At 40.2% G+C, this 57,671-nt stretch carries 53 protein-coding genes (2 of these 53 only partly in view); 33 read left to right on the top strand and 20 right to left on the bottom strand.

Annotation, left to right across the window (positions count from 1 at the left end; all coding sequences use genetic code 11):
• Together MTF66_RS23480 and MTF66_RS23475 are read right to left on the bottom strand one after the other, a co-directional pair.
• Positions 1–309: the 5' portion of a DUF1249 domain-containing protein gene (locus MTF66_RS23480; protein ID WP_055012529.1), read on the bottom strand. 150 nt of this gene lie to the left of the window's left edge; 309 of the gene's 459 nt are visible here — the first part of the coding sequence; its start codon is at positions 307–309; its stop codon lies off the left edge, out of view.
• A 30-nt stretch (positions 310–339) separates the two neighbouring features.
• Positions 340–966: an NUDIX domain-containing protein gene (locus tag MTF66_RS23475; protein WP_138623687.1), complete on the bottom strand. Its 627-nt coding sequence runs from the start codon at positions 964–966 to the stop codon at positions 340–342.
• A 205-nt stretch (positions 967–1,171) separates the two neighbouring features.
• Here MTF66_RS23475 and tolC point away from each other — a divergent pair, with 205 nt between their 5' ends.
• The 3 genes from tolC to MTF66_RS23460 all read left to right on the top strand — a co-directional run bounded on the left by tolC (position 1,172) and on the right by MTF66_RS23460 (position 4,170).
• Positions 1,172–2,530, top strand: coding sequence for an outer membrane channel protein TolC (gene tolC, locus MTF66_RS23470; protein ID WP_138623685.1), 1,359 nt, complete (start codon positions 1,172–1,174; stop codon positions 2,528–2,530).
• 106 nt (positions 2,531–2,636) lie between these two features.
• On the top strand, positions 2,637–3,560 hold the full coding sequence (lpxL, locus tag MTF66_RS23465) for an LpxL/LpxP family Kdo(2)-lipid IV(A) lauroyl/palmitoleoyl acyltransferase (RefSeq protein WP_138623683.1): 924 nt from the start codon (positions 2,637–2,639) through the stop codon (positions 3,558–3,560).
• Positions 3,561–3,597: 37 nt separating this feature from the next.
• On the top strand, positions 3,598–4,170 hold the full coding sequence (locus MTF66_RS23460; RefSeq protein ID WP_010391576.1) for a toxin co-regulated pilus biosynthesis Q family protein: 573 nt from the start codon (positions 3,598–3,600) through the stop codon (positions 4,168–4,170).
• A 313-nt stretch (positions 4,171–4,483) separates the two neighbouring features.
• On the opposite strand, the gene glnE is transcribed toward MTF66_RS23460, so the two are convergent.
• Positions 4,484–7,279, bottom strand: a complete 2,796-nt coding sequence (glnE, locus tag MTF66_RS23455; RefSeq protein WP_248528930.1) for a bifunctional [glutamate--ammonia ligase]-adenylyl-L-tyrosine phosphorylase/[glutamate--ammonia-ligase] adenylyltransferase — start codon at positions 7,277–7,279, stop codon at positions 4,484–4,486.
• A 78-nt stretch (positions 7,280–7,357) separates the two neighbouring features.
• Here glnE and MTF66_RS23450 point away from each other — a divergent pair, with 78 nt between their 5' ends.
• The 6 genes from MTF66_RS23450 (at position 7,358) to ruvX (ending at position 11,777) form a co-directional block, all read left to right on the top strand.
• The gene (locus tag MTF66_RS23450) at positions 7,358–8,251 is read left to right on the top strand and encodes a hypothetical protein (RefSeq protein WP_010391581.1); all 894 of its coding nucleotides are present in this window, start codon (positions 7,358–7,360) and stop codon (positions 8,249–8,251) included.
• A gap of 77 nt (positions 8,252–8,328) precedes the next feature.
• Positions 8,329–8,802 (top strand): hypothetical protein, encoded by a 474-nt coding sequence (locus MTF66_RS23445; RefSeq protein WP_138609474.1) that lies wholly within the window; start codon positions 8,329–8,331, stop codon positions 8,800–8,802.
• Between the two features lie 70 nt (positions 8,803–8,872).
• Entirely contained in the window at positions 8,873–9,607 is a 735-nt protein-coding gene (gene rsmE / locus MTF66_RS23440; RefSeq protein ID WP_010391583.1) for a 16S rRNA (uracil(1498)-N(3))-methyltransferase, read from the top strand.
• 66 nt (positions 9,608–9,673) lie between these two features.
• Positions 9,674–10,624, top strand: coding sequence for a glutathione synthase (gshB, locus tag MTF66_RS23435; RefSeq protein ID WP_109874127.1), 951 nt, complete (start codon positions 9,674–9,676; stop codon positions 10,622–10,624).
• A gap of 128 nt (positions 10,625–10,752) precedes the next feature.
• Positions 10,753–11,310: a YqgE/AlgH family protein gene (locus tag MTF66_RS23430; protein WP_010391585.1), complete on the top strand. Its 558-nt coding sequence runs from the start codon at positions 10,753–10,755 to the stop codon at positions 11,308–11,310.
• A gap of 17 nt (positions 11,311–11,327) precedes the next feature.
• Positions 11,328–11,777 (top strand): Holliday junction resolvase RuvX, encoded by a 450-nt coding sequence (gene ruvX / locus MTF66_RS23425; RefSeq protein WP_010391588.1) that lies wholly within the window; start codon positions 11,328–11,330, stop codon positions 11,775–11,777.
• Positions 11,778–11,981: 204 nt separating this feature from the next.
• On the opposite strand, the gene MTF66_RS23420 is transcribed toward ruvX, so the two are convergent.
• Together MTF66_RS23420 and MTF66_RS23415 are read right to left on the bottom strand one after the other, a co-directional pair.
• Positions 11,982–13,118: a PilT/PilU family type 4a pilus ATPase gene (locus tag MTF66_RS23420; protein ID WP_054201910.1), complete on the bottom strand. Its 1,137-nt coding sequence runs from the start codon at positions 13,116–13,118 to the stop codon at positions 11,982–11,984.
• A gap of 9 nt (positions 13,119–13,127) precedes the next feature.
• Positions 13,128–14,168 (bottom strand): type IV pilus twitching motility protein PilT, encoded by a 1,041-nt coding sequence (locus MTF66_RS23415; RefSeq protein ID WP_138623861.1) that lies wholly within the window; start codon positions 14,166–14,168, stop codon positions 13,128–13,130.
• A 2-nt stretch (positions 14,169–14,170) separates the two neighbouring features.
• Here MTF66_RS23415 and MTF66_RS23410 point away from each other — a divergent pair, with 2 nt between their 5' ends.
• The 8 genes from MTF66_RS23410 to MTF66_RS23375 all read left to right on the top strand — a co-directional run bounded on the left by MTF66_RS23410 (position 14,171) and on the right by MTF66_RS23375 (position 21,467).
• A complete protein-coding gene (locus MTF66_RS23410; RefSeq protein ID WP_138623859.1) occupies positions 14,171–14,884 on the top strand; it encodes a YggS family pyridoxal phosphate-dependent enzyme in 714 nt (237 codons plus the stop codon).
• A gap of 17 nt (positions 14,885–14,901) precedes the next feature.
• Positions 14,902–15,723, top strand: coding sequence for a pyrroline-5-carboxylate reductase (proC, locus tag MTF66_RS23405; RefSeq protein WP_010391593.1), 822 nt, complete (start codon positions 14,902–14,904; stop codon positions 15,721–15,723).
• A gap of 26 nt (positions 15,724–15,749) precedes the next feature.
• Complete coding sequence (locus tag MTF66_RS23400) at positions 15,750–16,283, top strand: YggT family protein (protein ID WP_008113334.1); 534 nt, start codon at positions 15,750–15,752, stop codon at positions 16,281–16,283.
• A gap of 58 nt (positions 16,284–16,341) precedes the next feature.
• A complete protein-coding gene (locus MTF66_RS23395) occupies positions 16,342–16,785 on the top strand; it encodes a DUF4426 domain-containing protein (protein ID WP_054201912.1) in 444 nt (147 codons plus the stop codon).
• Between the two features lie 2 nt (positions 16,786–16,787).
• Positions 16,788–17,387: an XTP/dITP diphosphatase gene (locus tag MTF66_RS23390; protein ID WP_138569545.1), complete on the top strand. Its 600-nt coding sequence runs from the start codon at positions 16,788–16,790 to the stop codon at positions 17,385–17,387.
• On the top strand, positions 17,384–18,520 hold the full coding sequence (hemW, locus tag MTF66_RS23385) for a radical SAM family heme chaperone HemW (RefSeq protein WP_138623857.1): 1,137 nt from the start codon (positions 17,384–17,386) through the stop codon (positions 18,518–18,520). The genes MTF66_RS23390 and hemW overlap by 4 nt, the downstream gene beginning before the upstream one ends.
• Positions 18,521–18,604: 84 nt before the next feature.
• Positions 18,605–20,437, top strand: coding sequence for a DUF885 family protein (locus MTF66_RS23380; protein WP_008113341.1), 1,833 nt, complete (start codon positions 18,605–18,607; stop codon positions 20,435–20,437).
• A gap of 370 nt (positions 20,438–20,807) precedes the next feature.
• Entirely contained in the window at positions 20,808–21,467 is a 660-nt protein-coding gene (locus MTF66_RS23375; protein WP_138623142.1) for a hypothetical protein, read from the top strand.
• Here the strand turns inward: MTF66_RS23375 and MTF66_RS23370 are convergent.
• Complete coding sequence (locus tag MTF66_RS23370; RefSeq protein ID WP_075169840.1) at positions 21,459–22,175, bottom strand: SIMPL domain-containing protein; 717 nt, start codon at positions 22,173–22,175, stop codon at positions 21,459–21,461. The two genes, MTF66_RS23375 and MTF66_RS23370, sit on opposite strands and share 9 nt — an antisense overlap.
• 114 nt (positions 22,176–22,289) lie before the next feature.
• On the opposite strand from MTF66_RS23370, the gene MTF66_RS23365 reads away from it, so the two are divergent.
• Both MTF66_RS23365 and MTF66_RS23360 read left to right on the top strand, forming a co-directional pair.
• The gene (locus MTF66_RS23365) at positions 22,290–24,956 is read left to right on the top strand and encodes a bifunctional acetate--CoA ligase family protein/GNAT family N-acetyltransferase (RefSeq protein ID WP_138623140.1); all 2,667 of its coding nucleotides are present in this window, start codon (positions 22,290–22,292) and stop codon (positions 24,954–24,956) included.
• 8 nt (positions 24,957–24,964) lie between these two features.
• Positions 24,965–25,909 carry an ion transporter gene (locus MTF66_RS23360; protein ID WP_008113346.1) on the top strand — a complete coding sequence of 315 codons (945 nt, stop codon included), beginning with the start codon at positions 24,965–24,967 and terminating at the stop codon, positions 25,907–25,909.
• A gap of 24 nt (positions 25,910–25,933) precedes the next feature.
• On the opposite strand, the gene MTF66_RS23355 is transcribed toward MTF66_RS23360, so the two are convergent.
• From MTF66_RS23355 to MTF66_RS23345, 3 genes are read right to left on the bottom strand one after another with little or no spacing between them, the layout of a single operon-like run.
• Positions 25,934–30,439 (bottom strand): EAL domain-containing protein, encoded by a 4,506-nt coding sequence (locus tag MTF66_RS23355; RefSeq protein WP_138623138.1) that lies wholly within the window; start codon positions 30,437–30,439, stop codon positions 25,934–25,936.
• Positions 30,440–30,457: 18 nt separating this feature from the next.
• Positions 30,458–30,865, bottom strand: coding sequence for a GNAT family N-acetyltransferase (locus MTF66_RS23350; RefSeq protein WP_138623136.1), 408 nt, complete (start codon positions 30,863–30,865; stop codon positions 30,458–30,460).
• Positions 30,866–30,877: 12 nt separating this feature from the next.
• Positions 30,878–31,081, bottom strand: a complete 204-nt coding sequence (locus MTF66_RS23345) for a DUF3283 family protein (protein ID WP_008113353.1) — start codon at positions 31,079–31,081, stop codon at positions 30,878–30,880.
• 222 nt (positions 31,082–31,303) lie between these two features.
• Between MTF66_RS23345 and MTF66_RS23340 the strand changes: the two genes are divergently transcribed.
• Positions 31,304–32,002 carry a transporter substrate-binding domain-containing protein gene (locus MTF66_RS23340; RefSeq protein WP_055012514.1) on the top strand — a complete coding sequence of 233 codons (699 nt, stop codon included), beginning with the start codon at positions 31,304–31,306 and terminating at the stop codon, positions 32,000–32,002.
• On the opposite strand, the gene MTF66_RS23335 is transcribed toward MTF66_RS23340, so the two are convergent.
• Together MTF66_RS23335 and MTF66_RS23330 are read right to left on the bottom strand one after the other, a co-directional pair.
• A complete protein-coding gene (locus MTF66_RS23335; protein ID WP_036934167.1) occupies positions 31,999–32,244 on the bottom strand; it encodes a DUF1289 domain-containing protein in 246 nt (81 codons plus the stop codon). The genes MTF66_RS23340 and MTF66_RS23335 overlap by 4 nt on opposite strands.
• A 104-nt stretch (positions 32,245–32,348) precedes the next feature.
• The gene (locus MTF66_RS23330; RefSeq protein WP_008113364.1) at positions 32,349–33,482 is read right to left on the bottom strand and encodes a 1-acyl-sn-glycerol-3-phosphate acyltransferase; all 1,134 of its coding nucleotides are present in this window, start codon (positions 33,480–33,482) and stop codon (positions 32,349–32,351) included.
• 441 nt (positions 33,483–33,923) lie between these two features.
• On the opposite strand from MTF66_RS23330, the gene MTF66_RS23325 reads away from it, so the two are divergent.
• On the top strand, positions 33,924–34,868 hold the full coding sequence (locus MTF66_RS23325) for a D-2-hydroxyacid dehydrogenase (protein ID WP_138623134.1): 945 nt from the start codon (positions 33,924–33,926) through the stop codon (positions 34,866–34,868).
• A 174-nt stretch (positions 34,869–35,042) separates the two neighbouring features.
• Positions 35,043–35,423: a DUF3192 domain-containing protein gene (locus MTF66_RS23320; RefSeq protein ID WP_008113368.1), complete on the top strand. Its 381-nt coding sequence runs from the start codon at positions 35,043–35,045 to the stop codon at positions 35,421–35,423.
• Here the strand turns inward: MTF66_RS23320 and MTF66_RS23315 are convergent.
• From MTF66_RS23315 to MTF66_RS23305, 3 genes are all read right to left on the bottom strand, one after another.
• Complete coding sequence (locus MTF66_RS23315; RefSeq protein WP_138623132.1) at positions 35,406–36,341, bottom strand: diguanylate cyclase; 936 nt, start codon at positions 36,339–36,341, stop codon at positions 35,406–35,408. The two genes, MTF66_RS23320 and MTF66_RS23315, sit on opposite strands and share 18 nt — an antisense overlap.
• A 55-nt stretch (positions 36,342–36,396) precedes the next feature.
• Positions 36,397–36,528, bottom strand: a complete 132-nt coding sequence (locus MTF66_RS23310; RefSeq protein WP_226916168.1) for an Hpt domain-containing protein — start codon at positions 36,526–36,528, stop codon at positions 36,397–36,399.
• 341 nt (positions 36,529–36,869) lie between these two features.
• Positions 36,870–38,261: a PhoH family protein gene (locus MTF66_RS23305; protein ID WP_010391619.1), complete on the bottom strand. Its 1,392-nt coding sequence runs from the start codon at positions 38,259–38,261 to the stop codon at positions 36,870–36,872.
• Between the two features lie 298 nt (positions 38,262–38,559).
• Here MTF66_RS23305 and rapA point away from each other — a divergent pair, with 298 nt between their 5' ends.
• From rapA to MTF66_RS23290, 3 genes are all read left to right on the top strand, one after another.
• A complete protein-coding gene (gene rapA / locus MTF66_RS23300; protein ID WP_138623130.1) occupies positions 38,560–41,454 on the top strand; it encodes an RNA polymerase-associated protein RapA in 2,895 nt (964 codons plus the stop codon).
• 139 nt (positions 41,455–41,593) lie between these two features.
• A complete protein-coding gene (rluA, locus tag MTF66_RS23295) occupies positions 41,594–42,247 on the top strand; it encodes a bifunctional tRNA pseudouridine(32) synthase/23S rRNA pseudouridine(746) synthase RluA (RefSeq protein WP_138623128.1) in 654 nt (217 codons plus the stop codon).
• Positions 42,248–42,339: 92 nt separating this feature from the next.
• Entirely contained in the window at positions 42,340–43,269 is a 930-nt protein-coding gene (locus MTF66_RS23290; RefSeq protein WP_138623127.1) for a DUF3530 family protein, read from the top strand.
• Here the strand turns inward: MTF66_RS23290 and djlA are convergent.
• From djlA to MTF66_RS23275, 3 genes are read right to left on the bottom strand one after another with little or no spacing between them, the layout of a single operon-like run.
• Complete coding sequence (gene djlA / locus MTF66_RS23285) at positions 43,252–44,109, bottom strand: co-chaperone DjlA (protein WP_010391624.1); 858 nt, start codon at positions 44,107–44,109, stop codon at positions 43,252–43,254. The two genes, MTF66_RS23290 and djlA, sit on opposite strands and share 18 nt — an antisense overlap.
• A 33-nt stretch (positions 44,110–44,142) precedes the next feature.
• Positions 44,143–44,799: an N-acetylmuramate alpha-1-phosphate uridylyltransferase MurU gene (gene murU, locus MTF66_RS23280; protein ID WP_138623125.1), complete on the bottom strand. Its 657-nt coding sequence runs from the start codon at positions 44,797–44,799 to the stop codon at positions 44,143–44,145.
• A gap of 2 nt (positions 44,800–44,801) precedes the next feature.
• Positions 44,802–45,797, bottom strand: coding sequence for an aminoglycoside phosphotransferase family protein (locus MTF66_RS23275; RefSeq protein ID WP_138623123.1), 996 nt, complete (start codon positions 45,795–45,797; stop codon positions 44,802–44,804).
• 94 nt (positions 45,798–45,891) lie between these two features.
• Here MTF66_RS23275 and lptD point away from each other — a divergent pair, with 94 nt between their 5' ends.
• From lptD to MTF66_RS23240, 7 genes are all read left to right on the top strand, one after another.
• Positions 45,892–48,138, top strand: coding sequence for an LPS assembly protein LptD (gene lptD / locus MTF66_RS23270; protein ID WP_138623121.1), 2,247 nt, complete (start codon positions 45,892–45,894; stop codon positions 48,136–48,138).
• Between the two features lie 96 nt (positions 48,139–48,234).
• Positions 48,235–49,530, top strand: coding sequence for a peptidylprolyl isomerase SurA (gene surA, locus MTF66_RS23265; protein ID WP_138623119.1), 1,296 nt, complete (start codon positions 48,235–48,237; stop codon positions 49,528–49,530).
• A gap of 2 nt (positions 49,531–49,532) precedes the next feature.
• Positions 49,533–50,525 carry a 4-hydroxythreonine-4-phosphate dehydrogenase PdxA gene (gene pdxA / locus MTF66_RS23260; protein ID WP_033103982.1) on the top strand — a complete coding sequence of 331 codons (993 nt, stop codon included), beginning with the start codon at positions 49,533–49,535 and terminating at the stop codon, positions 50,523–50,525.
• Positions 50,522–51,328, top strand: coding sequence for a 16S rRNA (adenine(1518)-N(6)/adenine(1519)-N(6))-dimethyltransferase RsmA (rsmA, locus tag MTF66_RS23255; RefSeq protein ID WP_010391631.1), 807 nt, complete (start codon positions 50,522–50,524; stop codon positions 51,326–51,328). The genes pdxA and rsmA overlap by 4 nt, the downstream gene beginning before the upstream one ends.
• Positions 51,312–51,701 (top strand): Co2+/Mg2+ efflux protein ApaG, encoded by a 390-nt coding sequence (gene apaG / locus MTF66_RS23250; protein WP_041709470.1) that lies wholly within the window; start codon positions 51,312–51,314, stop codon positions 51,699–51,701. Before rsmA ends, apaG begins: the two co-directional genes overlap by 17 nt.
• 15 nt (positions 51,702–51,716) lie before the next feature.
• Positions 51,717–52,535: a symmetrical bis(5'-nucleosyl)-tetraphosphatase gene (locus tag MTF66_RS23245; RefSeq protein ID WP_138623117.1), complete on the top strand. Its 819-nt coding sequence runs from the start codon at positions 51,717–51,719 to the stop codon at positions 52,533–52,535.
• Positions 52,536–52,844: 309 nt separating this feature from the next.
• Entirely contained in the window at positions 52,845–54,860 is a 2,016-nt protein-coding gene (locus MTF66_RS23240; RefSeq protein WP_138623115.1) for a methyl-accepting chemotaxis protein, read from the top strand.
• 516 nt (positions 54,861–55,376) lie between these two features.
• On the opposite strand, the gene rpmG is transcribed toward MTF66_RS23240, so the two are convergent.
• From rpmG to radC, 3 genes are all read right to left on the bottom strand, one after another.
• Positions 55,377–55,532, bottom strand: a complete 156-nt coding sequence (rpmG, locus tag MTF66_RS23235) for a 50S ribosomal protein L33 (RefSeq protein WP_004587947.1) — start codon at positions 55,530–55,532, stop codon at positions 55,377–55,379.
• Positions 55,533–55,543: 11 nt separating this feature from the next.
• Positions 55,544–55,780, bottom strand: a complete 237-nt coding sequence (gene rpmB, locus MTF66_RS23230) for a 50S ribosomal protein L28 (RefSeq protein ID WP_008464111.1) — start codon at positions 55,778–55,780, stop codon at positions 55,544–55,546.
• Positions 55,781–56,053: 273 nt separating this feature from the next.
• Positions 56,054–56,728 (bottom strand): DNA repair protein RadC, encoded by a 675-nt coding sequence (radC, locus tag MTF66_RS23225; protein ID WP_138623112.1) that lies wholly within the window; start codon positions 56,726–56,728, stop codon positions 56,054–56,056.
• Between the two features lie 141 nt (positions 56,729–56,869).
• Between radC and coaBC the strand changes: the two genes are divergently transcribed.
• Positions 56,870–57,671: the 5' portion of a bifunctional phosphopantothenoylcysteine decarboxylase/phosphopantothenate--cysteine ligase CoaBC gene (coaBC, locus tag MTF66_RS23220; protein ID WP_138623110.1), read on the top strand. The gene runs 392 nt beyond the window's last position; only the first 802 of its 1,194 coding nucleotides appear in the window; its start codon is at positions 56,870–56,872; its stop codon lies off the right edge, out of view.

Genomic DNA, 57,671 nt, shown 5'->3' with positions numbered 1-57,671 from the left:
TCGTTGGTGGTAGTCATGATGAACAATTTCAGCCACCTTCGCATCATTGTACAAACGTACCGTTAAATACAGCGGTGCAATGCCAACGAGCATGCCATTTAACTGTTTAATAGAAACATCAAGTGTGTACTTAGCACTATCATCTATGTGAATTGCAAATTCACTGTGCCCTAATTTAATTTCTCTTACATTGCCAATCACTTGCTCATGAGGCAGTAGTTTTAAAAGGCGTACGTAATTGTGCTCACAAAGCGTTAAATACTTTGGAAGGCTTTGAATGTATCGATTAGTGGTTAAAAGTGCTGTCAAAATACCGCCATTACTATTAAAAAATAAAAACTATGCCCACTTTTTACGTATCTTATCGCGATTTAGCGCTAACCATTGCAAGCAAATTACGGTAGCAGCATTATCTATTTCACCAGTATTAAGTCGCTGTAGTGCTTCGTCTACGTGCATAATATGGGTTTTAATATCTTCACCTTCGGTTTCTAACCCATAAATGCCAGTACTCATTTGGCTTAAATCGGCGTGAGCTAAATATAAGAACAAACGCTCTGTAGTACCGCCGGGGCTTGAAAGATAAGACAACATAAACTCAAGTTCTGTTAAATTAAGCCCCGCTTCTTCAAGCGCTTCTTTTTTAACAACCGCTTCGTAATCTTCACTGCCATCGGTCATACCCGCTATACATTCTAACAGCCAAGGCGTATGTTTGCTTTTAATTGCGCCAATTCGAATTTGTTCTATAAGCAATACTTGCTCAGTGACTGGATCATAAGGTAATACCGCGACCGCATCGCCACGCTCTAAAATTTCTCGACGAATAACCTCAGACTCTCCACCAGCAAACAGAGCATGCTGAAATTGATAAAGGTTTATTTTAAAAAAACCGCTATACAAATTTTCAACCGGTTTTAATCTCACATCATCATGGGTAAATTGAGTACGACTTTTATTCGCCATATTTTTTATTTCCTTTTTGGAAGCGCAGATACATCAACGCTTTGATTACCAGCCCTATTAAAACGCTAAATTGAGCAAATGAGGCGTGTTAGGTATATATTCTGTTACACTTGAGAACGTTGTTTTACTAATTTTTTTTTTAGTTATTAAGTAAAACAGGTTAACATGCCTGTAGTACAAAAATTGTCTAAGGACCGAACATCACATGAAAAAGAACATCCTTGCAGCACTGGTTAGTTTATCATGCGCATTGGGCTCAACCGTAGCCAATGCTGAAGATTTACTTCAAGTTTTTGAAATCGCAACAGCCAACGATCCTACCGTTTTAAAAGCAAAAGCCCAAGCTGATGCTCAATCATACCAAAGCGATCGCGCTATGAGCGCACTATTACCGCAAATTGGCTTGACTATGAGTTACACAAAGTCTGACTCAACTTCCTTCAGACAATCTGAGGATTTATCTTCTCTTGATAAAATTAATGCTGAAAACGACGAGTTTTCTCGTGGTATTAGCTTAAGCCAAACGTTATTTGATTTAGGCGCATGGAATTCATTAGGTATAGCCGACAAACAAGCACTTCAAGCAAGCGGCCAATACGACTTTGCCAAGCAAAACCTAATTGTGCGTGTTGCTGAGGGCTATTTTAACGTACTTAGCGCTATTGATAACCTTGAATTTGTACAAGCTGAAAAACGTGCCATTGAGCGCCAACTTGAACAAACTAAACAGCGTTACGCTGTAGGTTTAACAGCTATTACCGATGTACATGAAGCACAAGCACAATTTGATAATTCAGTAGCGCAAGAGATCATTGCTAATAATGCGGTAGAAACAGCCCGTGAGCAGCTACGTGAGATCACTGGTAAGTACCACGCAAAGCTGGATATGTTAAACACCGAAACATTTTCTACTGTTAAGCCAAGTACGCCTGCAACTGATTTAGTTAAAATAGCTAAAGACAAAAACTTAAATCTGCAAGTATCAAAAATAACGGTTGATATAGCTAAAGAACAAATTAAACTCGCAAAAGCAGGTCATTACCCAAAACTAACGTTAAATGCTAGCTACGGCGACTCATTAACAGATAGTGAGTTAAATGGCGCTAGTTTTGACGACCAGCCTCGTTCTGATTCAACCTCTATTGGACTAAACTTTAGCGTCCCACTTTACTCAGGTGGCGCAACGGTTGCTGCAACAGATCAAGCACGTGCATTTTACGTTGCTGCTAGCCAAGATTTTGAAACCGATTATCGTGCAGTAACTCGCTCTGTAATTACTTCTTACAATCAAGTGGTATCTGACATTGCAACATTTAAAGCGCTCGAACAAGCAGTTATCTCAGCTGAAAGTGCATTAAAAGCCACTGAAGCGGGTTTTGAGGTAGGTACACGTACTATCGTTGATGTACTAATTAGTACGCAAAACTTGTACAATGCAAAGCGTAACCTTGCCGATGTACGTTATCGTTATGTTGTATCAACGCTTCGCTTAAAACAAGCAACAGGAACATTGAGCCGTGAAGATTTAGTGGGTATAAACCAAGGTTTAAATACCGTTAACTAAGCAAACGACTTCATTATAAATAATCACTAAAGCCAGCTTTTTGCTGGCTTTTTGTATTTTTTAACACATAGCGTTAAACTAGCCTTTTATTTTTAGAGAAATTTTTGTGGTTAACTCATCCCCTTTTAAAGCCTCTTTTTTAGGTCCTCGTTATTGGCTAACCTGGATTGGTGTTTTGTTTTTATATCTCATTTCTTGGTTACCGCAAAAACTACAATTAGCTATGGGTAAGCAGCTAGGACGCTTGGTTCATAAATATATGAAGCGTAGAAGGCATATTGCTGAAGTTAATATTAAACGCTGCTTCCCCGCAATGAGCGAAGCCGAGCAACAACAGCTGGTACTTAAGAACATGGAAAATACTGGTATTGCCATGGTTGAAACCGGTATGGCTTGGTGGTGGCCACAATGGCGGGTCAAAAAAGTATTGGGATCAATAAAAGGGCTTGAGCACTTTGAGCGCGTACAACAATCAGGAAAAGGCGTTTTATTACTTGTTCCACATATACTTCATCTTGAAATGACAAGTCGTGTAATGGGTTTGAAGTGCCAAGGTATTGGCTTTTACCGCCCGCATAACAATCCGCTTATGGAATACTTTACCACCAATGGACGCCTTCGATCTAACGAGTACATGGTTGGAAAAAAAGACGTAAAAGGATTATTAAAATCATTAAAAAATAAAAAGCTGTGCTATTACTTACCCGATCAGGATTATGGCCGTAACCGCTGTGAGTTTGTGCCTTTTTACGCAGTACCCGATACAGCCACAACCACTGGTACACTAATGTTTGCAGGTAGTAAAAACTGCGAAACAATGAGCTTAATTGCTTATAGGGATAACAACGGAAAGTATCACTTAGAAATCGTGCCTGAGCTTGAAAACTTCCCGAGCGGCGATGATAAAGCCGATGTAACACGTGTTAATCAGCGCATGGAACAATCAATAAATGCCGCCCCTGAACAATATATGTGGTTGCATAGACGCTTTAAAACACGACCCGATAAAGACGCCCCCTCTTTCTATTAAAGATGGGTTATTAAAATAACAAAGATGAGTAACAGCCATGTGGTTTTGGATTAGATATATACTTTTAGCTTTATTGTTAATTGGTGCAGCCATTTACTTTCTACTAAATGGTTCGTCGTCACTTAATTATCAACAAACCACTAACGCTGCGGCTGAAGGGTTATCGCGGTTTTATGCATCAATCCGAGATAGAATTTCTGTCAATAAAGACAATGACAAATTTGTAATTGAACTCGAAAAACCCGATCTTAGCCTCGACAGAGCGCTAAACCAGCGTTCTTTTGTAGTAGAGCCTATGCCTTTAAATTGGAGTGGAGAAGTAGGCCCGCGTCGCTTCCAACGTGACTCAACCTTGCGTACCGTACTAACCCAATATGCTAATAACGAAGGTATTACTTTAATGTGGTACTTAGACAAAGATTACGTTGTTAAGGATCACTTTCGAATAGATAGCAGTTTTAACTCCGCTTTATACCGCGTTAGCCGCTCTATAAATGATGATTTTTCAAATGAAGTGTATGCGTTTTTCTGCCCTAAACAACGCGCAGCGGTTATTACCGAGCTACCGTCTGAATTTGTACGTACAAACTGTTTAAAGCTAAGTAATTAACTAGGGTCTGTTGACCTTTCAAGGTTGAATTTGCAGCAGTCTGTTTGGTATTTAGGCAAGGCAGAGCCTATGAAGTGTGGTTATTCCCCATAAATAGGCGATAACGTGGAATAAATGCCAAACAGGCGCTGCCCGAAGGGTTCTGCCTAGGGGCAATTAACTCTTTGTTGCTCGGTTCTTACTTAGCCCACTAGGTTACAAACCTCGCGCCGCGATTAAATTGCCCCTAGTTTGAACAAATATCAATCCGCAAAGTTCAACAGACCCTTGGCTTTATAGGCGCTCAATAATAATCGAGCGCCTATGTATTTATTCAATTTAATTCAAAAATAGCCTGCCATATCGACGTGACATTTTTAATATCTTCACTAAAATCTTCACGTTTTACGCAGCGACCCTGCTGATCTAAGCTCAACACATGATAGCGTGAGCGATAATCTATATAGGCTTTAATAAGTTGCTGTTTTTGTGTGTCTGTAATGCAACCAATTTTAGCTGCGTCCGTTAAAATTCTGACATTGTCAGAATAGTCGCATAAATGGGTAAATTCATGAGCGTACTTTAATACTAAATATTGGGTGATAAACTCAATATCGGTCATCGCCCCCACGTCTTGTTTTAAATCAAACTGCTGCTCGTTACCTTTAGCTAAATGACCACGCATTTTTTTGCGCATTTTAATCACGTCGGTTTTTAACAGCTCAACATCACGTTTTTGACACAATATCTCGGCGCGAATTTGTGCAAAACGCGTTACTAATTCAGTTTGCCCCAAAATCAGCCTCGCTCTGACTAAAGCTTGATGCTCCCACGTCCATGCTTGAGTTTGTTGGTAATGATTAAAACTCTCTAAGTTAATCGCTAATAACCCTGATGCCCCCTCTGGACGAAGTCGAGTATCTAATTCATATAAAATACCTGAAGCAGTACGAGTATTAAATAAATGCATTAAACGCTGTGCTAGCTTTAAATAAAATTGCCTTGAGTCAATTGCCTTGTCGCCGCTGGTATAGCTGGTACCGTCATGGTTATGCACAAAAACTAAATCGAGATCAGAGTCATAACCCACCTCAAAACCACCGGTTTTTCCATACGCAATAACGGCAAAGCCTTTATGTTCATCGTCGGTATTAGGTGGCATGCCAAAACGTTTAATACAATGATACCAAGCAATATTAACAGCCTGATCAACTATCGCTTCTGCAAGTGCAGTTAAGTGATCGCTTACTTTCATTACATCAATTACGCCAGTGGCATCTGCGGCAGCAATCCGTAACTGATGGGTTTGTTTAAACTGACGCAATGCTTCCATTTGTTGTTCAAGATCGTCATGTTCAATACGTAAAAAATACTGTCTTATTTCATCTTTATAAGCTGTTAATGGGGTCGGTTTATACAGCACTGCAGGGTCGATAAGCTCATCGAGTAGAATGGGATACAATGAAATATGCTCTCCAATCCACTTGCTATGGCAACAGAGCAAAACTAACTGCTTTAACGTTCCTGGGTTTTCATACAACAGCTCTAAATAAGCGGTGCGCGAAATAATTTTATTTAGTATTTGGCATACCGTTGTAAACGCACTGGCAGTAGCATTAAAGTCGTTTAATTGTTTTAGTAATGCAGGCATTAATTTATCAAGAATATCGCGTCCACGGTTGCCCACTTTGGCTTTAGATAGGCGCTGTTTGAAGTCATGTAATGGTGTTTGCCACTCTTCTCTTGGTTCATTCAAAAAGCTAACATCACCATGATCCCAAGTACTTATAAACGCGCCTTCACAAGTATCAAGTGGTTCAGTTTCTTCACCAATTACCTGAATAAACTCATTATGAATTTGCGCCATGACCTGTTCTATTTTTTCAATAGCTGAGTCAAAATTACCTTGCATCAACAATACATTCAGCCGTTGCTGATTTAGCTCATCATCAGGCAGAGTTTGTGTTTGCTGATCATCAAAAATTTGTAGGTATTGCTCTACCCTACGTAAATAAAGGTAGTTATTTTTAAGCCCTCTGGCTTCATGCTCATCAATCACTTGACTAACTGTTAACTGCTCTAATGCAGTTAATAAAGATTGTGTTTGTAAATTTGCTTCTCTGCCGCCTCTGACCATTTGCAATGCTTGAACAATAAATTCAACTTCGCGAATGCCGCCACCACCTAATTTAATGTTATTAGTTAAGCGCTTACGACGCACTTCTTGGGCAATCATGAGTTTCATTTTTCTAAGCGATTCAATCACCGAAAAATCAATGTAGCGACGATAAACAAAAGGTCTCAGCAAGGTATTAAACTCCTGCCAATAACGATTAGGCGTGCCAATTAAGCGCCCTTTTAACATCGCGTAGCGCTCCCAATCACGCCCTTGCTCTTGGTAATAGTCTTCAATGGCATTAAAGCTCATCACCAACGGACCACTTTCACCAAATGGGCGCAAACGCATATCAACCCGAAATACTTGGCCATCCACGGTGCATTGGTTCAGGGCTGTAATTAGTTTTTGAGCAACTTTGGTATAAAAGACAGATGCTTCAAGCGAGCGACGACCGCCTTGAGTTTTGACGTTACGAGGGTATGCAAAAATAAGGTCTATATCAGATGAGTAATTTAGCTCTTGCCCTCCTAACTTCCCCATGCCTAGTACCATTAATGGTAAAGCGTTTTTATCTTCATCTAATGGTTCACCATTAGTTTTAGCAACATTATTGTAGGCCCATTGATTAGCACTATCTATCAGTTTATTGGCAAGTTCACTAATGTATTTAATGCTATCCGCAATTGAGTTTTCACAACATAAGTCTAAAAAAGCGACTTTTAGCCAGTACTTTTCACGATATTGGCGCAGTAATTGATGACACTGCTGCTCTTCTACTTCATTTATATTAAGTGTTGCAAAGGGATCTGAAATTTCTCTATTATTAATTTCAACTTCGCATAGCAACCAAGACAACAGCGAAGGTTGAGAGCTTAAACTGCGCCAAGCAAAATCACTTAACGCTAATAAACGCACGATTTGCTGCTGGATTTGTTGTTCGGGATACAGCGTTGCAAAACGCGTTTCACCCAGTTTTTGTAATTCAATAGGAAGCTGTGTGTCGTTACTCATCAATACCCTCTTTTATCTCACCAATAACCATACTAGAATGGTTAAAAACCTATCAAGGTAAATCTATTTAGGAACACCATGTCATACTTGTCATTATCTAACACTAGTTTAGTTGCGATTGCTATTAGTTTTGTGGTTATTTGTATTATTATCATCAGTTTAAGAATTATTACTCAAATAAAAGCAAAACAAGCACTTAAAGAAGAATTAGCGCAACATGATAACTTTGCAATGGGAATTAGTTTTGCTTCTGAAATATCAGTCGTGATCGCCACGATGGCATTTTTGTTCGATGAAATTAGTATTAGCACCGCTCAATCAAATCCGCTGAAAGTCATTTTATTAATTGTGCTGTTATTTTCGTTTATAAAAATGGGACATTTAATCCACCGTAAATGGATTTTACGCCGCTTTAATGAAGAAGCAGCTATATTAAAACAAAACGTTTGTGCTGCGTTGGTTGATTCAGGCATGCTGATTGCCAACTGCATTTTAGTATTGGGTTTATATACGTGGACACACACTCAAGGCTTTAGTAATTTATTAATAGCCTCGGTAAGCTTTTTTGTTTTACAAGGCATGTTTGCCCTAGACAGTAAAATACGCGAAAACCGCTTTGCTAAAGCCAACCAAGGGGCCTCTTTGCAAAGTAACTTTGGTTTAGAAAACACCTCCATTGGTATTCGCTATGCGGGTAAATCAATAGGCTTAGCTCTTGCTGCGTATGCTGGTTTATCGAGTGCGGCGTTTCAAAACGGTAAAATGGTAGAGAACTTATTTACTTTGGTAATGCATTGCGGTGTGATGTGGCTGTTACTATACTGTTTAACGTATATTATAAAAATTATTTCAATGCCAAATATAGATACCGCACTTGAAGTCGATCATCAGGATAATATTGGCATTGCCTGTATTGAATTTGCTGTATTTTGTGCTATTGGTTATTTATTAATAAGTATGTTTTCAATTTAGTACCAAACTCATTAAATTTAGCCGTTGCTTAACGTCCCTATTTAATTGTTTGGTAAATTAACAGGGACTTTAGGCATATGGCAATTAAAACAGGAAGTTATCTATTAATCGATATAGATAACGAGTTCAGCCGAGCATTTGTAAAATATTACATAAATACTAATGATGCTGCTAAAAAGGACATCATAATAGCCGGTGCGAACACGCAAAAGCTGGTTAAAATGATGTTTGATGAACTCGTTAAAGATTATTGCTATTGCGATATTGAGAACGAAATCAGTATTTCAGAACTGGCCAGCTACCTTCACGAACACCACAATGTTCAAGGCGTATTATTCAACCAAACAGATTATTTGCTCGCTGATGATACACAGCGCTTTATTTATAATTCATTACATGAAAAACGCTATATTATTAGTCAAACCAATCATGGCTATGACATTAACCCCATAAATGAAGAGTGCCATTCAAATCATTTGTCCTGTGATACCGATATAGCCCAAACCGCACAAGAACTAACAGAGCTTGCAGTCCCTGAATATGAAAAATAAATAATTGCACCCAAGCCTTTGCTTACTTACCATAGAGGGATATAACTTCTATGTAAAAAAGTGATTTGCCATGCGAGTGCCTCATATTTATCAATCATCACCAATTGCCCTTAATACTCCTTTAAACCTTGACGATGATGCTGCAGGGCATATAGGCCGTGTGTTGCGCATGAAAGTGGGCGAGCAGGTTTCTATTTTTAATGGTGAAGGCGGAGAGTTTCTAAGTGAAATTATTGAGGTGAGTAAAAAGAGCGTGGTTGTTATGCCGCTTGAATTTAATCCTCATGACGTTGAATCACCATTAAAAATTCATTTAGGCCAGTGCGTATCCCGTGGTGACAAAATGGATTTTACCATTCAAAAGTCTGTTGAATTAGGGATCACTGAAATCACCCCTATTTTTAGCCAGCGCTGCGGCGTAAAACTAAGTGGCGACCGCTTAGAAAAAAAACACCAGCAATGGCAAAAAATAGCCATTGCCGCAGCAGAGCAATCTGGGCGCAACTTTGTGCCAAAAGTACACTCACCTGTTGATTTAAAAACCTGGCTTGAACAGCAAACAGCTGCCATTAAATTAACTCTGCATCCTCGCGCCGAACACAGTATTAAAACCATTACCGTTCCCGATGACGGCGTGCGCTTTTTAGTAGGGCCTGAGGGTGGATTTACTGACGATGAAATAGCACAAACAAAGCAACAAGAATTTGTAGATATTCGCTTAGGCCCGCGGGTACTTCGCACAGAAACAGCAGCGTTAACCGTTTTAAGCGCACTGCAATTACAATTTGGCGATTTAGCTAATTGAAATAACTAAAAGCACCCACATATCAAGATTACAGTTGTAAAAAACACATAAACTAAGGCACAGCGCATGGCAATTAAGTTAGGTATTATTTCAGATCCTATTAGTGGATTTAATATTAAAAAAGACACCGGTTTTGCAATGATGATGCAAGCGCAAACCCGTGGCTACGAAATTTACTACATGGAAATGGATGATTTATCGCTGCGTCAAGGCAATGCCTACGCTACTGCAGCCAAAGCACAGGTTTTTGATAACGCAGAAAAGTGGTACCAACTTGAAGAAAAAATCACCATTGCACTGGCTGACTTAGACGTTATTTTAATGCGTAAAGATCCGCCTTTTGATACTGAATATATTTACGCAACCTATATTTTAGAACGTGCTGAGCAAGCGGGTACTTTAGTTATTAATAAGCCACAGAGCTTGCGTGACGCCAATGAAAAACTATTTACCGCTTGGTTTAGTGAGCATACACCTGATACGTTAGTTACGCGCAGCCAAAAGCAAATCCGTGAATTTTTAGCCGAGCACAAAGATATTATTTTAAAACCACTGGATGGTATGGGTGGTGCTTCTATTTTTAGAGTAAAAGCAGATGATGCCAATATTGGCGTAATATGCGAAACCTTAACTGAGCATGGCAGTCGCTTTGCGATGGCGCAAAATTACATTGAAGAGATCACTCAAGGTGACAAGCGCGTATTGGTTGTTGATGGTGAAGTTATTCCTTATTGTTTAGCGCGTATCCCACAAAACGGCGAAACGCGCGGTAACTTAGCCGCCGGCGGACGTGGTGAAGCACGCCCAATTAGTGAGTCAGATCTTAAAATTGCTCAAGCAGTTGCCCCTACATTGAAAGAAAAAGGCTTAATATTTGTTGGCTTAGATATCATTGGCGATAAGTTAACTGAAATTAACGTAACAGCACCAACCTGTGTTAAAGAAATTGAGGCCGCTTACGATATTTCTATTACCGGTATTTTATTTGATGCTATAGAGAGAAAGCTTAGTAAATAATATTAAAGCCATAACAAACTTTAAGCAGTGGCGCTTCTATAGTCACCGCTTAAAGTCGAATAAATTTTTAGTGTTAAAACATGGGACTATGCCATACTCAAGATTCAATAACTAAAAGGGTAAAACTTATGCAGTCATTAGAAAATCACTTTTTAATCGCAATGCCATCAATGCAAGACCCTTTTTTTAAACGTGCCGTCACTTATATTTGTGAACACAATGAAGAAGGCGCTATGGGACTTGTTATCAATCAGCCGATTGATGTCACCGTAGGTGAGTTACTCGACAAAATTGATATTGATAACGATAAGTCGCAACATGCCGCGCAAGTGACAGTGTATGCTGGCGGGCCGGTAAAAACGGATCGTGGCTTTGTGCTACATTCACCAAAACCTGGGTACTCGGCAAGCCAAAAATTGAGTAGTGATATTATGATCACTACCTCAAAAGATGTATTAGCCACATTAACTACCGCTCAAGCACCCGAGCAATTTATAATTACCTTAGGTTACTCAGGTTGGGAGCAAGGCCAGTTAGAACAAGAGCTACTTGATAATAGCTGGCTGATTATAAAAGCCGACCCTAAAATAATTTTTGATACCCCAGTGGAAAAACGCTGGGAAATGGCAGTCTCTATGCTTGGTTTTGATGTTAGCCAATTAAGCCCCGAAGCTGGACATGCCTAATAACATAAAAGACAAACATGACTAAAAAAACTGTAAAAGCGCAAGGTGAGCGCACCGTAATGGGATTTGATTTTGGTACTAAGAGCATTGGTATTGCAATTGGTCAAGAATTGACAGGCAGCGCCACCAGCCTAAAGGCGGTGAAAGCTCAAGATGGCATCCCTAATTGGGATGACATTGCTGTACAGGTAAAAGAGTGGCAACCTGACTTAATGGTGGTTGGCTTACCGCTTAATATGGATGGCACCTCACAAGAGGTTACCTTTAAAGCCAAAAAGTTCGCCAATCGTTTGCATAATCATTACGGTATAGCGGTTCATACTCAAGATGAGCGCTTAACTACCGCTGATGCTAAAGCACGGTTGTTTGAACGTGGTGGTTATAAAAACTTAGGTAAAGGCAACGTAGATAATATGTCTGCGGTGATTATTCTAGAGAGCTTTTTTGAAGCCAGTTATGGCGAATAAATTGATTTAACAAAAAAAGCGCCTAAGGCGCTTTTTTTACGTGTGGATTTTGACTAGGGTCTGTTAGTCTTTACGGATTAAAACTCGTTCAAACTAGGGGCAATTTAATCGCGGCGCGAGGTTTGTAACCTAGTGGGTTCGATAATTGCTCCTACGTTATTCTACTGGCTTACATCCATGTAGGCAGCAACGAGTTAATTGTCCTTAGGTAATATTACCTTTATCATCAAGGCCATCAATGGTTACACCTTGCAAAAAGCCTGCCCCTTGCTGCTCGTTATTACGTAGTTTTATCATTAAACGTAAATCATTTGGCGAGTCTGCATGATGAAGTGCATCGGCATAGTTAATCCGTTGCTGTCTGTAAAGCTCAAACAGCGCTTGGTCAAAGGTCTGCATGCCCATTTCAGTTGATTTGGCCATAGTTTCTTTAATACCACCAATGTTACCGTTTTTAATCAGCTCACTCACCATTGGCGTATTCAATAATACCTCTATAGCAGCAGCACGTCCCTCACCATCAGAGGTAGGGATAAGCTGCTGGGCAATAATAGCGCGTAAGTTTAATGCTAAATCATATTTAAGCTTATCGTGCTTCTCTTTTGGCACTAAGTGCATAATACGATCAATAGCTTGGTTAGCATTGTTAGCATGTAAGGTGGCAACACATAAATGACCTGTTTCTGCAAAGCTTAACGCATACTCCATAGTTTCTTGCGATCGAATTTCACCAATCAAAATAACATCTGGCGCTTGGCGTAAAGAGCTTTTTAGTGCTGACTCAAAGCTTTCTGTATCTAAGCCCACTTCACGTTGGGTAATAATACTTTTTTGGTGCTCATGCACAAATTCAATTGGATCTTCTATGGTTAGAATATGCCCGCGCTGATGGCGATTTCTATAACCAACCAGTGCTGCCAGTGATGTTGATTTACCGGTTCCCGTACCACCTACAAATAATACCAGGCCTCGCTTTGACATAATCACATCAGTAAGTACTGAGGGCAATCCCAGCTCTTTTACATCAGGTATTTGGGTCACAATCCGGCGAATAACCATCCCTGCTCTGTCACGTTGCCAAAAAGCCGAAATACGAAAGCGCCCTTCGCTGGTTGCAATTGCAAAGTTACACTCTTTGGTGCTATGAAACTCTGCCTTTTGCTTTTCACTCATCGCTGATTCAACTAATTCCAGCGCTTGCTCATCGGTTAGTTTGTCATCATTAAGAGGTATCAGCTCGCCATTAATTTTAGCGCTAATAGGCAGCTGGCTTGATACAAATAGATCAGAGCCTTTTTTGTCGATCATTATTTGTAAAAAGTGATTTAGAGATAAAGTCATAATAATTCCTTAAGCGCTAAACTGCGTCTTATCTTGTGCTTTTGTATACGCCGCTGAGTGAGTGATAATGCCTCTGTTAACAAGGTTTGTTAAACATTGATCCATAGTTTGCATGCCCTGCGACGCACCGGTTTGAATTGATGAGTACATTTGAGCAATTTTATCTTCACGAATTAAGTTACGAATAGCAGGCGTTGCCAACATGATTTCATGTGCAGCTACTCGCCCTCCACCGACCTTCTTGATCAGTGTTTGTGAGATAACCGCGCGCAGTGATTCTGAAAGCATAGAGCGGATCATGTCTTTTTCTTCACCAGGGAATACATCAATAATACGGTCAATGGTTTTAGGTGCCGACGTGGTATGCAAAGTGCCAAACACTAAGTGACCTGTTTCAGCTGCGGTCATAGCAAGGCGAATAGTTTCTAGATCTCGTAACTCACCAACCAAAATAACATCAGGGTCTTCACGCAATGCACTTCGCAAGGCATTAGAAAAACTATGCGTATCGCGGTGAACTTCACGCTGGTTAATTAAGCTGAGTTTATTATCGTGTACAAATTCGATAGGATCTTCAATGGTCAGTACATGATGATGTTTAGTTTGATTTATATAATCGACCATAGCTGCAAGTGTAGTCGACTTACCTGAGCCTGTAGGGCCGGTAACTAATACTAAGCCTCGTGGATTATCTGAAATTTGTTTGAATATTTCCGGCGCGCCCAAATCTTCAAGTGTCAGTACGTCACTCGGGATTGTACGGAAAACGGCAGCAGGACCACGATTAGAGTTAAAGGCATTTACACGAAAACGTGCTAAATTAGGGACTTCAAAAGAAAAATCCACTTCGAGATTTTGTTCATAGTCCTTACGCTGGTTATCGTTCATAATGTCATAAACCAGACTGCTGACTTCTTTATCTCCAAGTGCTGGTATATTAATTCGTCGCACATCACCATCAACACGTATCATAGGTGATACCCCTGATGATAAGTGCAAATCTGATGCTTTATGTTGCACACTAAATGCCAATAATTCGGTGATATCCATTTATGACTCCACAACTAACTGATAAATATATGGTTACAATAGCAGAACGACTCACATCCGCCTACGCTAGAATTGCAGAGGCAGCGCAAAATGCACAGCGCAATAGTAACGACATTACGTTACTTGCAGTATCTAAAACCAAACCCGTCTCTGATATTATGGCAGCATATGAGCAAGGGCAACGCCAATTTGGTGAATCTTATGTTCAAGAAGCTGTAGATAAAATAGCGCAACTAGCCACATTTAGCGATATTGTTTGGCATTTCATTGGCCCTATACAGTCAAATAAAAGCGCTTTGGTGGCCAACCACTTTGACTGGGTACAAAGCGTCGACAGACTAAAAATAGCAAAACGCTTAAACGCTCAGCGCCAACAGGAAATGCCCGCTCTTAATATACTGATACAAGTTAATATTAGCGCAGAAGACGCGAAATCCGGCTGTGCCGTAGAGGAAATAGACCAACTAGCACAATTTATAAGTCAGTGTTCACAGTTAAAATTACGCGGACTAATGGCTATTCCTGCAAAAAGTGACGATGCTAACACGCAAATTCAATATTTTGAGCAATTACAAACTTGCTTTGATAAACTACAGACCCAATATCCTCATATAGATACGTTGTCGATGGGGATGAGTAACGATGTAGAGGCTGCCATAACGGCAGGTTCAACCATGGTGAGGATCGGCACAGATATTTTTGGAACACGAACTTAAAAGGTGATAACAGACATATGTCAGATAAAAAAATCGCATTTATAGGCACAGGTAATATGAGCTACGCCATCATTGGTGGCATGGTAAAAAACGGCTTTAACGCAAACAATATTATTGCAACTAACCGCAACCAAGAAAAACTAGCCAAGGTAGCATCCGACTTTAAGGTGCAAACCACCAGTGACAATAACGAAGCTATGCGCGATGCAGATGTCATTGTTCTGTCTGTTAAACCACAAATGATGGGCGACTTGTGCCAATCATTTCAAGATTCAGGCATCGACTTTAGTGATAAATTATTTATCTCAGTCGCTGCAGGCTTAACCGTTAAACGCTTACGTGAAATGCTTGGCCAAGATGTGAAAATGGTGCGTTGTATGCCAAATACACCGTCGTTACTTGGCCGTGGTGTATCGGGCTTGTATGGCGCTGGCGAAACGCAAAGCGAACATGAATTTGTACAACAAGTTTTTGAATGTACAGGTATAGTTGTGTGGGTAGAGCAAGAATCGCAAATTAACGATGTCATTGCTGTGACAGGCTCATCGCCAGCTTACTTTTTCTTATTTATGGAAGCGATTGAAGAAAAAGCGAAAGCACTTGGCTTTAATGATGAAGACGCGCGTCGCTTAGTACAGCAAACAGCGCTAGGCGCAGCTGAAATGGCACTTAGCCAACCAGATATTAGCATTTCGCAACTGCGCGCCAATGTAACCTCAAAAGGCGGTACCACGCATGCAGCTGTTGAGCATTTAAAAGCGCAAGGTTTAACCCAAACTGTGGGTGATGCAATGGATGCGTGTATTGCGCGTGCAGTGCAAATGGAACAAGAACTTTAAAACCATTTTTTATTGAAGGTTATACTATGAATGCCATGCAATTTTTAATTAGCACCTTGTTTGATCTGTTTTTAATGGTGGTACTACTGCGTTTTTGGCTACAGTGGGCAAAAGCCGACTTTTACAACCCGATGAGCCAATTTGTGGTCAAAGCCACTTCGTTTGCAGTTAACCCGCTGCGAAAAATCATTCCAGGGCTAGGCGGGCTTGATTTAGCCTCTTTGTTGCTGGCATTTATAGTGGCTGCGGCAAAAATAAGTACATTAATGTGGCTTATTTATAGCTCTTGGGCTATTCAACCTGTGCTTATACAGGCGCTAATAACTGTTTTAAAAGAAGGTTTAAATTTAGTCTTTTGGGTGTTAATCATCCGCGCTATTTTAAGCTGGGTAAGCCAAGGCTATAACCCAATTGAAGCGGTATTCCATCAGCTTACTGAGCCAATGTTAAAGCCAATCCGTAAAATCTTACCGCCACTAGGAGGCTTAGACTTATCGGTATTGGTACTGATCATCGGCATTCAGTTTTTACAAATGCTGCTAATGGACCTTTTAGCTTAAGCACAACGTAATATAAAAGAGGCCTAGCGCCTCTTTTTTACATACTCAGGAGTTAACCATGCAACGTTTAATAAAGTTTTGTTTTATTGCTTGTCTCGCTTTAGCATTTAATGCACACAGCGCTCAAGAACAAGGCGCCCAATACAAAGAACTAGGCCCTTGGCAAGTTCATTACATAGCCTTTCCATCAACGTTTATTCAACCGCAAATAGCTAAAGCTTATGACCTTGAGCGTAGTGGCTATAAAGGCATTGTTAATATTTCAATATTAAAAAATGATGCTGATAAAGCCGCTCAAAAAGCGACATTACAAGGTACCGCTAAAAACTTATTAGGTAACAAGCAAACCCTTAACTTTAAAGAAGTCGTTGAAGGCGATTCAATTTATTATCTAGCACAAGTAGATTACACCAACGAAGAGATTTTACGTTTTGAAATTGAAATCCAACAAGGTAATCAGTTTCAAACATTAAAGTTTAAGCAAAAATTTTACGTAGATTAAATATGACCAACACCTTAGTACTTGCAACCGGCAACCCCGGAAAAGTGAATGAGCTGGCTAACATGCTCAGCTCACTTAATATTAATGTTGTACCGCAAAGCGACTTTAATGTCAGTGACGTAGCCGAAACAGGCACCACGTTTGTAGAAAACGCGATAATTAAAGCGCGACATGCGGCTAAAATTACCGGACTGCCTGCTATTGCAGATGATTCAGGCTTAGAAGTTGATGGCCTGAATGGCGCGCCAGGTGTTTACTCTGCTCGTTTTGCAGGAAATAGCGCAAGTGATCAAGATAATATCGATAAATTACTGGCTGATTTAGGCAATAACCCTAATCGCAGCGCTCGTTTTTGGTGTGTGTTGGTACTAATGCGTCATGCTGACGACCCTACCCCACTTATTTGCAGTGCTAGCTGGGAAGGCGAAATTACCCTTAGCCAACACGGTAAAGGTGGCTTTGGTTACGATCCTATCTTTTTTGTACCATCAGAAAATTGTACCAGTGCAGAGCTTACAAAAGAGCAAAAGAATGCATTAAGCCACCGTGGACAAGCACTTAATAAATTACTACAAGAGTTACAACACAAAGGCGGCCTGTGAACCTTCCTCCACTGAGTTTATATGTGCACGTGCCTTGGTGCGTGCAAAAATGCCCTTACTGCGACTTTAATAGCCACGGGCAAAAAGGTGACATCCCTGAAGCTGAATATGTACAGCACTTAATTGACGATTTAAAAGCTGATTTACACTTAGTACAAGGGCGAAAAATTCACAGCATTTTTATTGGCGGCGGCACGCCAAGCCTATTAACCGGCGCGGCATACACCCGTTTACTCAATGAAGTAGATAGCCTCATAGGCCTAGCCGATAATTGTGAAATAACCCTTGAAGCAAACCCCGGCACAGTCGAAACTGGCCGTTTCAAAGATTATGTAAAAGCAGGGATTAACCGTATCTCTATTGGCGTGCAAAGCATGCAAAACGATAAGTTAAAAGCCTTAGGTCGAATTCATGGTGCCGATGAAGCCAGTTATGCAGCACAACAAGCTAGTGAAGCAGGGTTGAATAGCTTTAACCTTGATTTAATGCATGGCTTACCAGGGCAATCCCTCGATGACGCACTAAGTGATTTAAAACAAATTATTACCCTGAGCCCACCACATATTTCTTGGTATCAGCTCACCATTGAGCCTAATACACAATTTGCTTCAAAACCGCCCACGTTGCCGCAAGATGAAACCTTGTGGGATATTCAAGAGCAAGGCCAAGCATTATTGGCACAAGCAGGCTATCAGCAATACGAAATCTCAGGGTATGCAAAACCGGGCTTTCGATGCCAACATAACTTGAATTATTGGCGGTTTGGCGATTATCTTGGTATTGGCTGTGGCGCCCATGGTAAGGTTACTGATGCGAAAACAGGGGTGATAACACGCACTGAAAAGGTTAAACACCCACGGGGCTACATGGACATTATTAAGCCCTACTTGTACAAAAGCTGGCAAGTAGAACAAGACGACTTAGCGTTTGAATTTTTTATGAATCGCTTTCGCTTAACAGAGCCATGCCCGATTGAAGACTACAGTGCACTGACTAATCAGCCATTACAAAGCCAACAAGCGGCTTTGAATAAAGCCATTAACACAGGTTTATTAATAGAAAAAGACGGCCATTGGCAAGTAAGCCTTAAAGGCCATCGCTTTTTAAATGACCTGCTAGAATTGTTCGTATAACGCTTTTGGCGTTATACGCATGTAAAGTAAACACATGAAAAATTAAAATATCCTAATGGGTTTCTAACAACAAAAGGGAAACGAATGCGTAAACTTACTCTAATTGCTGCCACGGTAAGCGTGGCACTGCTTGCCGGTTGCCAACAAGCAACACAACAATCAACGCCTGCACCGGCGGTTCAAGCTCAACCTGTACAAAGTGAAATTGATAAAGCGAATGCTTTTTTTGAAGACACTTTTAATCGTGATGTAATGAGCAGCCCAGTTTATCAAACCTATATGGGCATCAAAAAAGATTACGATAAATGGGATGACAACAGCGAAGAAAAAGCGCTAAAAGACTTGGCACAAACTAAAGCCGATTTGGTTACGCTCAACAGCATTGACCGTGCGCAATTAGATGCAGCTACTCAAGTAAGTTATGATTTAAAAAAACAAGATTTAGAAGCCAGCATTGCTGATTTTAAATGGCGTTACCATAACTACCCAGTAAACCAAATGTTTGGTACACACTCTATGGTGCCTGCTTTTTTAATTAACCAGCATCAAATTAGCAACGTAAAAGAAGCCAACGATTACATTGCCCGTTTAAATGGGGTACCGGGTGTATTCGATCAACTGATTACCGGCTTAGAAATTCGCGCCGATAAAAACATTATTGCACCTAAATTTGTATTTCCACACGTGATTGATTCAAGCAAAAACATCATTAAAGGTGCGCCGTTTGAACAAGGTGAAGATTCTACGCTATTAGCTGACTTTAAACGTAAAGTAAATGCATTAGAAATCGACCAAGCTGAAAAAGATGCACTTATTAGTAAAGCGACTGATGCATTAAAAACAGCAGTTAAACCTGCTTACTCTAAGTTAATTAACTACATTGCACAGCTAGAAAAGCGTGCTGATGACCGTGACGGTGCTTGGAAATTCCCTGATGGCGAAGCGTTTTACAATAACGCGCTTAAACGCACTACCACGACAGACCTTACAGCAAAAGAAATTCATGCCATTGGCCTTGCCGAAGTGTCACGTATTCATGATGAAATGCGTGCCATTAAAGATAAAGTTGGCTTTGAGGGCGACTTAAACGCTTTTATGCAGTTTATGAAAACCGACAAACAATTTTACCTTGCTAATACTGAAGCGGGTAAAGCGCAGTACCTAAGTGAAGCTAAAGGCTTAATTGATAACATGAAAACACGCTTAGATGAGCTGTTTATTGTAAAACCAAAAGCCGACATGATAGTAAAACGTGTTGAAGCTTTCCGTGAAAAAGCGGCAGGTAAAGCGTTTTATCAACAACCTGCGCCAGATGGTTCTCGCCCAGGTATTTACTACGCCAACCTCTATGACATGGAAGCAATGCCAACTTACCAAATGGAAGCTCTCGCTTACCATGAGGGTATTCCGGGTCATCACATGCAAATTGCTATTTCACAAGAGCTGGAAGGCGTGCCTAAGTTCCGTAAGTTTGGTGGTTACACAGCCTACATTGAAGGTTGGGGTTTATACTCAGAGTTACTACCAAAAGAAATGGGCCTTTATGAAGACCCGTATTCAGATTTTGGTCGTTTAGCTATGGAGTTATGGCGTGCCTGTCGTCTAGTGGTTGATACCGGTATTCACGCAATGAAGTGGACTCGCCAAGAAGGTATTGATTACTACGTTAACAACACTCCTAACGCCACTTCTGACGGTGTAAAAATGGTTGAGCGTCATATTGTAATGCCATCACAAGCAACGGCTTACAAAGTGGGTATGCTGAAAATTTTAGAACTACGTGAAGCAGCTAAAAAGCAGCTTGGCGACAAGTTTGATATTCGTCAATTCCACGACGTAGTGCTTAAAAATGGCCCTGTACCATTAAACGTACTAGAAAACTTTGTTGATGAGTGGGTTGCTAGCAAACAAGCTTAATTATCTAGGGTCTGTTGACCTTTCAAGGTTAAATTTGCAGCAGTCTGTTTGGTATTTAGGCAAGGCAGAGCCTATGTGGTGTGGTTATTCCCCATAAATAGGCGATAACGCAGCATCAATGCCAAACAGGCGCTGCCCGAAGGGTTCTGCCTAGGGGCGATTTACTCTTTGTTGCTCGGTTTTTACTTAGCCCACTAGGTTACAAACCTCGCGCCGCGATTAAACCGCCCCTAGTTTGAACAAATTTTAATCCACAAAGGTAAACAGACCCTAGTAACTACTTAAACATATAAAAGGTCGCAATTGCGGCCTTTTGTTTTATAAAGCAAAAAATTAAGCTAGGATAAAGTAGGTATTCAAGGAGAACAGAATGGATCTAAGCATACAGCTACTCAATGCGCGTATTAAACAACAACAGTTTGATGAGCTTGATAACGACTTTAAAAAGCTCACTGACGCTCAAAAAGTGATGCAGCTTAATTACCTGTTTGAAAGCGCGTTACGCATGAGTATTAAATACGATTTTATGCAAAATATTGCCGTGCGAATTTTAGCGAGCAATACGCCACCAGCGCAGTTTATTGAGCAGCTAACCAGTTTAGATGCGCTGAGCTTTTTTACTCCTGCGCTTAAATTAAATAAAGGCTTTATTAGTACAGATAGCCATGGCAATAACGTGTTACATAATGTGTTCAAGCACGCAGCGCCGAGTCAATTGCCTTTTAACTATGTTCGCTCGTTAATGTTATTTGAATCTAATGAAGAGTTACTGCATGCATTGGCGCAAATCAATCAGTACGGGCTCACTCCTGTGGCCAGCTATATCGTTTATGCACATAAGCCCAACATACCGGTAAAACATGAGTTTTCAGCCTTACTGGCATTAATGGAAATAGAACAAAAACAAAATCCTAGAGCAAAATTACAATTGCTTGAGGCATTAAAAAACGACCCTCCAAGCGAAATTACCTTGCTGTTAAGCGCCGCATATTTACAGCGCTCTACTGAACAAGTAGCGGCACTAATCTGATAAGTAATATTCTACGCTGGTAACCACGCGTACATTTTTAATTTGCGGTGTGTTTGAATCCCGATCGCTAATACTAAACTGCCCTTGGCGTGCGGTTTTAATTTTACCTAAAAGTGAGTTTGAATCTTTCGCGAATTTATTTGCTACTTCACGGGCTTTTTCTGTGGCCTCTTGCACCATGGCAGGTTTTATATCGTTAAGCCCAGTAAAAATATATTCAATACGAGTTTGATAGTTATCTTGGACTATGGCTATATTTTGCTTAGCTAACTGACTCACTTTACTCAGTGCGTTTTTAACTTTATCGGGGGCATTAGAGTAAACAATAATATTTGAGCTAATAACGTATCTAAACTTTTGATTGTCGTTCGCGTATTCACGCGCTTGTTTATCAATAATAGATTGAGTGCCTGTCGATATTTCTTCATCGTCAAAGCCATGTAGCTTTAAAAAGGCAATTACGGCATCATTTTTTTGCTCAACTCGCTCAACAAGCTTTTCAAGGTTGTTATCGGCGTCATTAAACTGCAGCGGCCAAATAACAGTATCAGCGACCACTTCACGCTCTGCTAAACCTTTTACCTGAACAGTGCGCTCCATGCCTTTAATATCAAGCGCAGCTCCTTTAATGATAAAGCCCAATGCAATTAAGCCGATGCTTAAACAAACTGCTGCCATAACAACGGTTACATTCGATATTTTATTCACTTCACTCTCCTTGACCAATATCAATAATAAGCATGTTCACGCTCGAAAAAACACAATAAACAGGTTACATTGAGACAGTACAGAACGCAAAACTTAATCAGCCAAGGAAACGCAATGAGTCTAAAACGTATTAACCAGTTTTTTAACCCAAGCTCTGTCGCTGTTATTGGGGCATCAAACACCGCCACTCGCGCGGGTAATGTGGTAATGCGTAACTTACTGCAAGGTGGCTTTAAAGGGCCTATTATGCCCGTTACCCCAAATCATACAGCGGTACACGGCGTATTGGCTTACCCCAGTATTGAAGCCTTACCTAAAGTGCCTGATTTAGCCGTTATCTGTACCAATAAAAACACCTTAATGAAAATTATTGAGCAGCTAGGTACACTTGGCTGTCATAGTGCCATTATTATTGCGGATGGCTTAACCACAGTTCAAAAAAAGGCACTCAAAGAGAACGCAGCTAAGCATAAAGTCACCCTGCTTGGCTCAAATTGTTTAGGGTTACTTATTCCGCATATAGGCTTAAATGCAAGCTTTTCTCATACTGTTGCCACGCCAGGTAAACTGGCTTTTGTATCGCAATCTGCAGCAGTTTGCTCAACTATTCTTGATTGGGCAAAAAATAAAGAAATTGGCTTTTCATACTTTGTATCTATGGGGGATTGTTTAGATATTGAGTTTGACGAAATACTCGACTTTTTAGGCCGTGATGCTAAAACCAAAGCCATCTTACTGTACATCGATAATATTGATGATATCCGCAGCTTTATTTCTGCCGCTCGAGCAGCCGCATTTTCTAAACCTGTTATTGCTATTAAAACTGGCAGAACCAGCGCAGGGGCTCTCGCCGCTGAAATACACACCGGCGGAAAGCAAAGCTCAGATGCGGTATATGATGCCATGTTTCAACGTGCGGGTATGCTAAGAGTAAACGACTTACGTGAGCTCTTTGCCGCCACCCAAACCTTGGCAATGCATCCTAAGTTACTGCAAGTAGAGCAACTTACCATATTAACCAATGGTGGCGGCCCTGGAGTGATGGCGGTTGATGAACTCATTCAAAGCTCAGGAAAACTTGCTCAGCTCAGTGATGAAACTCGCGAAGCACTTAATAAAGTGATCCCGCATTCAGACACCGCTGCCAATCCGGTCGATATATTTGGCGATTCTGCGCCAGTACGTTATAAGCATGCGTTGGAAATATTACTAAATGCTAAAGAAGTTAAAAACTTACTGATCATCCACACTCCATCGGCATTGGCTCCGAGTGAAAATTACGCTCAGGTTATTGTTGAGGCGCTAAATAAATTACCGAAAATGGCACGCCCGTATGTAATTACTAATTTTATGGGAGAAGATGCTGCTTTTGCTGCAAGACGCATCTGCGCTAATAACGCCATCCCTACCTATCGTACCCCAGAAGGGGCGGTAGGCGCCTTTATGCACTTAGTAAGCTATCGTCGTAACCAAAAGCATTTAACTCAAACGCCAGAATCAAATACTGACGATGCCACTATTAATAAAGCAGCAGCGAAAGCGACTATAAAAGAGTTTTTAAATGATGAACAACATTACTTATCAACCCATCAAGCAAGTCATATTTTAAGTAGTTACGGCATTGACTGTATTCAAACTGAAGTTGCCTACACTCCAACCGAAGCCAAAGAGCAAGCAATAGAGCTGGGCTTTCCAGTGGCATTGAAATTGATTAGCCCCAGTATTCCCTCTAAGTCTGAAGTCGGCGGTGTCGTACTAAACCTCAATGATGCGCAAGAGGTAGAGCAAACCGCATTTGCCATGCTGTTAAGAATAAAAAACACCTACCCTGATGCCATTATAGATGGTTTTTCATTACAAAAAATGGCACCTCGAGCGGGAGCTAACGAGCTGCGTATAGCCATTAAAACAGAGCCTAATTTTGGGCCGGTTATTTTATTAGGTGAAGCCGGTACAGGGCTTGAATATGCACAAGCCGCAGTCGCTTTGCCACCACTGAATATGAACCTAGCTAAATATTTAATTGCCGCCGCCCATGATAAAGGCGTACTTAAAGATCGTGTTCTGCCAGAAAAAGTAGATAAATATCGCTTGTGTTCACTACTAACTCGAATTTCTCAATTGGTTGTAGATCAACCGGATATCACCTCATTAGAGCTAAACCCTATTCTAGCTAGTAATGGCCAGTTTTTAGTACTTGATGCCACCATGAATTTGAGCCAATATCAAATTCAAGCACACCGAAAACGTTTATCTATTCGTCCTTACCCTATTGAACTAGTTGAACTAGTCACTTTAAAAAATAATACCTTAGCAACGCTCAGACCAATCAAACCTGAAGATGAGCAAGCACATCAAGCGTTTGACCAGTCATTAACTAAAGAAGATAGGTATAAACGCTTTTTTGGTGAGTTACCACAATTTAACCACGATCAACTCGCGAAAATGACGCAAATTGATTACGACCGCGAAATGGCGTTTATTGTTACCCAAACACAAGACGAGCAACAGCACACCCTAGGGGTTTCACGAGTGATTATGGACCCAGATAACTTACAAGCAGAGTTTGCTATTGTAGTACGTTCTGATTGCCAAGGGCTTGGATTAGGGCGTATTTTAATGAATGCAGCAATTTCTCATTGTAAGCGCCAAGGGGTAAAAACCGTTGAGGGGATCACCCTACCTGAAAACACTGGCATGATTGAGCTGGCTCGTAAACTCGGATTTAAAATTAGTCGTGATTTTGAAGAAGGCAGTATCAATATGTTACTCACATTATAATAATTATTATGCAGAAACTTAGACAAACCATCAACCAAGTATTTGAGTCTTCAGGTAAGTACCAACGGGCCGGTCACTTTTTAGATGCCCTACTAATCACTATTATTATGATAAATGTGGTGGCCATCGTACTCGAATCAGTGCACAGCATTGCCACTGAGTACTACAACGAATTTTTAATGTTAGAGCTGGTATCGGTTGCCATATTTAGTGCTGAATACCTAATACGTGCTTGGACCTGTGTAGATAGAGTAAAATACGCCTCTATGGATTGCTCCAATACACAAAAGCGGATCCGCTATATTTTATCACCACTGGCTATCATCGATTTAATCGCCATTTTGCCAAGTCTATTAATGTTTTTCTTTGCTTTAGACTTACGTTTTTTACGCGTACTACGTTTATTAAGAGTATTTAAACTCACTCGTTATTCACGGGCAATGCAGCTGTTATTACAGGCATTTATTGATGAATCAAGTTCATTGTTGGCTGCATTTTTTATTATGGCAGTAGTACTTATTTTAGCTTCATGCGGTATTTATTTATTAGAACATGACATTCAACCAGACAAGTTTGGCTCAATTCCGGCCGCAATGTGGTGGGCAATGGCAACACTTACGACTGTAGGTTATGGTGATGTTGTGCCAATAACACCCATTGGTAAGCTGTTTGGTGGTGTCATCACTCTAGTCAGCATGGGCATGGTGGCTATACCCACTGGTTTATTAGCATCGAGCTTTTCAGAGCAAGTTCGTAAACGTCGTCAGTTATTTGAAGATGCCACCCATGAGCAAATAACCGATGGTAAACTCTCCGACGAGCAATTACATCACCTTGAAGATCTTCGCTACAAACTTGGATTAAGTAAGTTAGAGGCTAATAAAGCGATAAAAGCGGAGCTTAATAAACGCAGCTCACACTTGTTTTGTCGCCATTGTGGTAAGCGCCCTTAATAAAACAATGTAATAAACGGCGCTTTAAGCTTGTGAGAATACAGGGTGCCAATCGCGCTCAATGAGCTCAAGTACTTGCTCTTTAGGCACCGCTTTACTAAATAAGTACCCTTGGAAATAGCTGCAACCTTGAGCTTTTAAGAAGGCCAATTGATGTGCGCTTTCAACCCCCTCAGCAATACACTCTTTACCTAAACTGCTGGCTAAAGTAAGAGTGGATTGAATAATCGCTTCATTATCCGAATCAATACCAATATCTTGCACAAAGCTACGATCAATTTTTAATACATCGATGGGGAAGCGTTTTAAATACGTTAATGAAGCATAACCTGTTCCAAAGTCATCCATGTATAGCTTACATCCGAGCTGCTTTAGTGCATCCATATTTTTAAGTGCATAGTCTGAGTCTCGCATTAAAATAGACTCTGTTATTTCAAACACAATAGCCTCGGGCGGCAGCGCTGCATTATTTAGTGCTTGGCGAATTTCAGGTATAAGCTCAGCAAACTCAAAATCAAGTGCCGATAAATTAATTGATAAATATAAATCGGGATTCACCTTGCGCCAACGCACCAACTGTACAAGTGCTCTTTTAAATGTTTGCAGCATAATTTTGGTAATTAAACCAATATTTTCAGCCACATTTGCAAACTCTTGAGTACTGGCTAGTTGATTCTCAGGCCAGCGTAGTAATACCTCAAAGCCCTCAGTTTTTTGTGTAGATGTACTAATTATAGGTTGATAATAATTACAAAACTCGTGCTCGTGATACGCTTTGATCAATTGCGACTCTAAATGCAGGGCCCTTTCAACTCTTTGATTCATTTCTTGTTTATAGAACTTGTAACACCCTTCTAAACCATCTTTAGCATAATAGAGCGCCACATTTGATGCTTTTAACAGCGCCTTGTAATACGCAGCGTCATCAGGGAAAAGCGCCACACCAATACTAAGGTGCACATTTACATTTTGGTTATTCATAGCAATGTCTATACTCACGCAATCCATAAGCTTGGTGCATATAAGTAATACTTCTTCTATTTGCTGAATGTCTTCAACTAAAATAACAAATTCATCACCACCTAAACGCGCTATGCTATCACAGGGGCGTAATGCTGTTTTTAAGCGGTTTGCCACCAGCTTAATGATCTCATCAGCGCTTTCTGTACCAAATGAGTCGTTAAAGTATTTAAAGCGTTTTATATTTACATGTAATAGAGCGACTTTGCTGTTATGACGACGCGCTTGATCTATGGCATGCACAGCTCGGTCATTAAACAAAGTTCTGTTTGGCAAACCCGTTAATGAATCGTAATTAGTTAATAAGTGCAGCTCGTTTTCAGCTGACTTTTGCGCATGAATATCCGTTAAAATAACCACATAGCTACTCAACCTTTTACTTTCATCCGCTACAGCGCTTATTTTAACTAACACATGACGCTGCTCTTTATTAGCCAGTACCACAGTGTCTTCACATGAGAAGTGCTCGCCTACTTCAAGCTTTTGCATAATGCGTAAATAGTCAAAATAGCTACTGCGAGTCAAACCTAAATTAAGCGAGCGAGTTGAACGAGGCTCTGCCGATACAGCAAAAGCCGTTTGCAGCGACTTATTTGAAGCACGTATGTTAAAGTTTTTATCTAAAATAAATACCCAATCTCGGGTTTGTTCAAACGCGGCGGTAAATAATCGAGCGTGTTCTTCAAACACCATTTCGCGTGTCATATTAGTATACGTACCCGCTACTTTTTGCGGTGTTGTTTCATCCCATTCAACCACTTTGCCAAAGTCTTTGTACCAGCGCCAATGACCTTTGGCATGACGTAGTCGGTAAGTACAGTTAAAGTATCCTTTGTCGGTTGATAAAAATTCTAACCACTCCAACCTAAAAATGGCACGCTCTTGTGGATGAACTTTATCTAAGTAGTCATCTAAACTGACTGAGTCGTCTTCATAACCTAACTCGTTGACCAATCTAGGCTGATAAATATTTAACTGACTCGCTTGCCAATCCCAAACACCCGACTCACTTCCCTCTAGCGCAAGCTTTAAACGTGCCTCGCTATCTTGGCTTTCTTTGTGTGCGGCTAATAAAATACGCTGTATTTTATTACGTCTCATTACCCAAGCTGTCACTATTGTGAATAACAAAATAGCATAAAGTGCTAAAAAGTAAGGGGCGCGCCATAATGGGTATTTCACTTTAATATTTAACGTCGCTGGCGGGGTATAGTCACCCGTCAACGGATCCTTTGCCCAGACTTTTAACTGATAGCTACCGGGGTTTAATTTAGGAAACACCACGCGATTATTACGGGTATAACTTTTTTTACCTTTGTCGAGCTGATATTCGTAAATAATACGTTCTTGAAAGCTAAATGACATCGCTGAAAATGCAATTTCAAGCCCTATATCATCATGATTTAAAGTAATATTTTTTAATGGCTGTTGTAAGTTAAGCGACAAGTCTCGAGACATTAAGTTAATGCGAGTTATGTTGACGTGATCTAACAAACCTTGGCTATTTTTATTCTCTTTAGGGTCAAAGTAAGTAAAGCCTTTAAGGCTACCATAGGCAATTCGTCCGTCATTTAATTTGGCCATAGCACCACTATTAAATTCAGCAGAAAGCACCCCATCTGATGTAGTAAATTGCTGAAAATGGATGGTGCTCGGGTTTAATCTCCATATTCCTTTATGACTACTCATCCAAATCATTCCCTCTTCATCAAGCACCATATCGTATAATAGTGTGCCTAATTTATTTTTATCTAAATCAATGGTATGTACTAATTCATAGCTATTGGCATCAATTCCAATCAAACCAAAGTTAGATAAAGAAAGCCACAGAATCCCTTGCCTATCTTCAACATACGAGAGAATGCTCACTGCAACATTGTCATGGTGTTTAGGTACTTTATAAAGGGTGTTTAAACTGCGCTCATCCGGGTTAAATTGGTATAACACTCCACCGCTAAAAAATAACGGCCTCTGCGGCTTTGAGGGTAATGGCGGTAAAAAGCCATAGGCTAAAAACGGGTCAAATTGAGAAAATTCGCCCTTTAATGGAGTTAGCACCTGGCTATCAACATTATATTTAAACATGCCATGATCAGGGTGAACAAAATATAAATCACCATTTTCTAGCAAGGTAATACCATGCATCCAATCGTTTATAAATATTTGGTTTTTGGGGCTGGCAGTTTTAGGTTGGGTAAGCTGCTGGGTTTGCGGGTCAAAAATAAACAGTCCTCGGTTTGAGTGTAACCAGAGTTTATTTTTATAAGGCATAATTTTGAAAACGGTAAATTCTGTGGTTAGTAAATCAACTTTATAATCTTTTAAATACACCCTTGAGGTGTTATTTTTTATATCAACAGCCGTTAAACCATTATGAGTACCTAGCCATAACTTATCTTGAAATTGTTTAATTGCCCAGACTGAGTGATGTGAAAATCCATCCCCTCCTAAAGCACTGCCCTCTACATTATAAAATTTATAGTTGTCACCCGATAAATAAAAAGCACCATCAGTTTTAGTCGCAAGCCACATACCACCTGATTTATCTTTTACCATATCAATAATACTGGTATCGGCAAGCGTGTATTTACTTTGTTGAATGCGTTTATTTTTAACCACTATTTTGGTAGTTAAATTAAAACTAAGCAGGCCTTTATCGGTTGCTAAATCAACAATCCCTTGCTGATTATCAATATCCCAAACATTCAAGTCAGCCAGTAGCTTTTCACTTGTAAATACCTGCTCACTATTATTAAACAATGTCTCTATATTACTAATATCAACAGCATATAAGCCTTTAACAGCTCCAACCAATAACTGATTACTATCACCCAGTGCAAATGACTTCACATTGTTTTGATAGATGTGTACGTCGGTTTCGCTTAAATGCTCTAGGGGGCGTACTTGTTGCGTTGCAATATTAAATACATAAGCACCGTCTGTACTGCCAATAAAGATATAGCCATTGTAATGAAACAAGGTACGTACAAACGCATTTTCAAATTGCTCAGGCAGCTTAAATAAAGGAGTAATAGAGCCACTGGCTATATCAAGTTTTGCAAACACTCTGCCTTGACCAACCCACAAGGATTTATCATCTGTGGCTAACATGGTAAAAACAGACTGCTGAAGAATTTGCTCTTCTGTAACTGGTTTTTTTAAATACTGCTGATAGGTATCTGTTTGCGGGTCATACCTAAAAAGCCCTGCTAACAAGGAAGCAATCCAAATTTGCCCTTCTGGATCTTGGTATATGCGATCAATAATGGCTTCTTCTAACTCACCATTTGGGCCATTAATTGGAATAACCTGATAGCCGTCGTAGCGATTTAACCCTCCTTCGGTAGAGAGCCATAAATAGCCATTATTATCGATAAGCATAGTATTAACGTAACTTTGAGATAACCCTTCGCTTGGTGATAGCCGTTTTACTTGCGCTGTTGCAGCATGGCTTATGAGCATAAATAGCACAAACATGGCTGTGATAAACCTATTAATACTGATGCCCATGTGTTTCCTATTACTGATTTAGGGTTGCTGATATTTCAATGCGATAATATTTCGGTGCTTATATGCATCAAATAGCGTTAATAATGCAGGAGTATATGTTAACACCTGGTTAAAACCAAGTGCCTGATAAAAATCAGTAATGTGTTGGTAAGCGAAGGTGTAAACAGCGTCGGCTTGCTGATTTAAAAGAGTGCTTAGCAGCTTTGTTGCCACACCAGTGGAACGATATGCAGGAGCCACAAAAACTGTCGATAAAAATAAAAAAGTCGGTTTGTGCTGTAAGCGGCACGCAGCAATAATAGTGTGGTTATCGTAAGCAACCCACAATTGGTCTTGTTTATTGGCGCGACCGCGGACTTTATATAAGGTATAAAACTTATTTATTAAAGGCGCTTTCACTGATTCTAATTGTTTAATAACAATCATAGCAAGTAAACTCTAACTTAGCATAAGTGCCAAATATTGCTCAAATTTTTGCTTTAAAAAACCTTGCTCTGCAACTGGGCGGCTGTGCAGGGTATCATAAACTTGCTCACGCGTTTTCTTGCCACGCTTAATTTGATATGCCCAAAATGAAGCTTCGTAATCTAGCTGAATCTGATACTTTTGCTCTCGTGGTAAATCACACAGGTTATAACTCATATTCCCCTCTTTTACTGGCCTGATAAAACTTAGATTATACGGTTAAACTTATAATAAACTAACTCTATAATGAATAAAAAGAATCTACTTTAAATAGTCTAAGGGTATCAATAATTGTTAATGATAGGCTCTGCTAGATTATGACTAGAAACTGGGCAAAAGACAGCCAATTTGTTATTATACTCGCCTATCCATTTGCCCCAATAGACAGGAACTGCTGACGTGTTTAAATACTGTAAAGGGTTGCTTGTATTAATAGGTTTAATTTTTAGTAATTCGTCATTTGGCCATAGTTACAGCTATACATTTAATCGCCCGCAGAACACCCAGCAAGCAAATTATACTATTGAGCTATTACAATTAGCGTATACAGATATGGGCTTTAAATTAAATATTATCGATTTTAATCGTCAAAATGCATTATTTGCAGCAAACAGTGGCATGTTAGATGGGCAGCTTGCTCGTGATATTAGTATTGAAAGTGCATACAAAAACTTAATTCGGGTTAACTATCCGTTATTCAAATTTAATCTTGAGCTTTATAAGCACTGTGAACCCAGCTCTACTAAAACAATGGATAGCGTTGCCATTATAGCCAGCTACCCTGTACAACAGCGATATTTAGACAGTATTGATTTTCAAGGCAAGGTTATTGAGGTAAAAAATAATACCACTCAATTAAATTTACTGATCCAGCAAAAAGTAGAAGCTGCATTACTGATTGATTTTGCGATGGCCAATAAAACCATTCCTCCCGCTTTAGGCTGTTATGAAAAACAAGTGGTTGCTACCTACCCGCTTTATCATTATTTACATAACAGTCATGCGAGTATTGCTCAACAGCTTGAGGCTACACTTAAGAAATTACACAACAATGGCACGGTCGCTAAACTCAGATCAAAGTACAAACTACAATTTTAAAAATCAAAGCCTTGCTGTTGTGCTGGCGAAGCGGCTTGCGCAGCTTTATTTTTTTGCTGTAAATAACGTTTATAGCGTTGCTGGCATAGGCTCAACACTTTCTTTTTTTGCGCATTGGTCAACGAATTCCACGAAAATCGCTCATCACGACTGCGATAACATCCTTTGCAGTAACCCCGATTATTAACCAAGCAAATACCTTTACAAGGGCTAGGAATATCAAATATTTCAATTTGTTGCATCAAACCCTCCAGTATAAAAAAGTATAGCTTGAGTATAGCGCCATTTTTGTTTAAAAAAAAAGCAGCAAATTAATTGCTGCTTTTATCTACGCCTAAACTGTTAATTAATGTTCACAGCTTTGTTCATCTACTTGTGTTTTTCTATGGTAGGGCTTAGCGTACATTGCTAGTACTAAAGGCCTTAATTCTTCTGGCACTTTTGCTAAACGCTCTGCAAATTGTGCTGCATCATTTTTATTTATAACCGCTTCAGTACAACCACCTGCAATATAGTTGCCTGGGTGTAAATAAAACGAATCAATTATTTGCTTATCAATGGTTTTTGCCAGCTCATCTGCACTATCGCAATCTGACTGAATAGGCTGGCCAAACGATAAGTGCACATGCCCTTTGGCTGAACTAAAGCCTTCAACAATACTAGCAATATCTTCACCCGCCGATTTCACGTATTTACCATGGTGTTGTTTATGATAGAGCTCTTTTGCCTTCGCTATTGCACAGGGTTCATATTGGTAAGATATTGCAACCGGCACCACTTTTAGCTCTTTAATGTACTCACCAAACTCTTTCTTTTGTTTACGTCCATTTAGTTGTAGCATTTTTAACAGTGCAGGATCGGTTTGATCTACACCGTCTTTAGCCCGACCTTCTTTTTGAGCAATCCAAATAGAATGCCCACTAGTAAGCGAGTCATAAATATAAGCCGATAACTGAGTCAACGCTTTTAACATCTCTTTTGGCGCTTTAGCTGAGCGTTTTACAATAAAGCTTTTATTCAAACGCATAAGCTCAGTAATGTAAGGAATTTGCAATAAGTTATCACCAATCGCAATTCTCACTGTTTTCATTTTATGCTGATAAAGGCCCCAATTAACTAATGCAGGGTCAAGTACAATGTCTCTATGATTTGAAACAAAAAGATAGGCTTGATTAGGGTCTAATGCCTCTAAACCTGAAAAAGTAACGTTTGATGTGGTGCGCCTTACTAATTTATTTAAATAATGCGCCACTTCGTTTTGTACATCTTCAACTGTTTTAACTTTGCCCCACTTTTTACGCAACTGATGTTTTATTATAGCGCGTGCTAAAAACCCAACTGCGGATATAAAGCGTGGCAAATTGTACTTTGCTATCACATCAAGAAACGCATTATCGTTAATTAATCGCGTTAATGAGGCGGCAACTTCATCGTCATTGTAAGGTCTTATATCTGCGTACTTATCTTCTAATTCAATCATTTACTGCATCTACAAAGTTAAAAACGACACGCTAAAACGTCCCGTTATGTCTGATTTTGATTATAACTCAAGCAAAAGTACGAAACTAGCAATACTAAAGTTCGATTTACTGAGTTTTCATAGCGTTATAGTTTAGTACTGAGCATTATTGTCAGACTAACTGCCTCATGTGTATAAACTATAGCTATTAATTATTAATTCAAATGGATAGACCTTACTAATTGCACTTTGTTCAAGTTAACTTAGCAAGGCAGTTGGCCATAATAACATGCAAGTTAACCCTCAGTGGGCAGACCACATTTAAATATAGCTCTACAACTGCTAATGTAAACGCAATCTGATAAACCCAATAATATTCAAATAGATGATACTCTTTTTAACACAAGCACTTCGCGTACTGGGATTATCATTCTTTTTACACATACACTATTAGGACACATCGTGAACATAACAATTCTTGATAACGCCACACTGGCAAACACCTCACTTGATGGTATCTCAGCACTTGGAGATCTTACCGTGCATCAGCTAACTAGCCCAGAGCAAGTGTTGGCACATAGCCAAAATGCCGAGGTGTTAATCACTAACAAAGTAGTAATTAATCGTGACACTATGACACAATTAAAATCGTTGAAACTCATTTGTGTCAGTGCAACTGGCACTAATAATGTTGATTTAGATGCCGCAAAAGACTTAGGCATTGCAGTTACCAATGTTGCCGGTTATTCAACCCCTTCTGTTGTTCAGCATACCTTTTCGTTGATCACTAACTTGTTAGGTAATACTCACCGCTATCAAGCGGATTGCCAGCAAGACGCATGGCAAAAAAGTGACATGTTTTGTCGACTTGATTACAGCTTTAATGACATTCAAGGTAAAACATTGGCTATTATTGGCGGAGGTACTTTGGGTAAGGCAGTATCTAAAGTAGCTGAAGCGTTTGGCGCTGAGGTGATTGTTGCAGAGCGCAAAGGCACAGCGTGTCGCGACGGACGCACCCCGTTTGAAATAGCAATAAAAACAGCAGACATTATTAGCGTTCACTGCCCACTTAATGATGAAACACGCGACTTAATTACACTTAATGAATTAAAAATGATGAAACCGACTGCGCTAATTATTAATACCGCACGCGGCGGGATAATCAATGAAGCAGACTTAGTAGAAGCATTAAAAGCCAATATTATTGCCGGTGCCGGCGTTGATGTGCTGACCAAAGAGCCCGCTGAGCTTACTAATCCTCTGGCTAATTATACGGGTGATAATTTACTACTTACCCCACATATAGCGTGGGCGAGCACTGAATCTATCGTGCGCTTAGTAAAAGAAGTGAGTTTAAATATTGCAGCATTTAGTCAACACGAGTCGCGTAACCGCTTGGTTTAATGCCATAAAAGTAACTTAGTCAAAATTACTAAAAAGTGGCTTTTTAGATTTATATTTTAAAAAAGCCACCACCCCACCAAACACAACAAAAACAACCCATTGATTTTTAAGAATTTAAAAACTGGCTTGGTCTTTGCTACATTGTTTTTAATTAATCATCTAGGGAATAACAAAATGAAAAAAACACTTTTAATTGCTGCACTAACTGCTCCTTTTTTAACGGGTTGTGTAATCGCTGTATCTGATGGCGAAGCAGAAGGTCATTGGGCAGGCAATAGTTCTTCAAGCTGGCAGGCCACACATAAAAACAATCGTGAAATCATTTCAGGTCTGGCAATGGATAGCTCGTATCAGTCAGTATTAAACCAACTAAAAACACCTAATTTCACTGAATTATTAAAAAAACAGGATGATGTTTACCAAGTGTTGTTTTACGCAACACACAGCATTCATTCAGATGGAAAAATGACCAAGGATGAATGCACACCATTAGTATTTAAAAATGACAAATTAGTGGGTATTGGCAGCTCAGCACTATCAATGCTGACAAACTAAACGCTCATATGTTCCTATGGGCGCCAATTCAATCGCATTGCGCCCTGACTTTTTAGCATTATATAAACCAGAGTCAGCCTCTTCTAGCAATGCCTTCTCTGTGTATGCTTGACTGCTCTCACTTGAGGCAATACCAATGCTAATAGTAATGTGTGGAGCATTTAACGATGCGTTGTGCTCTATATTCAAATCATTAATGGCTTCACGTAACTTATTAGCAAATGCAATAGCCCCTTGCTGATTGGTTTCTGGTAATACGGCTACAAACTCTTCGCCACCATAACGGGCAACAAAATCACTGCCGCGCTCACATTGCGCCGCTAGTGTTTGCGCCACAGCTTTTAAACACTCATCGCCAGCACGATGACCGTAACAATCGTTATAGCGCTTAAAGTGGTCAATATCGATAAGCAATACACAAATGGAAGAGTTATTACGCTTACTTCTTCGCCACTCTCGCTCTAAATTTTCATCTAAATAACGTCTGTTAGGTATTTCTGTTAAACCATCAATAGACGCAAGCATTTCTAATAAATCGTTTTTTTGCTTAATAAGTAGTTGATTGCGTACACGCACTTTAACAATTGAGGCACAAAATGGCTTTACAATGTAATCCATTGCGCCTAATTCTAAACCTTTTGCTTCGTCTTCATGAGAGCTGTTCGCTGAGATAAAAATAATGGGGATCGCATGGCTAAGGCTACTTTCTTTAAGTTCCACCAGCACGTCGTAACCATTCATGCCAGGCATCATGATGTCTAAAATAATTAAATCTACCTGCGTATGCTTAACAAATGTCAACGCCTCTTCGCCACTTGCCACTAAGTAAACCTCATGCTCATCACTTAAAGTTCTTTCTAAAATGATTCGGTTAAGCGCATCGTCATCTACAATTAATATTTTTGCTTTATTTATCATTGCTTACATCTAAACTTTTTATATAAATTTGCACTCGCTCTAACTGTATTATTAATTATTTAATTGCAGCTGCAGCGTGCTTGCCGTCCGCTTTTAATACTTGCTCAGTGTGTTGAGCACACAATAATAATCGGTTAAAACCTAAATTTCCTGCTATCCCTTTTAAACTATGCACTAAGCGTACCATTTCACTAGTATGGTTACCCCTTCACATTTAATAACGTACGCTCCTATAAAAAGAATGTATCAATTACTGTTTAATACAGTCAAAGCTTATTATTTATCAAAAATGCCTAACGAGACATGAACAAGTAATGAACTTAAATAGACCTGGCATAGCTTTAAATAAATTCATATCTTTTTTCTGAAGATCGATGTGTAGATATTTGACAAGCTAGGTATACGTATTAATTAAACGTCAAACTGTTGACGTGTAATTAAGCGCTTTAATAAGCGATGAATCACCTAGATTAAATACTTAATTTTTGGCTCGATAATAAAATAGTAGATTATCGAGCCAAAGAACACTTATAAATTCTCCTCTGCAAATGACGCTAGTCGACTTCTTACTACACCATTAAGATTAACAGTAGCGCCGCCTTCAAAGTGCTTAAATCGCTCCACAATATAGGTAAGCCCTGAGGTAACAGCGGTTAAATAATTACTGTCTATTTGTGCTAAATTTCCGGTACAAATAAGTTTAGTTCCTTCACCACAGCGGGTAATTATGGTTTTGAGCTGAGAAGCCGTTAAGTTTTGGCTTTCATCTAAAATCACCACCGCATTTTGAATGCTTCGCCCACGCATAAAGTTCACCGATTTAAACTGAACATTGGCTTTTTCCATAATGTAATTACGGCTTGAAACAGGGTTCTCATCTCCTTTATGCAGCACCTCTAAGGTATCGGTTATGGCAGCCAGCCAAGGCGCCATTTTCTCTTCCTCGGTGCCAGGTAAAAAGCCAATCGATTCCGCAATTTCAGGGGTGTTTCGGGTTACAATCACTTTATCGTAAACACCTTTTTCAATCACCATCTCAAGTGCACAAGCAAGCGCGAGTAAGGTTTTACCACACCCCGCAGGGCCGGTTAAAATAACAAGTTCAATAGAGGTATCGAGCAGTGCATCTAGTGCCATTGCTTGGTAAATATTTTTTGGCTTTATTCCCCAAGCACTTTGATGCATTAGTCGCTCTGCTCCAATATCTTTAATGGTAATATGCTCACCATCGTAAGATTTGACTCTAGCGGCAAACTGATCGCCATCATCAAGTAAATACTCATTACAAAACACATCTGGGATTAAATCTTTAGGGATATGATGGACTGTTTCACGCCCGTGTTGCTCAGTGTTACACTCGCCAACATGCTGCCAAAAATCACCAGTAATTTTTTTATAGCCGCTGGTAAGTAAGGCGATATCGTCAATAAGCTGATCGGTACGGTAATCTTCAACATATTTAAGCCCCGCCCCTTTGGCTTTTAAGCGCATGTTGATATCTTTAGTAACCAGTATGACTTTTTTATCACTGTGCTGATTTTGTAAGTGCACCGCGCAATTAATAATGCGGTGGTCGTTTTCATTGCCCGGTAAGCCGGAAATAGAATCGGCAAATAAATGGTCATTTACAATCAGTAAGCTTCCCGTTAATCCGCCTTGTTTATTACTTGGTAGCGCAACCCCTTGTAACATTTGCTCGGGAGAGGCCTGGCTGAGCACTCCATCAAGTCCACGAATGGCCACTCGGGCATCGCGACTTACATCGTGTTTTCTATCTTTAATGTGATCAAGCTCTTCCAATACAGTCATTGGAATAACCACTTGGTGTTCTTGAAATGACAAATACGCGAGGGGTTCATGAAGCAATACATTGGTATCTAGCACATACATTTTACTATCAAGGTTCGAAGCTTTTTCCATAGCACTTTCCTTACGTTTTATGATTTTTATGCTATACCCAATAAACTAATCAGTGTGACTAATAAACTTGATTAATTACTTAGGTATAATTTGAGTTTAGTCTATTTGTCATAAAAGTCTGTTTTATGACAAATATCATTTAGTTTGAATTTCCTACAAAATCGGCGCACTAATCAGTGCTTATAGATAGGAATAATTCACACTTATAAAATTAATTAAAAGTCAGGCAAATAGCGCCTTGCAGTGGTGTTATCTAACAGGTAACATAGCCGCCTTTTTCTTCATAGACGAGACATACATGAATTTTTCCTTAGGTCAGCGTTGGATCAGTGATACAGAGTCAGATTTAGGATTGGGCACCGTTGTTGCCATTGATGGCCGCCAGGTCAGCATTTTATTTCCTGCCAGTGGTGAAAACCGTGTTTATTCTTCTGCAGAAGCTCCGGTAACCCGCGTAGCATTTAATCCTGGTGATGTGATCCGAAGCGTTGAGGAGTGGGAATTACAAGTTGAGTCAATTGAAGTACAAGGCGAATTACTGTGCTATCACGGTGAACGTATTGATAACGGTGAAAAAGTACAATTAAAAGAGACCTTTTTAGACCATTTTATTAAATTTAATAAACCACAAGACCGTTTATTTGCAGGCCAAGTAGACCGCTTTGATCGATACACTTTGCGCTACCAAACTTGGTTACACCAATTTGAACGCCAACAGTCACCTATTAAAGGTTTAATTGGCCAACGTGCCAACCTTATTCCGCATCAGCTTTATATTGCCCAAGAAGTAGGTAAACGTTTTGCGCCACGTGTACTACTTTCTGATGAAGTAGGTTTGGGTAAAACCATCGAAGCTGGCATGATTTTACACCAACAAATTATTACTGGTCGCGCCAGCCGTGTGCTCATTGTGGTACCTGAGAACTTGCAGCACCAATGGTTAGTAGAAATGCTACGCCGTTTTAATTTACGTTTTTCTATTTTTGATGAAGAGCGCTGCGACGAAGCGTTTGCTGATTCACCTAACGTATTTGATACCGAGCAACTGGTGCTTACCAGCCTTGAGTTTTTAACTAAGAAAAAACGTTGGTTTGAACAAGCTACGTTGGCTGACTGGGACTTATTAGTCATTGATGAAGCCCATCATTTAAGCATTAACAACAATAAACCTAGTGCCGAATACCAACGTATGGCTGAGCTGAGTCAAGACATTCCGGGGCTAATTTTATTAACAGCAACGCCAGACCAACTGGGTCATCGTAGCCACTTTGCACGCTTACAACTGCTCGACCCAGATCGCTTTTACGACTACGACGTATTTAAAGAAGAAGAAGCAAACTACAAAGATATAGCCGAAGCTGCTAATCAACTACTGCAAGAGCAATCATTAGATGATAACGCTAAAGCAACCTTGATTGAGCTATTAAAAGAAACGGATATCACCGATATTCTTGAAACAGCACAACAAGGCGACCTTGAAGCACGTAAAGAAATTTTAAATATGCTTTTAGACCGTCACGGTACTGGGCGCATCTTATTTAGAAATAGTCGCAGTGGTATTGATGGTTACCCAAGTCGTAAATTACACGCCTACCCTATGGCTTTACCTAAGCAATACAAAACAGCAATGACTGTACTAGGTAATATGAGCGGCATTCAAAATGCTGAACTCAGTGCACAACGTGCACTTTTCCCTGAAAAAATATTTCAAGAGTTTGAAGGTGAAAGCGCCAGCTGGGGTTTATTTGACCCCCGTGTAGATTGGCTAATCGAAACGCTAAAAACTCTCAAACGTGAAAAAGTATTACTCATTTGTGCTAAAGCCGAAACCGCAATCAGCCTTGAGCAAATATTACGTGAACGCGAAGCAATTAAAGCCTCGGTTTTCCACGAGGGCATGTCGATAATTGAACGAGACCGCGCCGCGGCGTTCTTTGCCGATGAATACGATAATGCTCAAATATTATTGTGTTCTGAAATTGGTTCAGAAGGCCGTAACTTCCAATTCTCACATCATTTAGTGTTGTTTGATTTACCGCTCAACCCAGATTTACTTGAGCAACGAATTGGTCGCTTAGACCGCATAGGACAAACACAAGATGTGAACATTCATGTGCCTTACTTTGAAAATACGGCACAGGAAGTGTTATTACGTTGGTACAACGAAGGCCTAGATGCATTTGAAAGCACTTCAACCACAGGACAGTTATTATATAAAGAGTTTAGCGAAGACTTACTTGAATATATTGCAGCTCATAATTGTGACGAAGATGAGCTAGACCCATTGCTTGAGCAAGTAGCACAAAAGAATGCAGTATTACGTAAGCAAATGGAAAGTGGCCGAGATCGCCTACTAGAACTGCATTCATCAGGGCAAGGCGCTGCTGATTCACTTGTAGCTGACATTGAAAAACTCGATAATCAGTTTGAGCTACCAAGTTACATGATCAATGTGTTCGACACCTTTGGCGTAAGCCAAGAAGATAAAGGTGAAAACACCATTATTTTAAAACCCACTGAGCATATGCTTAACGCGTCATTCCCTGCTTTAAAAGAAGATGGCATGACGGTGACCTTTGACCGTGATACCGCTCTTTCGCAAGAAGATGTGCACTTTATCAGTTGGGATCACCCTATGGTGCAAGGCACTATGGACATGATTTGCGATGATGACTTTGGTAGTGCGTCAGTGGCGTTACTTAAAAACAAAAAGTTACCACCAGGAACATTCTTTGTTGAGCTAATCTTTGTTGCCGAGGCGATGGCACCAAAAGTACTGCAAGTGGGCCGCTTTTTACCGCCTACGCCTATTCGTATTTTACTCGATAAGAGCAGTAATAACTTAGGCGAAAACGTTGGCTTTGATGGCTTTAATCAACAGTTATCTGCGGTAGGTCGCCAAACAGCAAGTAAATTAGCCGGTGCATTACAAAGTGCGGTTCATCCAATGATCAACACAGCAAAAGACATGGCGCAACAAAAGCTGGATGTTATTCGTGCAGAGTCATTAGCTAAAATGCAAACATCGTTGAGTGAAGAGCAACAGCGTTTAGAGGCACTGAAACAAATAAACCCAAATATTCGCCAAGAAGAAATTACTTTTTACGACAAACAACGCAATGAGCTAACCGCACATATTGAAAAAGCGCAGTTAAAACTCGATGCAATTCGTTTAATTGTGGTTTCGCACTAGAGGATATAGCTGTCAGTCGTTAGTTAAAGGTCAACTAACGTGTGCATTGAAAAAGCGCGATATTTATATCGCGCTTTTTACTTGAGCCTTTGCGCTCGCTCCACTAAAATAGCGCACTTCAAAATCACTGAGGTCTGCCGTGTTAGTTAATTACAATCCCCCTATGAGCCCGTATTTAACTATACAGTTTCAAGACGATGATTTACTTATTGTAAATAAGCCTAGCGAGTTACTCACCGTACCAGGTAAAGACCCAAAACATGCCGATAGCTTAATTAATCGCGTCAACCGTGTTTTTCCTACGGCTAAAATTGTTCACCGTTTAGATATGGCTACCTCAGGGATACTTTGCTTGGCAATGAACAAAGCCGCTCACCGCCATTTAAGTATGCAATTTCAAGAGCGTGAAACGGCAAAGCGTTACATTGCGCGAGTTTATGGGCAACTTGAAAGTGAAACGGGCTCAGTTGACTTACCGCTTATTTGTGATTGGCCGAACCGTCCTAAGCAAATGGTTGATCACGACAATGGCAAGCCCTCGCTTACTCATTTTAAAGTGCTTAAGCGCGAAGCACAGGCAACCCGTGTAGAGCTTACTCCTATTACTGGGCGCTCCCACCAGCTGCGAGTACACATGCTAAGCTTAGGCCACCCTATTTTAGGCGATCGTTTATATGCCCACAAAGACGCACTTGCTGCGGCACCTCGATTACAGCTGCATGCACAAATGCTGCAGCTAAAGCATCCTGTTACAGAGCAAGTACTCACGTTTGAAGCTGACCCCGAGTTTTAATACGGATTAATCTTTTAGTTATTTGCAGTAAATAGCTAAACTTTAAGAGTGCTACGCCGATACATAAATAAGATTTAAATTAAAAGCTTATTATGTTTATTACGCAGATATTTAAAGTCATTATTACTACTCTTTCGCTTGGCTGTGCATTAATCAGTTTTCAAGTGCTTAGTGCTGAGTATATCGCTCCTCCTCCCTTTTCAAAAAATATTGATGCGGATATCTCTCGCCTAGCCCAAAGTGATGAAGTAAAGTCTATTTTAGCTGGTGATACTGAGTTTTTAACTTTATACAGTGAATATATGAGCGCCGACTTTAGAGGGGTGGTCATACTCATTCCTGACTGGCAATCAACGCCCACAAACAATTCCGGCATGAACTTTTTGCGTAAAGAGCTGAATAATCATGGGTACACTTCTTATGCGATGACAGTTCCTGATATAGATTGGCAAGCAGCCCAAGAGGACACAGCAAAAACGATTAATGATTCTGTGGGCACAAATAATGAAACAGCCAACGCAAATACTGAGCCTGACACCAGCACACAAAAACAGCCTCATCATGCCGACTATGTTGAGCAAGTAAATACCGAGGTCGTGGATAACTACAAGTTAAAACTGCTCGCTCGCTACGAAGCCTTGTATCAGCAGGCAGCAATGGAGTCTGACAATATTGTTGTTATTGCACAAGGCACCAGTTCTGGGGTGTTGTTGGAGCACTACGCTGAATTTGCAGACTTAAAAATAAACGCCTTCATTAGTTTGAGTAGTTACCTTCCTAATACAAAACGCAATGCCAAGTTAAGCCAAATAACATCCTTGGTAACCCCTGCTTTGTTGGATATTTATTTTGCTACAGACAGTAATGATATCTTAATGAACCTTAAAAACCGTCAGCGTTGGGTTAACCGTAATGCAAAGTTTGATTACCGCCAGCGCCAGCTATTTGGATTGCGCGACGCGCCGCAGCAACATGCACGCTTGAGCAAAGAAATAGACGGCTTTTTACGCCGCCTTTTTTAAATACTCGTAAGCGGCTTGAATATCTTGGCTTTTTTTAACTGCCACTTCCATCATGTGCTTAGGTAAACCTTGCGATACCAGTTTATCAGGATGGTGCTGAGCCATGAGCTTACGGTACGCTACTTTAATATCACGTTGCGACGCATCTTTATTTAGCCCTAACAAGGCCAATGCCTGCGAGCGGTTCATATCATTACTTGGCGGTACATGATGCCCTGAGCCTTCTCGGTAACTACTACTTTGACTTTGCTGCTGCCTAAAGCGCTGTTGTTGCTGCCTAAAATTAAACTCTGCTTGATAACGTTTTAGTACAAAGGCAAAGTGTGCTTTAGATACCCCCAACTGCTTGCTTACTTCTTGCAGTAATTGCTTTTCTTGCGCGGCAAGCACGCCATCGGAAAACGCCATTTGAATTTGAATTTCTAAAAATAACTGCAGTAAATCGTAACGTTTAGCAAAACGTTCTTTAAAGTCATAAACCGTGTCTTTGAGAGAAAAGTCGCTATCTTTACCTGATTGAAATGCCTGCTGCGCTTCACGGCGTTCTTCGCCTTTTAAGCCCATTTCATCCATAAATAGCGTAGCTGCTTTAATGTGAGTTTCGCTTATTCGCCCATTTGACTTGGCAATATGCCCCATTACTGCAAAGCAGCTAGAAAAAAACAGTGCTTGGCGTTCGTTAACATCATCGCCTTTAAAAAGGTTAGAGAAGCCGCCAGCCTGATCAAAGTCTTTCTTTAGACTTTTATCAAACATATGACCTAGGTATAAGCCTAAAATAGCCCCAAATATTTTGCCAAACATAAAACCAAAACAGAAACCGAGAATTTTTCCCCACATTTTAAAACTTACCTCTAGTGTTTTATATTTAGCTTATGGTGCTAATTGTTGGTTAAGAGCCAATAAACGCTCTGGTGTGCCTATATCGTCCCATTGGCCAATATAGAGTTCAGTGGAGACTAAATGTTCATTTATTTTTTCACGCAGTAAAGGCCCTAACGGGCGAATTCCTGGGGCCAGCCCTTCAAAGAAATCAGCCTGATAACGGCCAATTCCAGAAAAAGTATAGCGCTGTTCACTATTAGGTAAGTGGCTTAGGGTAAAATCGCCTTCTGGGTTATGCGCAGGATTTTCAACCAATACAATGTGCGCTTCTTTTGGCTGTAAATGCAGCTGCATTAATGCACTAATATCGTAGTCGCTGTAAACATCACCATTAATAACAATAAATGACTCACCTAATAAAGGAAGTGCTTGAATAATACCGCCTGCAGTTTCAAGCCCGCCAGTTACTTCCTGGCTATAGGTAATACTTACACCCCATGCACTGCCATCTGCAAAGTAGGTTTTTATTTTGTCTCCTTGCCAGGCGAGGTTAATCACAATCTGCGTAATACCAGCTGTTTTTAAGCGCATAATATGATGCTCAATTAGCGGTTTACCTGCCACACATAACATAGGTTTTGGCAACTGTGCGGTGAGCGGCATCATACGTTTACCGCGTCCTGCAGCTAAGATCATGGCCTTCATAATTACTCTCCTTTTAACCGCTGCTGTACCTTTGGCACCACGTAACTTTTTACCCAATCAGACAAATCACTAAGCTCTGGGTACTCTGCCGCCACTTCAACAATATAAGTTAGTGTCGGTAGTATATTCGCTAAGTAACCTTTTTTACCATCCCGTAAATACAAGCGACAAAAAATACCCGCTGCTTTTAAATGGCGCTGCAAGCCGGTTAAATCAAACCAATACTTAAATTGTGCGAATGACTCGTTAGTTATTAAACTTTGGCGCTTAAATTCGTCATAACCAAACTCAAGTAAATGAGTCAGCTCGTCGTTGGGCAATTTAAAATAACAATCTCTTAAAAGCGAGACTAAGTCATAACATAACGGACCTTGTACCGCGTCTTGATAATCAATAATTGCCCATTGCTGCTCGCAGTGCATAATATTACGGCTGTGGTAATCGCGATGCATAGTCACTGTGGGTTGTTCAAGCAGTGTATTGATTAGCAGCGTAGCACTTGTTTGCCATATATTTTGTTGCTCAGCGCTGAGCTCTGTACTAATAAAATCATTAACTAACCAATTTTTAAAAATATCCAGCTCAAGTGCAATAAAGTCATGGTCATACGGATTCATTGACGGAGCTTTTGGCGTTTTAGCCCACTTGGCACTTAAACTGATCAGCTGCTGATAATGCTCGCTGCGATTGGCATCATCAAGCAAGTCAGCTAAATGGGTGTTACCCAAATCACTTAAAATAAAAAAACCTTGCTGCTCATCACTATGAATAATGGATGGTAATAAAAACCCCTGCTCAGAAAACACCTTATTTAATGCAATATAAGGGACGTTGTTAACTTTTTTTGGATCTGAGTCCATCACAATAAAGCTTTTATTTTCAGCGCTTAACCTATAATAACGGCGAAAACTGGCATCTGCGGTTATTGCATTAAGCGCGCAGGATTGCTCACTAAAGTGAGTATTAATAAACTGTTGTAAACTCTCAAAACGTGTCATTTTATAAGCTATCTATTTTTCACTAATTACTTTGCTATTGTTTTCCTTTATTATGTATAGCTTGTAACTAATCACAGAGCATAAAGGTCGATAAATGAGCAAAACCTGGGGCATTTTGATGCTAAGCGTACTGAGCGCACCATCGCTTGCCGAAACTGAACTGACACACAACTTTTGTGGCACTTCAATGCAAACCAGAGCTTGGCAACCGCTAGCTGGCCTTGAGCTTGGAACGGTTGATATCAGCGCTGATGACGTTGAGCTTTTAGGCACACAAAGCGCTGAATTTACTGGTAATGTTGATATTAACACCGTTAACATGAGTTTGTCCGCACAATCAGCACTGATTGATAAACAACGCGGCTTACTCAATGCCACCGGCCCTATTACCTATCGCGATTATGTGAGCAAAGTTCAAAGTGCGGGCTTAAACGCCGATTTAAATAACTCAGCCTTTAGCTTATTAGGCGCACAATACAGCCTAACACAACAGCAAGGCAAAGGCGGCGCGGAAAAACTCACCATCGACAAGTCTGGCTTAATGCTGATGAATGCAAGCTTTACTGCTTGCCCAGGTAATACGCCTGTGTGGGCTATTGAAGCCGACGAAATTAATTTATCACGAGAAGAAGGCTGGGGTGAAACCTACAATGCGGTGCTACGTATTTTAGACACGCCAGTACTCTATTTACCTTATTTTACTTTCCCACTCGATGAGCGCCGTAAGTCAGGCTTATTAACGCCCAGCTTTTCAAGTTCAGATCGTTATGGATTAGAGACTATTACGCCTTATTATTGGAATATTGCTCCAAACTATGATGCAACCATTACGCCGCGTTATATGTCACGTAAAGGTTTACAGCTACAAACTGAATTTAGATATCTAACTCCAGAACACCAAGGTTTAGTGGCTGTCGAATACTTAAATAAAGATGACTCAGAACCTGAGCTTGACGAGCGTTTTTTGTTTCATTGGCAACAAAAAAGCTATATAGGCGAAGACTGGCGAGCCAGTCTTGATATTACCAATGTCAGTGATGATAACTACCTCACTGATTTAAACTCAACTTATGCAAGTAAAACCGATACTCAGCTTTATCGTACCGGCTCACTAACTCACATGGGCGAGATGTGGCGTACTGATATAAAAATACAAAACTTTGAAGTACTCGGTGACCACTTAGAGTCATATACAGCCTTACCGCAAGTTAGCTTTACACAAACTACGCCGTGGAAAATTGATTACTTCGATTTTACTGTTTCAGGGGAGCTGAGCCACTTTACTAATAGCTCAGCGGTTATTGATCAAGCAACTCGCGTGCATATAGAACCTAAAGCACGCTTTGATTACAAAGAGTATGCCTGGTCGTTTTTATCTGAAGTGAGCTTATTGCAAACTAACTATAAACAAGACGGTGATTTACAGGGTACACAGTATAGCGATAATGTTTCGCGCACATTGCCAAAAGTGCGCTTATATTCTCAGCTTAACTTTGAGCGTGATACCTCAATTTTTATCGACGATGGTACTCAAACCTTAGAGCCACAAATTCAGTATTTATATACGCCTAACAAAGATCAGTCTGACATTGGCTTATACGATACCACTAAATTACAAGATGACTTTTTTGGCTTATTTAGAGATGCGCGTTTTTCAAGTGTTGACCGTATTGCCGCTGCAAATCAATTTACGCTTGGGGCAACCACCCGTTTATTTGATAATAAAAATGAAGAAGTATTTAACTTCAGTGCTGGCCAAATATTTTATTTAAGTGATTCAGCCAAGCCCACAGAGCAAGGGCTGAATAGCGACAGTAACTACAATGCCTTGTTTGCAGCGCAAACCATGTTACATTGGCATCGCCGCTGGTATTTGTCGGGTGGAATTCAGTACGACACGGATGGCAAGCAAATTATCCAGTCAAATTTAACCTTAGATTATAAAGGTGACGATAATCAGCTGGTTCAATTGAACCATCGCTATGCAAATGATGTCTCAGGAAATACAATCGAACAAGCGGGCTTATTTACAAGCATCCCTATTAGTGACGAATGGCAATTTATTGCAAGTTACCATCGCGACCTTGATAATAACCGCAGTATTGAAGTATTTAGTGGATTACAGTATGAATCGTGCTGTTGGGCGTTCCAAATTACTGGCCACCGCCAAATTGAAACTGATTTAAATCAGTCAATTGGGCAACCCCAAGCTACTTTTGATTCGAGCATTCGTTTGAATTTTGTATTAAAAGGGCTTGGTAGTAAAAGCCGTTATGATGCTCAAAAATTATTACAACAAGGTATTTTTGGTTATCGTAGGCCGTATTTTCTTAATGACTAAGCTGCATTTTGTATAGTAAAAATTTACAAATAACTATATCAATCTAGTCGCCTTTAGCATTACAACAGTACTATTAGTAAGAGTAGTAAAAAGAATATGAATTTAAAAAAATTATTAACATCAGCAGTTTTAACGTTTAGCTTATGCCAAAGTGTATTCGCCGCACCAGTCGAAATAGATAAAGTGATTGGTATTGTAAACCAAGGCGTTATTTTAAAAAGTGAAGTAGATACCATTGTTGATCGTGTTAAAAAACAAGCAGAAGAACAAAATCAACAGCTGCCAAAAGACGAAACACTGCGCGTACAAGCAATTGAGCGCTTAGTTAATCAAACGCTAATGATGCAAATGGCTGAGCGCATGGGCTTAGAGATTTCAGATAGCCAGCTTGACCAAACACTCGCCAACATGGCCAAAGAGCAAGGCGGTACAATTGCTGATTTACGTCGAACTATTGAAGCGTCGGGTGAGAGCTTTCAAGCTTACCGTGAAGAAATTCGTAAAGAGATAACCACGCAACAAGTAACGCGTGCAAACGTAGACCGCCGTATATATGTAAGCGACCAAGAAATTGATAACTTACTAAAAATTATGGATAGCCAAGGCCAAAATGCCGAAGAATACGATATTGGTCATATTCTTATCGATATTCCAAGCGGGGCAAGTGCAGACGACGTAAGCTCTGCAAAAACACGCGCAGACAAAGTAATTGAACTGCTGCAAGACGGCCAAGAATTTAAGCGTATTGCTATTTCTTCATCTAGTGGCTCAAAAGCGCTTGAGGGAGGTCAATTAGGCTGGATGGGCATTAACGAAATGCCATCTTTATTTGCAGAAGCTGTAAAAGGTCAAAAGAAAGATGCGATTATTGGCCCGCTTCGCTCTGGCGCAGGTTTTCACATTATTAAGGTGCAAGACGTACGTGGTCGCCAAGTAGTAGAAACCACAGAAGTTAAATCTCGTCATATTCTTATCAAGCCTTCAATTATTTTAAGCGAAGAAAAAGCCCGCACTATGCTAACTGGATTTGTTAAGGATTTACGTGCTGGAAATGCTGACTTTGCAGAACTAGCTAAAGAGCACTCGCAAGATCCAGGCTCAGCACTTAAAGGCGGACAATACGACTGGACTGATCCAACTACCTACGTACCTGCGTTTAGAGATACATTACTATCTCTTGATCAAAACGAAATCAGCGAACCATTTAGAACCCAGTATGGTTGGCACATTGTACAGTTATTAGATACACGCGTTGCTGATAAAACCGAGCAAGCTAAACGTAATCGTGCACATGGCATGTTGTTTAATCGTAAATTTAAAGAAGAAAGCTTTAACTGGCAGCAAGAAATGCGCGAACAAGCCCATGTTGAAATTTTCCCAACAGACGAATAATTATGACCTTAAGAATTGCGGTAACCCCTGGTGAGCCTGCTGGCATTGGCCCTGACTTGCTATTAAAACTGGCACAGCACAGCTGGGATGCACAGCTAGTAGCGATTGCAGATGCATCGCTACTAAAGCAGCGCGCTAAACATTTAGGTTTAAACATTAAGTTAATTGAATTTGATGAAAGCGCCGAAGCTATGCCTACAGCGGCTGGCAGCTTATATATAAAACAGATTGATTTAGCCGAGTCAGTTGAACTGGGTGTGCTAAATGACGCAAACGGTCAATACGTATTAGACACACTGCGTATCGCCAGTGAGAAGAATATGGACGGCACTTTTGATGCCGTTGTTACTGGCCCTGTTCATAAAGGTATTATTAACCAAGCCGGTATTTCTTTTAGTGGCCACACTGAGTACTTTGCTCAACAGTCGGGCACCGCTGATGTTGTTATGTTATTGGCTACCGAAGGGCTGCGAGTTGCATTAGTAACAACGCATATCCCGCTTGCTTATGTTGCTCGTGCTATTACCCAAGAGCGACTGGTTAAAGTGGCTAATATTCTTAATCATGACTTAAAAACCAAGTTTGGTATTGAGCAACCGCGTATTTTAGTCTGTGGCTTAAACCCGCACGCTGGTGAAGATGGCCATTTAGGCCGCGAAGAAATCGACACGATAACGCCTACACTTGACATACTAAGAGCTGAAGGGATGAACTTAATCGGTCCTTTACCAGCAGATACATTATTTCAAGATAAATACCTAAATGAAGCCGATGCAGTACTGGCTATGTATCACGATCAGGGATTACCTGTGCTAAAATACAAAGGATTTGGTAAGTCAGTGAATATAACTCTTGGCCTTCCATTTATCCGCACTTCAGTCGACCACGGTACTGCGCTTGATTTAGCCGGTACAGGCGATGCTGATGTTGGCAGTTTTGAATTAGCGATCCGCGAAGCAATTAAGCTCGCCCATGAAAAAGCACAGAATCAATGACCGATAAAGTACATTTAGGACACCGCGCCCGTAAACGTTTTGGCCAAAACTTTTTATTCGATGAATCAATCATCGATAAAATCGTCACCGCTATTGATCCCAAGCCGCAAGATAATTTAGTCGAAATTGGCCCAGGCCTTGGCGCTATTACTGAGCCTGTAGCCGATTTAAGTGGCCATTTAACGGTTGTTGAGCTAGATAAAGATTTAGCCCAACGTTTAATTGAGCACCCTTTTTTAGGGCCTAAATTAACCGTAAACCAAGGCGATGCAATGAAGTTTGATTTTGCAAGCCTAGTTAAAGACGACAAAAAGCTAAAAGTATTTGGTAACCTACCGTACAACATTTCTACTCCTTTGTTGTTTCACCTTTTTGAATTTGCCGATCATATTGAGCACATGCACTTTATGCTGCAAAAAGAAGTGGTAAAACGCATGGTTGCAGGCCCAGGCAGCAAAACCTTTGGCCGCTTGAGTGTAATGACTCAATACTACTGTAATGCGATGCCTGTAGTAGAAGTACCACCAGAGTGCTTTAAACCTGCACCTAAAGTAGATTCTGCGGTTATTCGCTTAATCCCCAAAAAGGCAGAGCAGCGCACAGCTAAGAGCGTTAAAATATTAAATACAGTCTGTTTAGAAGCGTTTAATCAACGTCGTAAAACACTTCGCAACAGCCTAGGCAACCTTTTAACCGCTGAAGAGTTAACCAGCATTGGCATTGATATTACCTTGCGTGCTGAGAGCCTGTCGTTACAACAATTTATTGATATAGCTAACTGGATTTATGACAACAAGCAGTAATATGGGATCACCTGTAAAGGTATCTGTAGAAACATTTTATGTAGAAGAGCAATCGCAACCTGAACTTGATAAATTTGTATTTGCTTACTCCGTTACTATAAAAAACCACAGTTTATGTAGTGCAAAACTACTTAGCCGCTATTGGTTAATTACCGATGCCAACGGTAAAGAAGTAGAAGTGCAAGGCGAAGGTGTGGTGGGTGAAACCCCAGATATAGCCCCTGGTGAAAGTTACAAATACACCAGTGGTGCAATATTAGATACTCCCGTAGGCACCATGCAAGGGCATTACACTTTACGAAACGAGTTTGGTGCTGAGTTTGAAGCACCCATAAATGTGTTCCGTTTAGCTTGCCCTAATATCTTACATTGATTAAAACAGCGACTAATGGCTGACTACGCAATAGGTGATTTACAAGGCTGCTTTAACGAATTTAGTTTATTGTTAAAGCAAGTCGACTTTAACCCTAGCAAGGACCACCTCTACCTAGTAGGTGATATTGTTGCTCGCGGCCCAGACTCCAAAGCGTGCCTTGATTATATTTATCAACATCAAGACAGCGTTAGCGTCACATTAGGCAATCATGACTTACACATGATTGCCTGTTATTTAAACAATGTTGCACCCAACCCTAAAGACAAACTAACGACACTGCTCAACAGCAGTAAACTCCCCGACTACATCGCGTTTTTACAAACTCAGCCTTTAGCTCTTTATTTAGAGCAGTATGATTGTTTTATCTCTCACGCAGGACTTAATCCTGATTGGTCATGCGAGCAAGCCATTCAGCATGCCCAATTTGCGCAGCAATGCTATGGTGCTGACAACGCTCAATACTTCTTAAAAAACATGTATCAGCCTCACCCACTTTCATGGAGTGAGCAACTCGATGACGCTGCAAAGTTTCGCTATATCGTTAATTATTTCACCCGTATGCGCTTTATTACGCCTGATAATTTGCTTGATTTTAATGCAAAAGAAGCAACAGCCAATAGCCACACATTAGTTCCTTGGTTTTCTCACCCTAAAATCGTTAACGCTCAACATGACCTTATTTTTGGTCATTGGGCTGCCCTTGAAGGTCAAACTCCCTACAAACACCTGTACGCTCTAGACACAGGTTGCGTCTGGGGCGGCTCAATGACCTTAATAGATTTACAAAGCAAACAAAAATTTTCAGAAAAATCACAACTTTTGTCTAAATAAACTGAAAAAAGTTAATACATCTGTTAAGTTTAAGAGTGCATGTTAAATTGCATAATTACAAACCATTCACAACTAAGTGTAAAAAATAGCAACACTCCCTTAATCTAATTAAGGACGAGGAGAATTGCCTTGTATTATTTTATATCCATAGTCGAATAGTTGAATTATGTATGCTTAGTGTGTGATGAAGTTTCACGGTAAATTTAGCAACTAACTATTAACAGTAAAAATTAATTATTTTTAATTACTTAACTTATTGTTGAAAGCGCCGATAAGTTTTAATAGACGTATTTTTGAATGGAAAACCATATGAATCTAACAGTGAGTCAACGTATTTGGGGTGGTTTTATATTTATCACTTTATTACTTTTAATTATTGGCGGTAACTCTTTAATAAAAATAGCAAATATAGATCGTTCAACTCAAAAAGTTAATCAGCTATCGCTTCCGGCATTAAACAAGAGCGCTCAATTACAAGCTGAATTTATTTTGATGAGTAAAGCTGCTCAAGCCAGTTTTCACACTTCATCTGCTCAAGAGCTAGCGCCAATAAAAGCACAAATAGAAGAACAAAAACAATTATTTGATAAGTTACATCGCGAACTACAACAGGTAGTAAAAGATGACCCACAATTAAATAAGAGCAGCCTTGACGTTGAAAAAACCTACTTAAGTTTTTTAAACATTATAGAGAGTCTGCTGAAAGACAAAAACACTCAGTTAGTGCTTAATAAAAAGCTCAAAGCTCAATTAGAAACTGTTGAACTCGCGGCTGAAGACGCTAACTCTATGGTACTTGATATTATTGATATTGATGGCTTAGAAGATAACCACCCGCGTGCTTACCAAGCAGCTAATAATCTTGAAAATAACTTTATGTCTGTGGTTACCAGCAGCACCGATATGTTAACTGTTAAAACGCTTAACACGCTCGATATTATTAAAAATGAACAAGTGTATTATTTTGAAGAAGTCGTTCGTACTGTTGCATTAATACAACCCGCGATAGAGCAAAGCCATAGCGGCTTGTTTAACGACCTAAAAGGCTACGTAGATACGCTTGAAAGCAATATCTTAGGTAACGATAGCCTTTCAGCGAATAAAAAACGCCTTATTGATGCAATCAGCACAACTGAACGTGAATTAGAAGAATCGGAAAAAGCCACTAAAACAGCACTTAGCCAAATTGACGACTTAGTATTACAAGCAAGCGGCGTTGCATTTACTTTGCAAGAAGGCGTTCGCAGCGATGTAAACTCAGCTAATTTATGGACTTGGATAGGTATGATCATTGCGACTATCATCGCTGTGCTTGTAGCCATTATTACGGTTAACCGTATTACTAAGCCATTAGCTGAAGTTAACCGCATTCTAGATATTGTTGCCAGTGGTGATATGACTCAACGCTTAGATGACAGCGCAAAAGATGAATTTGGTGAATTATCGAAAAGCTGTAATACCTTAATTGATAGCTTACGCAGCTTAATTACCGGTATTATTTCGCGTTCAACACAACTTGCTGCCGCTTCTGAGCAAACCTCAACAATTACCGGTGAATCAAGCAAAGCGATTAGTAATCAACAAGCGCAAGTAGAGCAAGCGGCAACCGCAACCACTGAAATGAGCAGTACTTCTCAAACAGTGAGCAACAGTGCTCAACAAGCACTAGGCGAAATCAAAAATGCCGATAAAGAAGCTGAACGCGTTAAAGGTATTTCAAATCAAAATAAAGCAACCATTGAACAACTCGCTTACGAAGTTGATGAAGCATCAAGTGTTATTAATAAACTACACAAAGACAGCGCCTCAATTGGTAGTATTTTAGACGTTATTCGTGGTATCGCTGAGCAAACTAACTTACTTGCACTTAATGCGGCTATTGAGGCAGCGCGTGCCGGCGAGTACGGTCGAGGGTTTGCTGTGGTAGCTGATGAAGTAAGATCGCTTGCAAGTAAAACTCAAGAGTCGACACAAGAAATTCAATCTATGATTGAATCACTACAGTCGGGCGCTGAAGAAGCAGTTAAGGCAATGGAAAAAGGTAAAGAACGCGCGGTTTCGTGTGTTGAGCAAAGTGATTTAGCTAATAGTGCACTGGATTCAATTACTCTTGCGGTATCGCAAGCGCACAATGTCAGTGAAGAGATATCAACAGCAGCACAAGAACAACAACAAGTATCACAAGAGATCAGTGAACGCTTAGAGTCTATTGTTGCTATTGCCGAGCAAACAGCAGAAGGTGCTGTACAAACGAATATTTCAAGTTCAGAAGTGGCTAAGTTAGCCGAAGAACTAAGAATATCAGTAGAGAACTTCAAAGTATAAGAATCACACTGTAAGTAGCCTAAGGGCTACTTACAGTTTATACCCTAGCGAGCCATAGTAAACACCCGTTCCCTCTCCAGACATGCTTATACACCGCACAATCTCACTCTAAATACACAACACCCAACAGCTTAGCCCGTAAAGTCATTTAATACTCTTTATGTTTTCTTTGGTTATACCAATTCGCTTAATTAAGTGGTCTATTTTGAGGCTGGAAAAACGTGTTGATAGCTAGGCAAAAAATTTGCTATTTAGTTGTTCTAAACGAGAATTTTTTAACGCAGGTTGCGACACGTTTAGCCCCGTAAAATGATTAAGTATTATTGCGGATTGGTATTACAAACAACTGATACCGTTATTAAAGAAATAAGCTATGGTGCTTAACAAAAGCCAGTTAGCGGTTTAATTAAATGGACACAATTACGGTGAGTATATGGTCGGTGGATAATAGAGTGGATTTTAAAAACAAAAAACCCAGCATAAGCTGGGTTTTTACATTTCTGAAAGAAAACTAAATTACTTGATTTTAGCTTCTTTGAAAATCACATGTTTACGAGCCTTAGGATCGAACTTTTTGATTTCCATTTTTTCAGGCATGTTACGCTTGTTCTTGTCGGTAGTGTAGAAAAAACCAGTACCAGCAGTTGAAACTAAACGGATCTTATCGCGCATAATTCAGTTCCTTAAACTTTTTCGCCACGAGCACGGATTTCTGTAAGAACCGTGTCAATGCCTTTTTTATCGATAATACGCATACCTTTAGTAGTAGTGCGTAATGTTACAAAACGTTTTTCACTTTCAACCCAAAAACGGTGTGTTTGTAGGTTAGGTAGGAAACGACGTTTAGTCGCGTTTCTCGCGTGTGAACGGTGGTTACCAACCGCTGGACGCTTACCTGTAACTTGACATACTTTAGACATGTCTATATATCTCCAATAACTTCGCTCGAGCTTAATTTTCCCTAAGGCCATGTATTTGTGCCCTAGAGATAAATCGAAGGGCGCTCTTTATACAGCTTTTACAGGCAAAGATCAAATACTGATCTTATCCAACCAGCTCATGTGTAAATTTGATAGCGGCTAATTATAAAGATCGAATGCCCTTAGGGAAAGTAAAAACTGCATTTAAATTAAACTAATTTGCCAAAACACAGTAAACCGCTCATTTTTAGCACATATCTGCGAGCGATAAACTTAAATAAGTCCCCGTTCGGCAAACGAAACACAATTTTCACCGCCAATAATAATATGATCCAATACATTTATGTCGACTAATTGCAGCGCTTGGCACAATTTATTGGTAATTAGCTTATCGGCCTGACTTGGCTCTGCAATACCGCTGGGATGATTATGTGAAAAAATAACCGTCGCTGCATTATTTTTTAAAGCCGCTTTAACAACTTCACGTGGATACACACTGGCGGCGTTAATCGTACCATAAAATAAAATTTCATCTTTTAATAAACGATTTTGACTATCAAGATACAACACCATAAACACCTCCTGCTGCAGGCCTCGCATTTTCAGGGTTAAATAGTCGTAAACAGCTTGAGGGGAGTTAAAAACGGCATCGCGAACAAAGCCTTCTTGCATATAACGCTGACTCAGCTCAAGTACCGCTTGTAACTGTACGTATTTAGCTGTACCCAGCCCTTTTTGCGCACAAAACTCATCTATGCTGGCATTAAACAAATTATGCAGGGTTTTATTTTCATTGATCAGATGTTGTGCCAGCTCTATCGCATTCATACCGGGTAAACCCGTACGTAAAAATATAGCCAGTAGCTCAGCATCAGAGAGTGCCATAGCGCCTTTTGCTAGCAGCTTTTCTCGCGGTCTGAGTGAATTAGGGAGTGAGGTTAATTGCATCGTTCATCCTTGAAAACGGTCAGTACCATATAACTGTAATGCAAAATCAAAAATTAGCGCAATAAAACGCATTTTATCTTAGCTGTCAGGCCTAAGATTTGTTATTTTAGCCAGCATATCTTATAAAATTGATAAACAACCATGATTAATTTAACAAATAAAAAAATAGTGCTGGGTATTAGCGGCGGAATTGCAGCCTACAAATGTGCTGAACTCGTAAGACGTTTGAAAGACCATGGTTGTGACGTTAAAGTTGTAATGACTGAATCAGCAAAGCATTTTATTACCCCGTTAACGATGCAAGCTGTCAGTGGTGAAATGGTGTCTGACTCATTACTAGACCCATCAGCAGAAGCTGCAATGGGACATATTGAATTTGCCAAATGGGCTGATCTAATTTTAGTTGCTCCTGCCACCAGCAATATTATTGCAAAAATGGCGGTAGGCATTGCTGATGATCTACTTACTACGTTATTACTCGCATCTCCTGCAAAAGTGGCTGTGGCACCAGCTATGAATCAGCAAATGTACGCGCACCCTGCAACGCAAGCTAATATAGCCACTTTAAAGGCTCGTGGCGTTGCTGTTTGGGGGCCTGGCAAAGGTGAGCAAGCCTGTGGCGATGTAGGTGCAGGACGAATGCTTGAACCGCATGAGTTAGTGAGTTTATGCATTGAACCTGCGCAACCACAAATCTTAGCGGGTAAAACCATTACTATTACCGCAGGCCCAACCCGAGAGCCTCTCGATCCGGTGCGTTTTATATCAAACCACAGCTCAGGAAAAATGGGCTATGCACTAGCACAAGCTGCTTTATCATTTGGCGCGCAAGTTAACTTAATTTCAGGCCCGGTAACCATTACCGCGCCGCAAGGGGTTAATTTAATTAATATAGAAAGTGCCGAGCAGCTATTGCAAGAGTCTCTCAATTACGCACCTCAAT

The organism is Pseudoalteromonas sp. 2CM39R, assembly GCF_023161845.1.
The sequence above is the reverse complement of the archived record's forward strand: the minus strand, read 5'-3'. Positions and strand labels throughout refer to the sequence as shown.

Coding starts and splice junctions, on each gene's coding strand:
- MTF66_RS23475 (WP_138623687.1), bottom strand. CDS start 966: ATGGCGAATAAAAGTCGTACTCAATTTACCCATGATGATGTGAGATTA.
- tolC (WP_138623685.1), top strand. CDS start 1,172: ATGAAAAAGAACATCCTTGCAGCACTGGTTAGTTTATCATGCGCATTG.
- MTF66_RS23460 (WP_010391576.1), top strand. CDS start 3,598: ATGTGGTTTTGGATTAGATATATACTTTTAGCTTTATTGTTAATTGGT.
- glnE (WP_248528930.1), bottom strand. CDS start 7,279: ATGAGTAACGACACACAGCTTCCTATTGAATTACAAAAACTGGGTGAA.
- MTF66_RS23450 (WP_010391581.1), top strand. CDS start 7,358: ATGTCATACTTGTCATTATCTAACACTAGTTTAGTTGCGATTGCTATT.
- MTF66_RS23445 (WP_138609474.1), top strand. CDS start 8,329: ATGGCAATTAAAACAGGAAGTTATCTATTAATCGATATAGATAACGAG.
- rsmE (WP_010391583.1), top strand. CDS start 8,873: ATGCGAGTGCCTCATATTTATCAATCATCACCAATTGCCCTTAATACT.
- gshB (WP_109874127.1), top strand. CDS start 9,674: ATGGCAATTAAGTTAGGTATTATTTCAGATCCTATTAGTGGATTTAAT.
- MTF66_RS23430 (WP_010391585.1), top strand. CDS start 10,753: ATGCAGTCATTAGAAAATCACTTTTTAATCGCAATGCCATCAATGCAA.
- ruvX (WP_010391588.1), top strand. CDS start 11,328: ATGACTAAAAAAACTGTAAAAGCGCAAGGTGAGCGCACCGTAATGGGA.
- MTF66_RS23420 (WP_054201910.1), bottom strand. CDS start 13,118: ATGACTTTATCTCTAAATCACTTTTTACAAATAATGATCGACAAAAAA.
- MTF66_RS23415 (WP_138623861.1), bottom strand. CDS start 14,168: ATGGATATCACCGAATTATTGGCATTTAGTGTGCAACATAAAGCATCA.
- MTF66_RS23410 (WP_138623859.1), top strand. CDS start 14,171: ATGACTCCACAACTAACTGATAAATATATGGTTACAATAGCAGAACGA.
- proC (WP_010391593.1), top strand. CDS start 14,902: ATGTCAGATAAAAAAATCGCATTTATAGGCACAGGTAATATGAGCTAC.
- MTF66_RS23400 (WP_008113334.1), top strand. CDS start 15,750: ATGAATGCCATGCAATTTTTAATTAGCACCTTGTTTGATCTGTTTTTA.
- MTF66_RS23395 (WP_054201912.1), top strand. CDS start 16,342: ATGCAACGTTTAATAAAGTTTTGTTTTATTGCTTGTCTCGCTTTAGCA.
- MTF66_RS23390 (WP_138569545.1), top strand. CDS start 16,788: ATGACCAACACCTTAGTACTTGCAACCGGCAACCCCGGAAAAGTGAAT.
- MTF66_RS23380 (WP_008113341.1), top strand. CDS start 18,605: ATGCGTAAACTTACTCTAATTGCTGCCACGGTAAGCGTGGCACTGCTT.
- MTF66_RS23375 (WP_138623142.1), top strand. CDS start 20,808: ATGGATCTAAGCATACAGCTACTCAATGCGCGTATTAAACAACAACAG.
- MTF66_RS23365 (WP_138623140.1), top strand. CDS start 22,290: ATGAGTCTAAAACGTATTAACCAGTTTTTTAACCCAAGCTCTGTCGCT.
- MTF66_RS23360 (WP_008113346.1), top strand. CDS start 24,965: ATGCAGAAACTTAGACAAACCATCAACCAAGTATTTGAGTCTTCAGGT.
- MTF66_RS23355 (WP_138623138.1), bottom strand. CDS start 30,439: ATGGGCATCAGTATTAATAGGTTTATCACAGCCATGTTTGTGCTATTT.
- MTF66_RS23350 (WP_138623136.1), bottom strand. CDS start 30,865: ATGATTGTTATTAAACAATTAGAATCAGTGAAAGCGCCTTTAATAAAT.
- MTF66_RS23345 (WP_008113353.1), bottom strand. CDS start 31,081: ATGAGTTATAACCTGTGTGATTTACCACGAGAGCAAAAGTATCAGATT.
- MTF66_RS23335 (WP_036934167.1), bottom strand. CDS start 32,244: ATGCAACAAATTGAAATATTTGATATTCCTAGCCCTTGTAAAGGTATT.
- MTF66_RS23330 (WP_008113364.1), bottom strand. CDS start 33,482: ATGATTGAATTAGAAGATAAGTACGCAGATATAAGACCTTACAATGAC.
- MTF66_RS23320 (WP_008113368.1), top strand. CDS start 35,043: ATGAAAAAAACACTTTTAATTGCTGCACTAACTGCTCCTTTTTTAACG.
- MTF66_RS23315 (WP_138623132.1), bottom strand. CDS start 36,341: ATGATAAATAAAGCAAAAATATTAATTGTAGATGACGATGCGCTTAAC.
- MTF66_RS23310 (WP_226916168.1), bottom strand. CDS start 36,528: ATGGTACGCTTAGTGCATAGTTTAAAAGGGATAGCAGGAAATTTAGGT.
- MTF66_RS23305 (WP_010391619.1), bottom strand. CDS start 38,261: ATGGAAAAAGCTTCGAACCTTGATAGTAAAATGTATGTGCTAGATACC.
- rapA (WP_138623130.1), top strand. CDS start 38,560: ATGAATTTTTCCTTAGGTCAGCGTTGGATCAGTGATACAGAGTCAGAT.
- MTF66_RS23290 (WP_138623127.1), top strand. CDS start 42,340: ATGTTTATTACGCAGATATTTAAAGTCATTATTACTACTCTTTCGCTT.
- djlA (WP_010391624.1), bottom strand. CDS start 44,109: ATGTGGGGAAAAATTCTCGGTTTCTGTTTTGGTTTTATGTTTGGCAAA.
- murU (WP_138623125.1), bottom strand. CDS start 44,799: ATGAAGGCCATGATCTTAGCTGCAGGACGCGGTAAACGTATGATGCCG.
- MTF66_RS23275 (WP_138623123.1), bottom strand. CDS start 45,797: ATGACACGTTTTGAGAGTTTACAACAGTTTATTAATACTCACTTTAGT.
- lptD (WP_138623121.1), top strand. CDS start 45,892: ATGAGCAAAACCTGGGGCATTTTGATGCTAAGCGTACTGAGCGCACCA.
- surA (WP_138623119.1), top strand. CDS start 48,235: ATGAATTTAAAAAAATTATTAACATCAGCAGTTTTAACGTTTAGCTTA.
- pdxA (WP_033103982.1), top strand. CDS start 49,533: ATGACCTTAAGAATTGCGGTAACCCCTGGTGAGCCTGCTGGCATTGGC.
- rsmA (WP_010391631.1), top strand. CDS start 50,522: ATGACCGATAAAGTACATTTAGGACACCGCGCCCGTAAACGTTTTGGC.
- apaG (WP_041709470.1), top strand. CDS start 51,312: ATGACAACAAGCAGTAATATGGGATCACCTGTAAAGGTATCTGTAGAA.
- MTF66_RS23245 (WP_138623117.1), top strand. CDS start 51,717: ATGGCTGACTACGCAATAGGTGATTTACAAGGCTGCTTTAACGAATTT.
- MTF66_RS23240 (WP_138623115.1), top strand. CDS start 52,845: ATGAATCTAACAGTGAGTCAACGTATTTGGGGTGGTTTTATATTTATC.
- rpmG (WP_004587947.1), bottom strand. CDS start 55,532: ATGCGCGATAAGATCCGTTTAGTTTCAACTGCTGGTACTGGTTTTTTC.
- rpmB (WP_008464111.1), bottom strand. CDS start 55,780: ATGTCTAAAGTATGTCAAGTTACAGGTAAGCGTCCAGCGGTTGGTAAC.
- radC (WP_138623112.1), bottom strand. CDS start 56,728: ATGCAATTAACCTCACTCCCTAATTCACTCAGACCGCGAGAAAAGCTG.